This window comes from Streptomyces sp. NPDC002730, assembly GCF_042888805.1.
In the GTDB taxonomy this organism is placed as follows: Bacteria; Actinomycetota; Actinomycetes; order Streptomycetales; family Streptomycetaceae; genus Streptomyces.
On record NZ_JBIAQG010000006.1, the window covers coordinates 54,377 to 110,213 of the forward strand.

54 protein-coding genes, 2 pseudogenes and 1 riboswitch (2 of these 57 cut by a window edge) are annotated in these 55,837 nt (G+C 69.7%); of the genes and pseudogenes, 33 read left to right on the plus strand and 23 right to left on the minus strand.

The window, feature by feature from the left end; genetic code table 11:
- The 4 genes in view from ACFYXH_RS16520 to ACFYXH_RS16535 are tightly spaced (at most 34 nt apart) and all read right to left on the minus strand, a layout consistent with a single transcriptional unit that may run on beyond the window.
- A protein-coding gene (locus tag ACFYXH_RS16520; RefSeq protein WP_389563118.1) for a DUF6286 domain-containing protein crosses the window boundary here: on the minus strand, window positions 1-10 show its 5' portion. The gene continues 635 nt to the left of window position 1, outside the view; 10 of the gene's 645 nt are visible here — the first part of the coding sequence; it begins with the start codon at window positions 8-10; the stop codon falls past the left edge of the window.
- Window positions 7-348, minus strand: a complete 342-nt coding sequence (locus tag ACFYXH_RS16525) for an Asp23/Gls24 family envelope stress response protein (RefSeq protein WP_389563120.1) — start codon at window positions 346-348, stop codon at window positions 7-9. Before ACFYXH_RS16525 ends, ACFYXH_RS16520 begins: the two co-directional genes overlap by 4 nt.
- Window positions 349-382: 34 nt before the next feature.
- The gene (locus ACFYXH_RS16530; RefSeq protein WP_327322774.1) at window positions 383-574 is read right to left on the minus strand and encodes a hypothetical protein; all 192 of its coding nucleotides are present in this window, start codon (window positions 572-574) and stop codon (window positions 383-385) included.
- Window positions 575-585: 11 nt separating this feature from the next.
- The gene (locus ACFYXH_RS16535; protein ID WP_389563122.1) at window positions 586-1,080 is read right to left on the minus strand and encodes an Asp23/Gls24 family envelope stress response protein; all 495 of its coding nucleotides are present in this window, start codon (window positions 1,078-1,080) and stop codon (window positions 586-588) included.
- A 75-nt stretch (window positions 1,081-1,155) separates the two neighbouring features.
- Here ACFYXH_RS16535 and ACFYXH_RS16540 point away from each other — a divergent pair, with 75 nt between their 5' ends.
- Entirely contained in the window at window positions 1,156-1,851 is a 696-nt protein-coding gene (locus ACFYXH_RS16540; protein ID WP_389563124.1) for a hypothetical protein, read from the plus strand.
- 135 nt (window positions 1,852-1,986) lie between these two features.
- On the opposite strand, the gene ACFYXH_RS16545 is transcribed toward ACFYXH_RS16540, so the two are convergent.
- The 3 genes from ACFYXH_RS16545 to abc-f form a co-directional block, all read right to left on the minus strand.
- Window positions 1,987-2,778 carry an enoyl-CoA hydratase/isomerase family protein gene (locus tag ACFYXH_RS16545; protein WP_389563126.1) on the minus strand — a complete coding sequence of 264 codons (792 nt, stop codon included), beginning with the start codon at window positions 2,776-2,778 and terminating at the stop codon, window positions 1,987-1,989.
- A 129-nt stretch (window positions 2,779-2,907) separates the two neighbouring features.
- Window positions 2,908-3,129: a helix-turn-helix domain-containing protein gene (locus ACFYXH_RS16550; RefSeq protein ID WP_006123601.1), complete on the minus strand. Its 222-nt coding sequence runs from the start codon at window positions 3,127-3,129 to the stop codon at window positions 2,908-2,910.
- A 395-nt stretch (window positions 3,130-3,524) separates the two neighbouring features.
- On the minus strand, window positions 3,525-5,123 hold the full coding sequence (abc-f, locus tag ACFYXH_RS16555; RefSeq protein WP_389563128.1) for a ribosomal protection-like ABC-F family protein: 1,599 nt from the start codon (window positions 5,121-5,123) through the stop codon (window positions 3,525-3,527).
- Between the two features lie 286 nt (window positions 5,124-5,409).
- Between abc-f and ACFYXH_RS16560 the strand changes: the two genes are divergently transcribed.
- Together ACFYXH_RS16560 and ACFYXH_RS16565 are read left to right on the plus strand one after the other, a co-directional pair.
- Window positions 5,410-6,300, plus strand: coding sequence for a neutral zinc metallopeptidase (locus ACFYXH_RS16560; RefSeq protein ID WP_389563129.1), 891 nt, complete (start codon window positions 5,410-5,412; stop codon window positions 6,298-6,300).
- Window positions 6,301-6,388: 88 nt separating this feature from the next.
- Window positions 6,389-6,793 carry a VOC family protein gene (locus ACFYXH_RS16565; RefSeq protein WP_389563130.1) on the plus strand — a complete coding sequence of 135 codons (405 nt, stop codon included), beginning with the start codon at window positions 6,389-6,391 and terminating at the stop codon, window positions 6,791-6,793.
- Window positions 6,794-6,852: 59 nt separating this feature from the next.
- On the opposite strand, the gene ACFYXH_RS16570 is transcribed toward ACFYXH_RS16565, so the two are convergent.
- The 3 genes from ACFYXH_RS16570 to ACFYXH_RS16580 all read right to left on the minus strand — a co-directional run bounded on the left by ACFYXH_RS16570 (window position 6,853) and on the right by ACFYXH_RS16580 (window position 10,319).
- The gene (locus ACFYXH_RS16570) at window positions 6,853-8,319 is read right to left on the minus strand and encodes a hypothetical protein (RefSeq protein WP_389563131.1); all 1,467 of its coding nucleotides are present in this window, start codon (window positions 8,317-8,319) and stop codon (window positions 6,853-6,855) included.
- 118 nt (window positions 8,320-8,437) lie between these two features.
- Window positions 8,438-9,565: an alpha/beta hydrolase gene (locus ACFYXH_RS16575; RefSeq protein WP_389563133.1), complete on the minus strand. Its 1,128-nt coding sequence runs from the start codon at window positions 9,563-9,565 to the stop codon at window positions 8,438-8,440.
- Between the two features lie 91 nt (window positions 9,566-9,656).
- Window positions 9,657-10,319 (minus strand): class II aldolase/adducin family protein, encoded by a 663-nt coding sequence (locus ACFYXH_RS16580; RefSeq protein WP_389563135.1) that lies wholly within the window; start codon window positions 10,317-10,319, stop codon window positions 9,657-9,659.
- 44 nt (window positions 10,320-10,363) lie between these two features.
- On the opposite strand from ACFYXH_RS16580, the gene ACFYXH_RS16585 reads away from it, so the two are divergent.
- The 10 genes from ACFYXH_RS16585 (at window position 10,364) to cobI (ending at window position 23,638) form a co-directional block, all read left to right on the plus strand.
- A complete protein-coding gene (locus ACFYXH_RS16585) occupies window positions 10,364-10,555 on the plus strand; it encodes a hypothetical protein (protein ID WP_389563137.1) in 192 nt (63 codons plus the stop codon).
- Window positions 10,556-11,803, plus strand: coding sequence for an anion permease (locus ACFYXH_RS16590; RefSeq protein ID WP_389563139.1), 1,248 nt, complete (start codon window positions 10,556-10,558; stop codon window positions 11,801-11,803). It abuts the gene before it with no gap.
- 12 nt (window positions 11,804-11,815) lie between these two features.
- Entirely contained in the window at window positions 11,816-12,037 is a 222-nt protein-coding gene (locus ACFYXH_RS16595; RefSeq protein WP_389563140.1) for a hypothetical protein, read from the plus strand.
- Between the two features lie 195 nt (window positions 12,038-12,232).
- A riboswitch (cobalamin riboswitch) is annotated at window positions 12,233-12,374 on the plus strand.
- 105 nt (window positions 12,375-12,479) lie between these two features.
- Window positions 12,480-13,445: a cobalamin biosynthesis protein gene (locus ACFYXH_RS16600; protein ID WP_389563141.1), complete on the plus strand. Its 966-nt coding sequence runs from the start codon at window positions 12,480-12,482 to the stop codon at window positions 13,443-13,445.
- Complete coding sequence (locus ACFYXH_RS16605) at window positions 13,442-15,022, plus strand: cobyric acid synthase (RefSeq protein ID WP_389563143.1); 1,581 nt, start codon at window positions 13,442-13,444, stop codon at window positions 15,020-15,022. The genes ACFYXH_RS16600 and ACFYXH_RS16605 overlap by 4 nt, the downstream gene beginning before the upstream one ends.
- Window positions 15,019-18,738 (plus strand): cobaltochelatase subunit CobN, encoded by a 3,720-nt coding sequence (gene cobN, locus ACFYXH_RS16610; protein WP_389563144.1) that lies wholly within the window; start codon window positions 15,019-15,021, stop codon window positions 18,736-18,738. Before ACFYXH_RS16605 ends, cobN begins: the two co-directional genes overlap by 4 nt.
- A 115-nt stretch (window positions 18,739-18,853) precedes the next feature.
- A complete protein-coding gene (locus ACFYXH_RS16615) occupies window positions 18,854-20,854 on the plus strand; it encodes a putative cobaltochelatase (protein WP_389563145.1) in 2,001 nt (666 codons plus the stop codon).
- A complete protein-coding gene (gene cobO / locus ACFYXH_RS16620) occupies window positions 20,854-21,453 on the plus strand; it encodes a cob(I)yrinic acid a,c-diamide adenosyltransferase (RefSeq protein ID WP_385303503.1) in 600 nt (199 codons plus the stop codon). Before ACFYXH_RS16615 ends, cobO begins: the two co-directional genes overlap by 1 nt.
- Window positions 21,447-22,892, plus strand: a complete 1,446-nt coding sequence (locus tag ACFYXH_RS16625; RefSeq protein WP_389563147.1) for a cobyrinate a,c-diamide synthase — start codon at window positions 21,447-21,449, stop codon at window positions 22,890-22,892. The genes cobO and ACFYXH_RS16625 overlap by 7 nt, the downstream gene beginning before the upstream one ends.
- Window positions 22,889-23,638, plus strand: a complete 750-nt coding sequence (gene cobI / locus ACFYXH_RS16630; RefSeq protein ID WP_389563149.1) for a precorrin-2 C(20)-methyltransferase — start codon at window positions 22,889-22,891, stop codon at window positions 23,636-23,638. Before ACFYXH_RS16625 ends, cobI begins: the two co-directional genes overlap by 4 nt.
- Window positions 23,639-23,676: 38 nt before the next feature.
- On the opposite strand, the gene ACFYXH_RS16635 is transcribed toward cobI, so the two are convergent.
- Window positions 23,677-24,402, minus strand: a complete 726-nt coding sequence (locus ACFYXH_RS16635; protein WP_389563151.1) for a ZIP family metal transporter — start codon at window positions 24,400-24,402, stop codon at window positions 23,677-23,679.
- 91 nt (window positions 24,403-24,493) lie between these two features.
- On the opposite strand from ACFYXH_RS16635, the gene cobM reads away from it, so the two are divergent.
- The 6 genes from cobM to cobC all read left to right on the plus strand — a co-directional run bounded on the left by cobM (window position 24,494) and on the right by cobC (window position 31,293).
- Entirely contained in the window at window positions 24,494-25,324 is an 831-nt protein-coding gene (cobM, locus tag ACFYXH_RS16640; protein WP_389563153.1) for a precorrin-4 C(11)-methyltransferase, read from the plus strand.
- The gene (cbiE, locus tag ACFYXH_RS16645) at window positions 25,321-26,586 is read left to right on the plus strand and encodes a precorrin-6y C5,15-methyltransferase (decarboxylating) subunit CbiE (RefSeq protein WP_389563154.1); all 1,266 of its coding nucleotides are present in this window, start codon (window positions 25,321-25,323) and stop codon (window positions 26,584-26,586) included. Before cobM ends, cbiE begins: the two co-directional genes overlap by 4 nt.
- A complete protein-coding gene (gene cobJ / locus ACFYXH_RS16650; RefSeq protein ID WP_389563156.1) occupies window positions 26,583-28,280 on the plus strand; it encodes a precorrin-3B C(17)-methyltransferase in 1,698 nt (565 codons plus the stop codon). The genes cbiE and cobJ overlap by 4 nt, the downstream gene beginning before the upstream one ends.
- 442 nt (window positions 28,281-28,722) lie before the next feature.
- Entirely contained in the window at window positions 28,723-29,307 is a 585-nt protein-coding gene (locus ACFYXH_RS16655) for a precorrin-8X methylmutase (protein WP_389563158.1), read from the plus strand.
- Window positions 29,304-30,254, plus strand: a complete 951-nt coding sequence (locus ACFYXH_RS16660) for a sirohydrochlorin chelatase (protein ID WP_389563159.1) — start codon at window positions 29,304-29,306, stop codon at window positions 30,252-30,254. The genes ACFYXH_RS16655 and ACFYXH_RS16660 overlap by 4 nt, the downstream gene beginning before the upstream one ends.
- A complete protein-coding gene (gene cobC / locus ACFYXH_RS16665; protein WP_389563161.1) occupies window positions 30,238-31,293 on the plus strand; it encodes an Rv2231c family pyridoxal phosphate-dependent protein CobC in 1,056 nt (351 codons plus the stop codon). The genes ACFYXH_RS16660 and cobC overlap by 17 nt, the downstream gene beginning before the upstream one ends.
- 54 nt (window positions 31,294-31,347) lie before the next feature.
- Here the strand turns inward: cobC and ACFYXH_RS16670 are convergent, their stop codons facing one another.
- Entirely contained in the window at window positions 31,348-32,271 is a 924-nt protein-coding gene (locus ACFYXH_RS16670; protein ID WP_389563163.1) for an SCO1860 family LAETG-anchored protein, read from the minus strand.
- Window positions 32,272-32,594: 323 nt separating this feature from the next.
- On the minus strand, window positions 32,595-33,680 hold the full coding sequence (locus tag ACFYXH_RS16675) for an amidohydrolase family protein (protein WP_389563165.1): 1,086 nt from the start codon (window positions 33,678-33,680) through the stop codon (window positions 32,595-32,597).
- A gap of 74 nt (window positions 33,681-33,754) precedes the next feature.
- On the opposite strand from ACFYXH_RS16675, the gene ACFYXH_RS16680 reads away from it, so the two are divergent.
- The 6 genes and pseudogenes from ACFYXH_RS16680 to thpD all read left to right on the plus strand — a co-directional run bounded on the left by ACFYXH_RS16680 (window position 33,755) and on the right by thpD (window position 37,714).
- A complete protein-coding gene (locus ACFYXH_RS16680; protein ID WP_389563920.1) occupies window positions 33,755-33,931 on the plus strand; it encodes a hypothetical protein in 177 nt (58 codons plus the stop codon).
- Window positions 33,922-34,197 (plus strand): annotated as a pseudogene (locus ACFYXH_RS16685) (alanine--glyoxylate aminotransferase family protein); the annotation flags it as partial. The gene ACFYXH_RS16680 and the pseudogene ACFYXH_RS16685, both read left to right, overlap by 10 nt.
- A gap of 359 nt (window positions 34,198-34,556) precedes the next feature.
- Entirely contained in the window at window positions 34,557-35,093 is a 537-nt protein-coding gene (ectA, locus tag ACFYXH_RS16690; protein WP_389563167.1) for a diaminobutyrate acetyltransferase, read from the plus strand.
- A 22-nt stretch (window positions 35,094-35,115) separates the two neighbouring features.
- The gene (ectB, locus tag ACFYXH_RS16695; RefSeq protein WP_389563169.1) at window positions 35,116-36,384 is read left to right on the plus strand and encodes a diaminobutyrate--2-oxoglutarate transaminase; all 1,269 of its coding nucleotides are present in this window, start codon (window positions 35,116-35,118) and stop codon (window positions 36,382-36,384) included.
- Between the two features lie 31 nt (window positions 36,385-36,415).
- Complete coding sequence (locus tag ACFYXH_RS16700; RefSeq protein ID WP_327322803.1) at window positions 36,416-36,814, plus strand: ectoine synthase; 399 nt, start codon at window positions 36,416-36,418, stop codon at window positions 36,812-36,814.
- A gap of 3 nt (window positions 36,815-36,817) precedes the next feature.
- Complete coding sequence (gene thpD / locus ACFYXH_RS16705) at window positions 36,818-37,714, plus strand: ectoine hydroxylase (RefSeq protein ID WP_389563171.1); 897 nt, start codon at window positions 36,818-36,820, stop codon at window positions 37,712-37,714.
- Between the two features lie 157 nt (window positions 37,715-37,871).
- On the opposite strand, the gene ACFYXH_RS16710 is transcribed toward thpD, so the two are convergent.
- A complete protein-coding gene (locus tag ACFYXH_RS16710) occupies window positions 37,872-38,942 on the minus strand; it encodes an alkene reductase (RefSeq protein WP_389563173.1) in 1,071 nt (356 codons plus the stop codon).
- A 138-nt stretch (window positions 38,943-39,080) separates the two neighbouring features.
- Between ACFYXH_RS16710 and ACFYXH_RS16715 the strand changes: the two genes are divergently transcribed.
- Window positions 39,081-39,623, plus strand: coding sequence for a MarR family winged helix-turn-helix transcriptional regulator (locus ACFYXH_RS16715; protein WP_389563175.1), 543 nt, complete (start codon window positions 39,081-39,083; stop codon window positions 39,621-39,623).
- On the opposite strand, the gene ACFYXH_RS16720 is transcribed toward ACFYXH_RS16715, so the two are convergent.
- Together ACFYXH_RS16720 and ACFYXH_RS16725 are read right to left on the minus strand one after the other, a co-directional pair.
- The gene (locus tag ACFYXH_RS16720; RefSeq protein ID WP_389563176.1) at window positions 39,572-40,618 is read right to left on the minus strand and encodes an aminotransferase class V-fold PLP-dependent enzyme; all 1,047 of its coding nucleotides are present in this window, start codon (window positions 40,616-40,618) and stop codon (window positions 39,572-39,574) included. The two genes, ACFYXH_RS16715 and ACFYXH_RS16720, sit on opposite strands and share 52 nt — an antisense overlap.
- Before the next feature lie 69 nt (window positions 40,619-40,687).
- Window positions 40,688-41,398 carry a DsbA family oxidoreductase gene (locus tag ACFYXH_RS16725; RefSeq protein ID WP_389563178.1) on the minus strand — a complete coding sequence of 237 codons (711 nt, stop codon included), beginning with the start codon at window positions 41,396-41,398 and terminating at the stop codon, window positions 40,688-40,690.
- Window positions 41,399-41,690: 292 nt separating this feature from the next.
- Between ACFYXH_RS16725 and ACFYXH_RS16730 the strand changes: the two genes are divergently transcribed.
- The 5 genes from ACFYXH_RS16730 (at window position 41,691) to ACFYXH_RS16750 (ending at window position 46,602) form a co-directional block, all read left to right on the plus strand.
- On the plus strand, window positions 41,691-43,400 hold the full coding sequence (locus tag ACFYXH_RS16730; RefSeq protein WP_389563179.1) for a recombinase family protein: 1,710 nt from the start codon (window positions 41,691-41,693) through the stop codon (window positions 43,398-43,400).
- 741 nt (window positions 43,401-44,141) lie between these two features.
- Entirely contained in the window at window positions 44,142-44,639 is a 498-nt protein-coding gene (locus tag ACFYXH_RS16735; protein ID WP_389563180.1) for a hypothetical protein, read from the plus strand.
- 6 nt (window positions 44,640-44,645) lie between these two features.
- Window positions 44,646-45,020, plus strand: a complete 375-nt coding sequence (locus tag ACFYXH_RS16740; protein WP_389563182.1) for an HNH endonuclease — start codon at window positions 44,646-44,648, stop codon at window positions 45,018-45,020.
- A gap of 127 nt (window positions 45,021-45,147) precedes the next feature.
- Entirely contained in the window at window positions 45,148-45,645 is a 498-nt protein-coding gene (locus ACFYXH_RS16745; RefSeq protein WP_389563183.1) for a phage terminase small subunit P27 family, read from the plus strand.
- Between the two features lie 30 nt (window positions 45,646-45,675).
- On the plus strand, window positions 45,676-46,602 hold the full coding sequence (locus ACFYXH_RS16750; protein ID WP_389563185.1) for a major capsid protein: 927 nt from the start codon (window positions 45,676-45,678) through the stop codon (window positions 46,600-46,602).
- Window positions 46,603-46,657: 55 nt separating this feature from the next.
- On the opposite strand, the gene ACFYXH_RS16755 is transcribed toward ACFYXH_RS16750, so the two are convergent.
- A complete protein-coding gene (locus tag ACFYXH_RS16755) occupies window positions 46,658-47,878 on the minus strand; it encodes a helix-turn-helix transcriptional regulator (RefSeq protein ID WP_389563186.1) in 1,221 nt (406 codons plus the stop codon).
- Between the two features lie 1,002 nt (window positions 47,879-48,880).
- Here ACFYXH_RS16755 and ACFYXH_RS16760 point away from each other — a divergent pair.
- Window positions 48,881-49,789 (plus strand): radical SAM protein, encoded by a 909-nt coding sequence (locus tag ACFYXH_RS16760; protein WP_389563188.1) that lies wholly within the window; start codon window positions 48,881-48,883, stop codon window positions 49,787-49,789.
- 780 nt (window positions 49,790-50,569) lie between these two features.
- Here the strand turns inward: ACFYXH_RS16760 and ACFYXH_RS16765 are convergent.
- From ACFYXH_RS16765 to ACFYXH_RS16780, 4 genes and pseudogenes are all read right to left on the minus strand, one after another.
- Complete coding sequence (locus ACFYXH_RS16765) at window positions 50,570-50,797, minus strand: hypothetical protein (RefSeq protein ID WP_389563190.1); 228 nt, start codon at window positions 50,795-50,797, stop codon at window positions 50,570-50,572.
- 178 nt (window positions 50,798-50,975) lie between these two features.
- A pseudogene (locus ACFYXH_RS16770) lies at window positions 50,976-51,088 on the minus strand (ATP-binding protein); the annotation flags it as partial.
- 139 nt (window positions 51,089-51,227) lie between these two features.
- Window positions 51,228-51,698, minus strand: a complete 471-nt coding sequence (locus tag ACFYXH_RS16775; protein WP_389563192.1) for a GNAT family N-acetyltransferase — start codon at window positions 51,696-51,698, stop codon at window positions 51,228-51,230.
- A gap of 190 nt (window positions 51,699-51,888) precedes the next feature.
- Window positions 51,889-52,818 (minus strand): AraC family transcriptional regulator, encoded by a 930-nt coding sequence (locus ACFYXH_RS16780; RefSeq protein WP_389563194.1) that lies wholly within the window; start codon window positions 52,816-52,818, stop codon window positions 51,889-51,891.
- A gap of 106 nt (window positions 52,819-52,924) precedes the next feature.
- On the opposite strand from ACFYXH_RS16780, the gene ACFYXH_RS16785 reads away from it, so the two are divergent.
- Complete coding sequence (locus ACFYXH_RS16785; RefSeq protein WP_389563195.1) at window positions 52,925-53,923, plus strand: zinc-dependent alcohol dehydrogenase family protein; 999 nt, start codon at window positions 52,925-52,927, stop codon at window positions 53,921-53,923.
- On the opposite strand, the gene ACFYXH_RS16790 is transcribed toward ACFYXH_RS16785, so the two are convergent.
- Both ACFYXH_RS16790 and ACFYXH_RS16795 read right to left on the minus strand, forming a co-directional pair.
- Window positions 53,924-54,538, minus strand: coding sequence for a DUF1349 domain-containing protein (locus ACFYXH_RS16790; RefSeq protein ID WP_385303482.1), 615 nt, complete (start codon window positions 54,536-54,538; stop codon window positions 53,924-53,926).
- A gap of 4 nt (window positions 54,539-54,542) precedes the next feature.
- A protein-coding gene (locus ACFYXH_RS16795) for an aldehyde dehydrogenase (NADP(+)) (protein ID WP_389563197.1) crosses the window boundary here: on the minus strand, window positions 54,543-55,837 show its 3' portion. 244 nt of this gene lie beyond the right edge of the window; only the last 1,295 of its 1,539 coding nucleotides appear in the window; its start codon lies off the right edge, out of view — the gene reads right to left on this strand; its stop codon occupies window positions 54,543-54,545.

Below are 55,837 nucleotides of genomic sequence, written 5' to 3' on the forward strand. Positions count from 1 at the left end.
GCTCGCTCATCGGATCCTCCCCTGAGCCGCGCTGCGCGAGTGGGCGGAGTGCAGCCGCTCGACCAGCACGGCCACCTCGGGCACGTCCATCCCCGCCAACGCCTTTACCCGCTGGACGACTCGATGACGCACGGCACCGCACTGAGCGCCGATGTCGGAGGGATAGTCGAGTTCGAGGCTGACCCGCACCCGGGCGGCGTCATGGTGGACCGTCACCGTGGCGTGGGGTGGTGAGCCGCCCTCCGGTACGCCGTCGAGCGCTTCCCGCGCCGCCTGCGAGGCGATCTTCGCTACGACCCGGTCGGCGATCGTGGTCGCGCCGCGCTCGGCGGCCGCGACGCTCCCCATGCCTCCGGCGGGGGGACCCCCGGCGGCCACGGCGTCACCGCCGCCGGTCGCCGCGGTCACGACCCCGGAAGAAGTAGCCGGGTTCCAGGTCGCCCTCGAGGAAGCGGCCTGCGACGAAGCCGACCACCCCCAACGCGGCCACCAGCAGGAAGGCGCCGAAGCCGCCGAAGTATCCGGCGAAGCCGAGCGCCATGCCGGCCATCAGGCCGACCACCGCCATGCTCATCGTGGGCTCCTCTACTGGAGACGCGGCTCCGGCTCGTCCTCTTCTTCATCGGGCAGTTTCACATCGCTGACCGCGATATTGACCTCGACGACCTCGAGACCTGCCATCCGCTCGACCGCCGAGATGACGTTCTCGCGGACCGCGCGAGCGACTTCGGTGATGGAGACGCCGTAGTCGACGACGATCTCGATGTCGAGGGCCGTCTGCACCTCGCCGACCTCGGCCTTCACGCCTCGGGTGACGTTGGACCTGCCGCCGGGCACACGGTCGCGGACCGCGCCGAGGGTACGGGAGAAGCCGCTGCCCATCGCATGGACACCGGGCACTTCGCGGGCCGCGAGTCCGGCGATCTTCTCCACCACGCCGTCGGCGATGGTGGTACGGCCGCGGGACGCGGGATCACCACCGCCGCGCTTGATCCCCGGCGTCTTTCTGAGACCTTCGCCCGAGCCCGACGGATCGTTACCAGCAGCCTCGGACCGGTTCCACTGAGCGGTGTCGTTCATCGCCGTTCGTCCTTTCCGGGCGGTGGTGGACTCCGCTGCCCACATTAAGTGCGGTTGCCCGGTTTCGCGCCGGGGATGCTGCAGGCTGGAGTAGTGACCACTGCTGATGCGGTACGGAGACGGCTCGGCCTCGGCAGGCTGCTTCCGCTGGGCGGGGCGGCGGACGGGGCCTGGCTGACCGAGCAGGCGGCCGACACGGTGCTGCGGCGCGCGGCGGACGGGGCACCGGGGGTGGTGCTCGGGCGGCTCAGGCTGGGGCTTGCCGACCCGGACTCGACGGCTCGGCCTGCCGTACCGGCTCCGCCGAGCGCACTGCCGCCGGGGCCACTGCGGATCGAGGCGGATTTCGCGGCCTCGGCAGTGGTGCCGCTGCCGGCCGCCGCGGCGGCCCTGCGCGCCGCGCTGTTCACGGCCGCGGTGGATCTTCTGGGGCTCGAGGTCTCGGAGGTGGATCTGCGGGTGACGGAGCTGCTGGACAGCGCCCCGGAAGCCCCGGCCCCCGCGCCCCCACCCGGGGTACGGGCCGGGGTACGGGCCGTCACCGCGAGCGACCCGGCGGGCACGGCGGCATCCGGAGCGCCGGGTGTCGCGCATCTGACGGCCGCGCTGGGCGCGGCGGTGCACCTGGCCCCCGACCATGTCCGCGTCGAGGTGGCGACGGCCGGCGGGTATCACCCGCTGGATGTGGTCCGGTCGGTCCGCGAGGCGGTGACGACGGCGCTCGCGGACGGCCGCCCGGTGGCGGTGCTGGTCACCTCGGTACCTGCGTGAACCGGTATCTGCGTCAACCCGGTATCGGCGTGAACCGGTATCTGCGTCAATCGGTACCGGCGTGAACCGGGGCGGAACTGGCGTGAACCAGAGTGCAACCGGCGGGAACCGGGGCGGCCAGGGTGGCCGGGCGGATCAGTCCGCAAGGCCCGCCAGGTCGCGCAGGCGGCGCGCCTGCGCCGCGCGCTCCGCGGTGCGCTGGTCCTCGTACGAGCGGGTGCCCGCACCCTGTAGCAGCGCCTTCGTCTCGATCACCGCGTCCCGCGGCGCCGCCAGCAGTGCGGACGCCAGGTCCCGTACGGCACCGTCCAGTTCATCAGCGGGCACGACGAGGTTGGCGAGACCGGTACGCTCCGCCTCGTCCGCGTGGACGAAACGGCCGGTCGCGCAGATCTCCAGCGCGCGGGCGTAGCCGACGAGCGACACCAGCGGGTGCGTGCCCGTGAGGTCCGGGACGAGCCCGAGGCTGGTCTCGCGCATGGCGAACTGCACGTCCTGCGCGACGACCCGGAGGTCGCAGGCGAGGGCGAGCTGGAAGCCGGCTCCGATCGCATGGCCCTGGACGGCCGCGATCGTCACGACGTCGCTACGGCGCCACCAGGTGAACGCTTCCTGGTACTCGGCGATGACCGCGTCGAGCTCCTCGTCGGAGCCCCGTGCGAGGTCGAGGAAGGACGGCTCGCCGTCGAAGCCCTCGGGCGTGAACGCCTGCCGGTCGAGACCGGCGGAGAAGGACTTGCCTTCGCCGCGCAGCACCACGACCCGCACATTGCCCGGCACTGACCGTCCCGCTTGCGCCAACGCCCGCCACAGAGCGGGAGATTGGGCGTTGCGCTTGTCCGGGTTGGTCAGGGTTACCGTGGCAACCGCGTCCTCGACGGTGAGCCGTACGCCGTCCTTGTCGAGCACAGAGTCGAGCGAAGCCATGGGGTGCCTCCGGTTCGGGAACAGTCACTGCAAACGAAGATAAGTGACTGCACAGTAACCACCCGGTCGACCGTGCGACCGACCGGGTGGCCACCGTAGAAACCGGTGGGCCGAAGGAAGCCTCGGTCGTCAGGCCGAGGCGGCCTTCTTGCCTCGCGTCGCTCCGCCGCGTCCCCGCAGCGTGACTCCGGACTCGCTGAGCATCCGGTGAACGAATCCATAGGAGCGGCCTGTCTCTTCGGCCAACGCCCGGATGCTCGCACCGGAGTCGTACTTCTTCTTCAGGTCTGCCGCGAGCTTGTCACGCGCGGCGCCGGTAACCCGGCTGCCCTTCTTCAGAGTCTCGGCCACCCGTGCCTCCTCATGGGAAGTGCGCTCTGGACTCTCATGATCACCCCTAGAGAGCTTCCTGGCCACCCATTCGGCAAGGTCCGTGCGACAAGCTTTGCCGTGCGCCGAGCGGACATCACTACCGGAATCCCTGATTCCGCAGGTCCGTGTTCGCACGTCCGAACGGGTTCCCGGCAGAAGTGCCAGGTCAGCGCAGCGCAAGGGGCACAGGCAGGACAGAGGCCCGGACGGAAGGAATCCGCTCGGTGCCACACCGTGGTACGAGACGTTCTCACACAGATGATGGATCACCCGTAAGCCGAATGATCCATACGGAGTGGATCAGCGGCGGATCAGCGGCAGAGCAGTCCGGACCGGGACGAGGCCGGACCGGGCCGGGCCGGGCCGGGCCGGGATCAGGCGAGCGCCACCAGGTCCGCGTAGTCCGCGCCCCACAGATCCTCGACCCCGTCCGGCAGCAGGATGATCCGCTCCGGCTCCAGCGCCTCGACCGCGCCCTCGTCGTGGGTGACGAGGATGACGGCGCCCTTGTAGGTGCGCAGCGCGCCGAGGATCTCCTCGCGGCTGGCCGGGTCGAGGTTGTTCGTGGGCTCGTCGAGAAGCAGGACGTTCGCGGACGAGACGACCAGGGTGGCCAGCGCGAGACGGGTCTTCTCACCGCCGGAGAGCACCCCGGCCGGCTTGTCGACGTCGTCACCGGAGAAGAGGAAGGAACCGAGCGTCTTGCGCACCGCGACGAGGTCGAGGTCGGGCGCGGAGGAGCGCATGTTCTCCAGGACCGTGCGGTCCGGGTCGAGCGTCTCGTGCTCCTGTGCGTAGTAGCCGAGCTTGAGACCGTGACCCGGGGTGACCTCGCCGGTGTCCGGCTGCTCCACGCCCGCGAGCAGCCGCAGCAGTGTCGTCTTGCCCGCGCCGTTGAGGCCGAGGATGACAACGCGCGAGCCCTTGTCGATGGCGAGGTCCACATCGGTGAAGATCTCGAGTGAGCCGTACGACTTGGACAGGCTCTCCGCGGTCAGCGGGGTCTTGCCGCAGGGTGCGGGATCGGGGAAGCGCAGCTTGGCGACCTTGTCGGAGACACGTACCGCTTCCAGACCGGACAGCAGCCGCTCGGCGCGCTTGGCCATGTTCTGCGCGGCGACGGTCTTGGTGGCCTTGGCGCGCATCTTGTCGGCCTGGGAGTTGAGGGCCGCGGCCTTCTTCTCGGCGTTCTGGCGCTCGCGCTTGCGGCGCTTCTCGTCGGCCTCGCGCTGCTGCTGGTAGAGCTTCCAGCCCATGTTGTAGACATCGATCTGCGAGCGGTTGGCGTCCAGGTAGAACACCTTGTTGACGACCGTCTCGACAAGGTCGACATCGTGGGAGATCACGATGAAGCCGCCGCGGTAGGACTTCAGGTACTCACGGAGCCAGACGATCGAGTCGGCGTCGAGGTGGTTGGTGGGCTCGTCGAGGAGCAGGGTGTCGGCGTCCGAGAAGAGGATGCGCGCGAGCTCGACGCGGCGGCGCTGACCGCCGGAGAGCGTATGCAGCGGCTGGCCGAGCACCCGGTCGGGCAGTCCGAGCGCGGCCGCGATGGTGGCGGCCTCGGCCTCGGCGGCGTAACCGCCCTTGGTCAGGAACTCCGTCTCCAGGCGCTCGTACTTCTTCATCGCCTTCTCGCGGGTGGCGCCCTTGCCGTTCGCCATCCGCTCCTCGTTCTCACGCATCTTCTTCAGTACGGAGTCGAGCTCCCGGGCGGAGAGGATGCGGTCGCGGGCGAGGGTGTCGAGGTCGCCGGTACGCGGGTCCTGCGGGAGGTAGCCGACCTCGCCGGAGCGGGCGATGGTGCCGCCGGCGGGGATGCCCTCACCCGCGAGGCACTTGGTGAGCGTGGTCTTGCCCGCTCCGTTGCGGCCTACCAGGCCGATGCGGTCGCCTTTGGCGATACGGAAGGAAGCGGACTCGATGAGGACGCGTGCGCCGGCGCGCAGCTCGATACCGGAAGCGGTGATCACGGAAAGACTCCAGGGCGGTATGGACGGCGGAAGGGACGGACGTGGGAGCTTCGACGCCGTCTAATGCGCAAGGAGAATTGCCATACGAACCAGTCTAGCGGGGCTGTGCAAGTGCTTTACGCCTACGAGGCGGCCGCCGACGGCGGGGACGGTGCAGTGCAGGCGGGCCGGCACCGGAGTCAGCGGGCCTCCGGAGTCGTACGACAAAAGGGGCGAAAGGCACCGGCCTGACCGATACTCGGCGCAGGGCGGCGGGCTGCCGCCGCCGTGGAGCAGAGGGTGGCCCATGCAGTTCGACGACGACGCCGATCTGGACACTTCCGAGGTCCAGGATGTGCGCGGCAGCCGCATTCCCGGCGGCAGGGCCACCGTCGGCGGCGGCATCGTCGGCCTCATCGCGTTGATCCTTGGGCTCCTCTTCGGCGTGGGGCCCGACCAGCTCGGGCTGTCGTCGGGCGACACCGACCCGGCAGCGACGGCGTCGTCGCAGGCACAGGTCAATCAGGCGTGCAGGCGGGGCGCGGACGCCAACACCAGGGAGGACTGCCGGATCGTCGCTGTGGTCAACAGCGTGCAGGACTACTGGCGGGCCGAGTTCCCGCGGCGCCAGGGGCGCTACTCGGACGCGCAGACAGTCATGTTCACGGACCGGGTGGGTACGGCGTGCGGGACCGCGACCTCGGCGGTCGGCCCCTTCTACTGCCCCGGCGACCGAAAGGTCTATTTGGACCTCGGCTTCTTCGACGAGTTGCGGACCACGTTCGGGTCGAGCGGCGGTCCGTTCGCCCAGGCGTATGTGGTGGCCCATGAGTACGGCCACCATGTGCAGAACCTGACAGGCGCACTGCAGCGGGCACAGGACGGGGGACAGGGCGCCAACAGCAATGCCGTGAAGGTGGAGTTGCAGGCGGACTGCTACGCCGGGGTGTGGGCGCACCATGCGACGACCACGCCCGACGAGGCCACCGGCCGGCCGCTGCTGACCTCACTGACGGCGGCGGACATCCAGGACGGTCTGGACGCGGCGGCGGCGGTCGGCGACGACCGGATCCAGGAGAAGTTCCAGGGCCGGGTCACTCCGGAGACCTGGACGCACGGCTCGGCGGCGCAGCGCCGGCAGTGGTTCTACAACGGCTACCGCACGGGCGACATGGCCCGGTGCAACACCTTCGCCTGAGCGCCCGACTGCCGGGCGTTGTCAGTGGCCGGTGCAAGACTGAGACACAGATCACACCCCTACCGTCGAGCATGAAGGAGTGATCGAGATGTCGCAGTCACCGAGCATCTGTCCGACGCTGGTGTACACGGACGCGAAGGCCGCGATCAAGCAACTCACCGAGGCCTTCGGCTTCACCGAGCACGCGGTGTACGAGGACGAGGCAGGCGCGGTGCTGCACGCCGAGCTGACCTTCGGCAACGGCATGGTGATGCTGGGGAGCAAGGGCACCGGCAGCGAGTTCGACAAGCTGATGGAGGGCGGCGGGCCGACGGGGGTGTTCGTCCATGTCGACGATGTCGACGCACATCACAGCCATGCGGTGGAGCATGGCGCGGACATCGTCATGCCGCCGACCGACCAGGACTACGGCGCGCGTGACTACATGGCGCGCGATATCGAGGGCAATGTGTGGAGCTTCGGCACCTACACACCGGGGGCGGAGGAGTCCTAGCCTCCCCCGCCACGCGCCGACATTCGCCGCCACTCGCCGGCTTCCGCCGCGTTCGGGCCCTAGACGCCTCCGGTGTGCACCTGGAACGCCGCCCGGCGCACGGCCTTGGCCAGGGCCGGGTCCGGGTGCGCGGCAGCCAGCGCGACCAGGACCTGGACGGTACGGGGGTGGCCGCCGGCCCGGACCTCGTCGAGCAGCGCCGGGACCGTGCCCTGCACCGCGGAGTCGAGATGGCGCAGCAGCAGCTGGGGCTCGCCGTGGTCGGCGACAGCCGCCGCGGTGTCCACCCAGAGCCAGGTCGCTTCCTCACGGGTGAGGACCTCGGCGGCGTCCTCGGGGTCCGCTCCCTCGTACTCGGCGAGCCAGAGCAGGACGTAGGGGCGCAGTGAGGGCTCGTCGGCGGCTGCGCGGACGTCTGCCTCGGCGGGGGCGCCGACCACGCGCAGGGCCTCGAAGGCGAGTCCGCGCAGCAGGGCGTCCTCGCCACGGGCGACGCCGAGGAGCTCGGCGACCGCGCTGGAGACGGTGCGGGCTGCGAGCCAGGCGCGGTACTCGGCGCGGGCCGGGCCGGGGGTGAGGCGGGCGCAGCCGCGCAGCATGTCCTCGGCGGGCTGCTCGATATTGCCGGCGGGGCTCTGTGCGGCCACGCAGATCTGCTCGAGTTTGACCCAGACCGCCCAGTTGCCGAGCGGGGTGAGCGTGGCGGACCGGCCCTGGTCCAGGGTCAGGGCGCCGACGGCGGACAGGCCCTCCAGAGCCCAGTCGAGAAGAAGGGAGACAGGAACCGGCCGGGACTCGGGGTCGGACCCGGGCCCGGACTCGAGCGCGGTCTCCAGCTCGGTCTCGAGCGCGGCCCTGGCCTCGGAGTCGGCGCCGACGGCTCGTGGTTCGGACTGAGGACCGTGGGCGACCTCGCAGCGCTCCTCGCGCAGTTCCACGACGCGCTGCTGCAGGAGGTCGAGAAGGACCGGTACGAGCACGGGGCCGGCCGACAGCTGGAGGAGGGAGAGCACCTGGGGGACGGCCTCGACGACCTCGGCGACCGCGCTGGGGGCGACATCGTCGGGCGCGGGATGGACCAGCGACCAGGCGTCGAAGAGGGCGACCCAGCCGCGCAGTACGGCCATGTCGTCACGGTCCCAGGCGCGCAGCCGCCAGCCGGGGCGTGCGGTGTCGCCGTGCAGCTCGACCAGGCCGGCGAGGCGGGCGCGGTCCCAGCCCGCGCGTACTTGGCGCGGGGTCAACTCCAGGGCGGCCGCGGCCCGATCCTGGGCGCGGTCGGCGAGCGGGGCGGTGCTGGGGTCCCGCTCGACGGCGGCCCAGCGGGCGATCCGTACGGCGTCGGCGAGGACCGCCCGCGCCTGGCGGGCGAGCTCGGCGGGGGCCGGCGTGCCCTCGGGAGGCCGCGGGACAGGCCGGGTGTGCCGGGTCGTCACGGCCCGCCGTGCGGCGGCCAGCGATCGCGGGCGGACAAGACGGAGTCTGGAGTTGCGCGCCAATTGCTCATCAGGCTTTCGGGACGTCACGGGGAGCAGTCTTCCCGCTGACGGCCCGAAAGCCCAAACGGAACCTGGTCGGCCGGACTGAGCGGCCGTCCTGCCAGGCATTACCCGTCGGCTGTCCAGGAACTACATCGGGCAGGAACTACATCAGGGGGGTGAGGAAACGACGGAGGGCTTCTTCGTAGCGTGCCGGGTCGGCGTTCCACATCGCGGCGTGCGGGGCGTGCTGGACGGTCTGCAGGCTGATCAGCCGGGGGCGGCGGGCGGCGAGTTCGCGGGACGGATACCACGGCGCGAGGGTGTCGTCCGGGCCGTGGTAGATCAGCGTCGGTACGCGCATCGTGTCCGGGTCCGCGGCCTCGAGCAGCCGGTCGCCGTGCAGTCCCGTTCTGCCCTGCGCAGCCCTGACGGCGAGCGTCAGCAGCGGCCCCGGGGTGCCCCGGGCGGCGGCCAGATTGCGCAGCGTGGCTTCCCAGTCGAGGACCGGTGAGTCCAGTACGAGTCCGTTGATCCGGTCGCGCAGCGCGGAGTTGGCCGTGGCGTGCAGGGCCATCGAGGCGCCGGTGGACCAGCCGTGGAGGACGATGCGCTGGGCGCCGTAGCGCACGGCGTAGCGGATGGCGGCGTCCAGGTCGCGCCACTCGGAGTCGCCGAGGTGACCGAGGCCGTCCGGGGATCTGGGGGCGCCGAGATCTCCGCGGTAGCCGAGGTCGAGCACCGGGAACCGGTGGGCGTGCAGAAACTTCATGATGTTCATGGGGTGTTCCCGTGTGGCGCCCAGGCCGTGCACAGTGATCACCCAGGTGTCGCGGGCGCCGGGCACGAACCAGGCGGGCAGCGCGCCCAGTTCGCCGGGGATGTCGATATCGCTGTACTTGAGGCCGAGCGCGCTGCCCGGGTCGCCGCTGTGCACCTGCGGGGTGAGCCGCACCCGGGTGCCCGCTTCCAGGCTGCCGTGGGTGACGCGTTCCAGTCGGCGTACGACGGTGTCGGCGGCGTGCGGGACATCGTCGAGGACGGGGCCGACGACCGCGTGGACGTCCGGGCCCTCGATTCCGTACGTACCGGGGCGCAGCGAGGCGAGGCTGCGGGTCAGCGTCAGCCGGCCCGGGGCCGTGGCGTGCACGGTGAGCCGGGGGTCACCGGGCAGGGGCAGGCCGGGCGGCGCCTTGAGCGCGAGGTCGCTTGCGTAGCGGCCGGCCGCTATCGCGGCCGCGCCGACACCGATCAGAGTGGTGACGGCTACTGCCGTCGCTGTTGCCGGGCGCACCGTTCCAGTGTCGGCACCCCCGCGCCGTGCGGCCAGTGGACGGGGGCCGCCGGTGTCGGCGGAGGCCTCCGGCGCCGAGGCGGTCGGCACGTCAGCGGGGCTGGCCGTAGCTCTGAAGCTTGTCCGCCACCTCGTGCAGCTGGGACCGGGAGAGCAGGGTGGGCGAGTAGCCGGGCAGCGCCGCGGCGGTCAGCCAGAGCCGGCACATCCACTCCAGCTGGGCGGTGCGGTCGTAGGCCTGGTCGAGGGAGTCGCCGTAGGTGACCGTGCCGTGGTTCTGGAGGAGGCAGCCGGTGCGGTCCCGCAGGGCGCGCAGCATGTTCTCGGCCAGCTCCTCCGTTCCGTACAGGGCGTACGCGGCGACGCGCACGGGGCCGCCGAGGGCGGCCGCCATGTAGTGGATGAGCGGCAGCTCGGGGACGAGGGTGGAGACGGCGGTGGCGTGCACGGCGTGGGTGTGCACGACGGCGACGGCGGGGGTGTTCCGGTAGACCTCGAGGTGCAGCGGCAGCTCGCTGGTGGGGGCGAGATCGCCGAGGACCTGGTTCCCGTCGAGATCGACGGCGACGGTGTCCTCGGGAGTGAGCCGGTCGTAGGGCACTCCGCTCGGGGTGACCAGGACGAGTCCGCCGACCCGTACCGAGACATTGCCCGAGGTGCCCACCACCAGGCCTTCCGCCGCTGTTCTGCGGGCCGTGGCCACGAGGTCTTCCCACGCCCGCTCGATCGCGTCCTGCCGCACCTGATCGGTCATGCGGCGATCCTGTCAGGCGGGGCCGGGAGGCCACAGAGGTCACGGTGACGGAGATCACCCAAATCGCCAGAAAAGGCATCTTCCGCGCCACCGCCCCCGCCATTGCCGCGATGATCGGCGAGCGGGGTGACGGATCCTCACTTGCGGACACCGCAAAGCCCGTCTCAGTTCATCTTCCGTTCACCCAGATTAACTACGTTCGCCGAGCCACTGACGTCGAACGATTGCCTGGGTAAATGGAACACATCACCTTGCTGCTCGCGATTGTGATCGCGACAGCTCTCGTGTTCGATTTCACGAACGGTTTCCATGACACCGCCAACGCGATGGCGACGACCATCTCGACCGGCGCTCTGAAGCCCAAGACGGCGGTGGCCATGGCCGCCGCGCTCAACCTCGTCGGCGCGTTCCTGTCGGTGGAGGTCGCCAAGACGATCTCCAGCGGCATCGTCACCGAGTCAGGCATCACACCCGAAGTCATCTTCGCTGCGCTCGTCGGCGCCATCCTCTGGAACCTGATGACCTGGCTGATCGGCCTGCCGTCCAGTTCCTCGCACGCCCTCATGGGCGGTCTGATCGGCGCCACCATCGCCTCGGTCGGCGTCAGCGGCGTCAATGGCGGCACGGTCGTCACCAAGGTGCTGATTCCCGCGATCGCGGCCCCGCTGGTCGCCGGTATCGCGGCGTTCCTCGCCGCCCGGCTGACGTACAAGATCGGCAAGAACGCGGACAAGAAGGCCACCGCGAAGGGCTACCGCGCCGGCCAGATCGCCTCGGCGGGCCTGGTCTCCCTGGCCCACGGCACCAACGACGCCCAGAAGACCATGGGCGTCATCACGCTGGCGCTCGTCGCCGGCGGTGTCCTCTCCCCCGGCTCCAACCCCCCGATGTGGGTCATCCTCTCCGCCGGTCTCGCGATCGCGATGGGCACCTACCTCGGCGGCTGGCGCATCATCCGCACCCTGGGCACGGGCCTCACCGACCTCCAGCCGCAGCAGGGCTTCGCCGCCCAGACCAGCGCGGCCAGCGTCATCCTCGCCTCCTCCAACCTCGGCTTCTCGCTGTCGACCACGCACTCCTGCTCCGGCGCCGTGATGGGCGCGGGCCTGGGCCGCAAGGGCGGCGTGGTCCGCTGGTCCACCGCCACCCGGATGTTCGTCGCCTGGGGTCTGACCCTGCCGGCCGCGGGTCTGGTCGCCGCGGGCTCGGAGTTCGTGTCCCGGCAGGGCGACTGGGGTGTCGCGGTCGTCGCGGCCTTCCTGATCGGCGCCTGCGCCGCGATCTGGTTCATCTCCCGCCGCCAGGTGATCGACCACACCAACGTCAACGCGGCGGACGCCGACGCCGAGCCCGCGGGTGTCGTGACCACCGCCATCGCGGCCGTCACCCCGCCGCCGGCCGGCACGCCCGCGCAGGACTTCAAGACCACCATCCCGGCTCCGGCCCCCGCCGACTCCGAGCCGACGCAGCCGGCCACGGTGTAAGGACAGATCAGCATGAACATCGACTGGGCAGCTCTCGGCTCCGTCTTCGGCGTGAGCCTCGTCGCCACCGTCGCCCTGGTGGGTCTGTTCACCCTGGGCATCGTCGGCCTGACCAAGCAGGAGACGGCGGCCGCACAAGGCGGTTCCGCGGCCCTGGCACGCACCGGCGCGTACGCCTGCTTCGCGCTCTGCGCGACGGCCGTGGCGTACGGGATCTATCTGATCGTCATCTGACGGCACGGTTCACCAGTTCCACGAGCTTCATCAACCGCTTCACAGGCCGGGCCGGGCACCCCTTCGGGTGACCCGGCCCGGCTCTTGCGTCACGGGCGACGTGGCGGTACGGCCTGTTTTCGACACCTGGCGGAAATCCGCCCCGCATGTGTGCCCCAACACACTCTTGCATCGCAGGTCAAAGGCAAGTTGACGGTCGTTCTCGCAGCGTGGTGGACTGCCGAAGCCATCTACGGCGGCAGAAGAGGAAGCCGGTGCAAATCCGGCGCGGTCCCGCCACTGTCACCGGGGAGCAGTCCCCGGAAGCCAGGAACTCTCACCGCCGGTCACGTCGAACCAGGGCGCGGACACCCTGAGTGAGGACATATCGCCATGCCCGGCTGCGGTTCAGTTCCTGCTGTGAGTACGAGGGTCGTTCGAGGCGAAGCGTCGGCCTGAACCCATGCGTGCCGACCGTGAATTCGTATACGGATCCGCCGCCGGCCTGGCCGGCGACCTGCTGCTCGGCGATCCCCGCCGCGGGCATCCGGTCGCCGCGTTCGGGCGGGCCGCGGGCGCTGTCGAGCATGTCCTGTGGCGTGACCACCGTGGCTGGGGCGCACTGCACACCGCTGTGTGCGCCGGAGGCGCCGCGGGTGCCGCCGCGGTTCTCGCGCGCGGTGTACGCGGCCGCGGCCGCGCATCCGTCGCACTGATCGCCGCAGCCACCTGGGCCGTCGTCGGAGGTACGTCGCTGGGCCGCGAGGCGCGGGCCATCGGCGGCGCGCTTGCCGCCGGTGACGTGGACGTGGCGCGGGAGCGCCTGCCGCATCTGTGCGGGCGCGATCCGCAGGCGCTGGACGAGCAGCAGATCGCACGCGCCGTCGTCGAGTCCGTCGCCGAGAACACCTCCGACGCCGTGGTGGGCGCGCTGGTCTGGGGCGCCCTCGCGGGTGTGCCGGGTCTGGTGGGGTTCCGTGCCGTCAACACGCTGGACGCGATGGTCGGGCACAAGTCGTCCAAATACCGGAGGTTCGGCTGGGCCTCGGCGCGGCTCGACGATGTGGCCGGCTGGCCGGGGGCCCGGCTCACCGCGGGACTCGCGGTACTCGCGGGCGGGGATGCGCGCGGAGCCGTACGGGCCTGGCGGGCCGATGCGAAGAAGCACCCGAGCCCGAACGCGGGCCCGGTGGAGGCTGCGTTCGCGGGGGCGCTCGGCGTACGGCTGGGCGGGACCCTCTCGTACGGCGGCCGGGTGGAGCACCGTCCCGTACTCAACGGCAGCGGGCGCCCGGTGGAGTTCGGCGACATCGAACGCGCCGTACGGCTCTCGCGGCGCGTCGGCTGGCTGACACTGGCGACCTGCGCGGCGGGCCGCCTGGCAGGTCACGCACTGCGCGCGCGGCGCGCGGGAAAGGGGCGGGGATGAGCAGGCGCAGAGGCGGCGGGCTGCTGGTGGCGGGGACCACGTCCGACGCGGGCAAGAGCGTCGTCACGGCCGGGATCTGCCGGTGGCTGGTGCGGCGAGGAGTGAAGGTCGCGCCCTTCAAGGGGCAGAACATGTCCCTCAATTCCTTCGTGACGCGCGAGGGCGCGGAGATCGGCCGGGCGCAGGCCATGCAGGCGCAGGCCGCACGCGTGGAGCCGAGCGCGCTGATGAATCCCGTGCTGCTCAAGCCGGGCAGCGACCGGTCGAGCCAGGTGGTCCTGATGGGCAAACCGGTGGGCGAACTGAGCGCCCGCGGGTTCTTCGGGGGGTCTGAGGGGGCGTCCCCCGGGAAAACGCTGCACGGTGGGCGGCAGGAGGCGCTGCTCGGGACCGTAGTGGAGTGCCTGGAGGAGCTGCGGGGCACGTATGAAGCCGTGATCTGCGAGGGGGCGGGCAGTCCGGCCGAGATCAATCTGCGGCGTACGGACATCGTGAACATGGGCATCGCGCGAGCGGCACAGCTCCCGGTGCTGGTGGTCGGAGACATCGACCGCGGTGGGGTCTTCGCCTCGTTCTTCGGGACCACCGCGCTGCTCAGCGCCGAGGATCAGGCGCTGGTCGCCGGATACATCGTCAACAAGTTCCGCGGCGATGTGTCGCTGCTGGAGCCCGGTATCGAGATGCTGCGCGGGCTGACCGGGCGGCACACGTACGGGATTCTGCCGTACGCCCACGGGCTCGGCATCGACGAGGAGGACGGGCTGCGGGTCTCGCTGCGCGGCGCGGTACGGGAGTCGGTGGTCGCGCCGCCCGTGGGCGAGGACGTACTGCGGGTCGCGGTCTGTGCCGTGCCCCTGATGTCCAACTTCACGGACGTGGACGCGCTGGCCGCCGAGCCCGGTGTCGTCGTGCGGTTCGTGGACCGGGCCGAGGAACTTGTCGACGCCGACCTGGTGGTCGTGCCGGGAACCCGGGGCACGGTCAAGGCCCTGGAGTGGCTCAAGGAGCGCGGGCTGGCCGACGCGCTGGCGCGCCGGGCTGCCGAGGGGCGGCCCGTGCTCGGTGTCTGCGGCGGTTTCCAGCTCCTCGGCGAACACATCGAGGACGAGGTCGAGTCGCGGGCGGGCCGTGTCCAGGGGCTTGGGCTGCTGCCCGTGCGGGTGCGGTTCGCTCGCGAGAAGACCCTCGCCCGGCCGGTCGGCGAGGCCCTGGGTGAACGCGTGGAGGGCTACGAGATCCACCACGGCGTCGCCGAAGTACTCGGCGGCGACACGTTCATCTCCGATGGCGACGGACACAGCCTGGACGGCTGCCGGGTCGGTGCCGTCTGGGGTACGCACTGGCACGGATCGCTGGAGAGCGACGGCTTCCGCCGGGCGTTCCTGCGCGACGTCGCCGAGGCCGCGGGCCGGCGGTTCGTGCCCGCGCCCGACACCAGCTTCGGCGCGCTGCGCGAAGAGCAGCTGGACCGCCTCGGCGACCTCATCGAAGAACACGCGGATACGGATGCGCTGCTGCGGCTGATCGAGTCGGGCGCACCCTCAGGACTTCCCTTCATCGCACCTGGAGCGCCATGAGCACCGAGAGCACCGTGCTGTTGCTGTCCACCGCCGATACGGATCTGCTGGCGGCCCGGGCCTCCGGCGCGCCCTACCGCATCGGCAATCCGACCCGTATCGATGTGGCGGAGGAGCTGCCCGCGCTCATCGCGGGCGCGTCCGTCGCGGTCGTACGGCTGCTCGGCGGGAAGCGGGCCTGGGAGGACGGGCTCGCGGCCCTCAAGGCGTCCGGGATTCCGACCGTGCTGCTGGGCGGCGAGGCGGTGCCCGACGCGGAGTTGATGGCCGAGTCGTCCGTGCACGCGGGTGCTGTCGCGGAGGCCCTGCAGTATCTCGTCGAGGGCGGTCCCGGGAACCTCGTCGAGCTGTCCCGGTTCCTGACGGAGGACGTGCTGCTGGCCGGTCACGGTCGGGCCGCAGGCGCGCAGGACAGGCACAGTGCCGAGCCGCAGAAGATGCCGGAGTGGGGCGTGCACGGCACGCGTGCGTATGTGGAGGGGCGGCCGAGCGTCGGCGTGCTCTTCTACCGCGCGCACCAGCTCTCCGGCAACACCGGCTTCGTCGACACGCTGTGCGACGCGATCGAGGCCCGCGGGTCCAACGCCCTTCCCGTGTACTGCGGTTCGCTGCGCGGCGCCGACGCCGAGCTGTACGAGCTGCTCGCCAGGACCGATGCGCTGGTCGCCACGGTGCTGGCGGCGGGCGGCACGCGAGCGAGTGACGCCAGTGCCGGCGGGGACGACGAGGCCTGGGACATCGGCGCGCTCGCCGAGCTCAACGTGCCGGTGCTGCAGGGACTGTGCCTGACCTCGTCGAAGGCCACCTGGGAGGCGTCGGACGCGGCCCTGTCCCCCATGGACGCGGCGATGCAGGTGGCGATCCCCGAGTTCGACGGGCGGATCATCACGGTCCCGTTCTCCTTCAAGGAGCAGGGCCCCGACGACGTGCCGGTGTATGTCGCCGACCCGGAGCGCGCCGGGCGCGTCGCCGGAATCGCCGTACGCCACGCCCGGTTGAAGCACAAGCCGAACGCCGAGAAGAAGCTCGCGCTCGTCTTCACCGCCTACCCGACGAAGCATTCACGGGTCGGCAACGCCGTCGGTCTCGACACCCCGGCGTCCGCCGTGCGGGTGCTGGACGCGCTGCGCGACGCCGGTTACGCCGTGGAGGGCTACCCCGACAACGGCGACGAGCTGATCCACCGGCTGATCAACGCCGGTGGTCACGATGTGGAGTGGCTGACCGAGGAGCAGCTGGCCGCCGCCCCCGAGCGCGTGCCGCTCGCCGACTACCGCGCCTGGTTCGACAAGCTGGAGCCGGACCTGCGCGACGGAATGCTGGAGCACTGGGGTGAGCCGCCGGGCAGCCTGTACGTCGACGGCGACGAGATCGTGCTGGCATCCCTGCAGTTCGGGAACGTCGTCGTGATGATCCAGCCGCCGCGCGGCTTCGGCGAGAACCCGATCGCGATCTACCACGACCCCGATATGCCGCCCTCGCACCACTACATGGCGGCGTACCGCTGGCTGGACAACAGTTTCGGCGCGGACGCGATCGTGCACATGGGCAAGCACGGCACCATGGAGTGGCTGCCGGGCAAGGGGCTCGGACTGTCGGCGGGCTGCGGTCCCGACGCGGTGCTCGGCGAACTGCCGCTGGTGTACCCGTTCATCGTCAACGACCCGGGCGAGGGCACCCAGGCCAAGCGCCGCGGTCACGCCACCGTCGTGGACCATCTGGTGCCGCCGATGGCGCGTGCCGACACCTACGGCGACCTGGCCAAGCTGGAACAGCTGCTCGACGAGTACGCGCTCGTCAGCGATCTCGACCCGACGAAGGCCCCGGCCGTACGGGCGCAGATCTGGACGCTGGTGAAGGCCGCGGAGCTGCACCACGATCTGCATGTGGACGAGCAGCCGGACGACGGCGAGTTCGACTCGTTCGTCATGCACATCGACGGCTATCTCTGCGAGATCAAGGATGTCCAGATCAGGGATGGTCTGCACATCCTGGGCGGCGGCCCGGAGGCCGAGGCCCGGGTCAATCTCGTACTGGCCGTGCTGCGCGCCTCTCAGGTGTGGGGCGGCACGGCGAACGCGCTGCCGGGCCTTCGGGCTTGTCTCGCCGAGCACTTCGGTCTGGTGGAGAAGGAGCTGCTTGGCGAGCCGGGTGCGCCAGTGAAGGTGCCGGTGGAGCTCACGGAACTGGTCGACGGCCCCGCACGGACCGGCGCCGACGCGATCGATCTGCTGGAGCAGCTGTGCCGGCGGCTCGCGGAGGGCATGGAGGAGCGCGGCTGGGAGGTGTCCGCCGCGGCCGGTCTCGTGGCTGAGGTGCTGGGCACCGCTGTGCCTTCCGGGGTGACACCTCCTGGACCCATCTGCCCGGACGCGGTGGCCGTGCTGGGCTTCGCCTGCGCGGAGGTCGTGCCGCGACTGGCCCGTACGACGGACGAGATCGACCATATTCTGCTGGCGCTGGACGGCGGTTACGTACCGGCCGGTCCTTCCGGGTCACCGACGCGCGGTCTGGTGAATGTGCTGCCGACCGGCCGCAACTTCTACTCCGTCGACCCCAAGGCGATTCCGTCCCGGCTGTCGTGGGAGGTCGGCCAGGCGCTGGCCGACTCGCTCGTGGCCCGGTATCTCACGGACACGGGTGAGTACCCCAAGTCGGTGGGTCTGACGGTGTGGGGCACATCCGCGATGCGCACCCAGGGCGACGACATCGCCGAGATCCTGGCGCTGCTGGGCTGCCGGCCGGTCTGGGACGACGCGTCGAGGCGGGTCACCGGCTTCGAGGTCGTACCGGTCGCGGAGCTGGGCCGTCCGCGCATCGATGTGACGGTGCGCATCTCCGGCTTCTTCCGGGACGCCTTCCCGCATGTGGTGGGGCTGATCGACGACGCGGTACGGGCGGTGGCGGAGCTGGACGAGCCGGCCGAGTCCAACTACGTACGGGCGCATGCCGACGAGGACACCGCCGAGCACGGCGACCGGCGGCGCGCCACGGCCCGGATCTTCGGCTCGAAGCCGGGTGCCTATGGTGCGGGGCTGCTGCCGCTGATCGATGCGCGGAACTGGCGCAGCGACGCCGACCTGGCCGAGGTGTACGCGGTGTGGGGCGGTTATGCGTACGGGCGCGGACTCGAAGGGCGGGCGGCGCGCGGGGACATGGAGACGGCGTTCCGGCGGATCGCGGTCGCCGCGAAGAACGTCGACACCAGGGAGCACGACCTCGTCGACGCCGACGATTACTTCCAGTACCACGGCGGGATGGTCGCCATGGTGCGGCATCTGACCGGTGAGTCGCCCGAGGCGTATGTGGGTGACAGCGCCACGCCGGACCAGGTGAAGACGCGCACGCTGGGCGAGGAGACGCACCGGGTGTTCCGGGCGCGGGTGGTCAATCCGCGCTGGATGGCGGCGATGCGGCGGCACGGCTACAAGGGCGCGTTCGAGATGGCCGCGACGGTGGACTACCTGTTCGGGTACGACGCCACGGCGGGTGTCGTGGATGACTGGATGTACGAGAAGCTCTCCGCGGAGTACGTCTTCGACCCCGAGAACCGCGCGTTCATGGAGAAGTCGAACCCGTGGGCGCTGCGGGGCATCACGGAGCGGCTGCTGGAGGCGGCGGACCGGGGGCTGTGGGCGGAGCCGGACGCGGAGACGCTGGAGCGGCTGCGGGCGACATATCTGGAGCTCGAGGGTGATTTGGAGGGGGACGCGTGAGGGTTGCGCCTGCAGCGGGCTGCAAGAACCGGGGCTCCGCCCCGGACCCCGCGCCTCAAACGCCGGCGAGGCTTGATTCGGAATCTCCCCGCCTCAACACGATCGAGGAGTCCGCATGAGCACCCCATACCCCTTCACCGCGATCGTCGGCATGGACGACCTGCGGCTCGGGCTGCTGCTGAATGCCGTCTCCCCCGCCGTGGGCGGTGTGCTCGTGCGTGGTGAGAAGGGGACCGCCAAGTCGACCGCCGTACGTGCGCTTTCCGCGTTGATCCCGGAGGTTCCGGTGGTCTCCGGGTGCCGGTTCTCGTGCGACCCCGCGTCGCCGGACCCGGCGTGCCCCGACGGTCCGCACGAGCTCGGCGGCGGTGTGGCGCGCCCGGCGCGGATGGTCGAGCTGCCCGTCGGCGCGTCCGAGGACCGGCTCGTCGGTGCCCTCGACATCGAGCGGGCGCTGGCCGAGGGCGTGAAGGCCTTCGAGCCGGGGCTGCTCGCGGACGCGCACCGCGGGATTCTCTACGTGGATGAGGTCAACCTCCTCCATGACCACCTCGTCGACCTGCTGCTTGACGCGGCCGCCATGGGCGCTTCGTACGTCGAGCGTGAAGGCGTCTCGGTGCGGCACGCCGCCCGTTTCCTGCTCGTGGGGACCATGAACCCCGAAGAGGGCGAGTTGCGGCCTCAGTTGCTGGACCGCTTCGGGCTCACCGTCGAGGTCGCGGCCTCGCGGGAGCCCGATCAGCGGGTGGAGGTCGTGCGCCGTCGGCTCGCGTACGACGACGATCCGGCCGGATTCGCCGCTCGCTGGGCGGACGAGGAGTCGGCCCTGCGGGCCCGGATCGTGGCTGCGCGGGCGCTGCTGCCCGACGTCCGGCTGGGGGACGGCGCGTTGCGGCAGATCGCCGCGACCTGTGCGGCCTTCGAGGTGGACGGTATGCGCGCCGACATCGTGATGGCCCGTACCGCAACCGCGCTCGCCGCGTGGGCGGGGCGTACGGAGGTGCTCGCCGAGGATGTACGGCAGGCCGCTCTGCTGGCGCTCCCCCACCGGCGGCGGCGCAATCCCTTCGACGCCCCCGGCCTCGACGAGAACAAGCTCGACGAGACCTTGGAGGAATTCGGCGACGACGATCCGGACCCCGATCCGGACGGGCCGGGCGGGGGCGGGCAGCCGCCGCAGGGCGGGCCCGAGGTGCCGCCGCAGGGCGATGGCGGACAGGGCAACACGCCCGCGCAGGCGGAGCCGGCCGAGGGTGGTACTCCGCAGGCCGGCGGCGGTGAGCAGCAGCCCGTACGGGCCGCCGAGCCGTTCCGTACGAAGATGCTGAGCGTGCCGGGTCTCGGCGAGGGCGCGGCGGGGCGCAGGTCCCGTGCGCGGACCGAGCACGGCCGGACAACGGGTGCGCGGCGGCCCCAAGGGGCGCTCACCAAGCTGCACTTGGCGGCGACCGTGCAGGCCGCGGCCCCGCACCAGCGGGCACGCGGGCGCAGCGGCCGGGGTCTGGTGGTCCGCCGGGACGATCTGCGGCAGGCGAACCGCGAGGGACGCGAGGGGAACCTGGTGCTCTTCGTGGTGGACGCGTCGGGTTCGATGGCGGCCCGGCAGCGGATGAGCGCGGTGAAGGGTGCGGTGCTTTCGCTGCTGCTCGACGCCTACCAGCGGCGCGACAAGGTCGGGCTGATCACCTTCCGCGGGAAGGACGCGGAGGTGGCGCTGCCGCCGACCTCGTCGGTGGACGCGGCCGCCGCCCGTCTGGAGACGCTGCCGACGGGCGGTCGTACGCCGCTGGCGGCCGGGCTGCTCAAGGCGCACGACGTGCTGCGGGTGGAGCGTATGCGCGATCCTTCGCGCCGGCCGCTGCTGGTCGTGGTGACGGACGGCCGGGCGACGGGCGGGGTCGATCCGGTGGCGCTGGCGTCGCGTGCGGCGCGGCTGCACTCCGCCGAAGGGACGGCCGCGATCGTCGTGGACTGCGAGTCCGGGCCCGTACGGCTCGGTCTCTCGAGCACACTGGCCGTCGATCTCGGCGGCGCCGCCGTCACCCTCGACGAGCTGCGCGCCGACTCCATCGCCGGGCTCGTCAAGGACGTTCAGACTGCAAGGAGGGCCGCGTAATGCCGCAAGGACAGCCGTCCGTCGTACCGGACGACGGACTCACCACCCGCCAGCGCCGCAACCGCCCGCTCGTCGTCGTCCACACGGGCATCGGCAAGGGCAAGTCGACGGCCGCGTTCGGGCTCGCGCTGCGCGCCTGGAACCAGGGGTGGCCGATCGGGGTGTTCCAGTTCGTCAAATCCGCGAAGTGGAAGGTCGGCGAGGAGAACGCGCTGAAGGTCCTCGGTGCCTCCGGCGAGGGCGGTCCTGTCGACTGGCACAAGATGGGCGAGGGCTGGTCGTGGGTGCAGCGCGACAAGCAGCTGAACAACGAGGAGGCGGCGCGCGAGGGCTGGGAGCAGGTCAAGCGCGATCTGGCGGCCGAGACGTATCAGCTGTATGTGCTGGATGAGTTCGCGTACCCGATGCACTGGGGGTGGGTGGACACGGACGAGGTGATCTCGGTGCTCCGGGACCGGCCGGGGACGCAGCATGTGGTGATCACCGGCCGCAACGCTCCGGCGGAGCTCATCGGGTTCGCCGATCTGGTGACCGACATGTCCAAGGTCAAGCACCCGATGGACACCGGTCAGAAGGGGCAGCGGGGCATCGAGTGGTAGCACGTCTCGTCATCGCCGCGCCGTCTTCCGGCAGCGGCAAGACCACCGTCGCGACGGGCCTGATGGCGGCCTTCGTCGCGGCGGGCCTCTCCGTGTCCCCGCACAAGGTCGGCCCCGACTACATCGACCCGGGCTATCACTCGCTCGCCACGGGACGCCCGGGGCGGAATCTGGACGCGTATCTGTGCGGTACGGAGCTGATCGCGCCGCTGTTCGCGCACGGCGCGGCGGGCTGCGATCTGGCCGTGGTCGAAGGCGTGATGGGGCTGTACGACGGGGCGGCGGGAGCCGGTGAGCTGGCGTCCACCGCTCAGGTCGCGAAGCTGCTGCGGGCGCCGGTGGTGCTGGTGGTGGACGCGTCCTCGCAGTCGCGGTCGGTGGCGGCGCTGGTGCACGGTTTCGCGTCCTGGGATCCGGAGGTGCGGATCGGGGGCGTGATTCTGAACAAGGTGGGGTCGGTGCGGCACGAGGAGCTGCTGCGGGAGGCGCTGGACGAGTCGGGGGTGCCGGTGCTGGGGGTGTTGCGGCGGTCCGACTTCGTGGGGACGCCGAGCCGGCACCTGGGGCTTGTGCCGGTCGCCGAGCGGCGGGCGGAGGCGGTGGCCTCTGTGGAGGCGATGGCCGAGCAGGTGCGGGAGGGGTGCGATCTGGAGGCGCTGCTCGCGCTTGCGCGGAGCGCGCCCGCGTTGCCGGACGCGCCGTGGGACCCGGGGGTGGCCTGCGGCGCTGTTCCCCTACCCGCCCCTTCCCGTAACCGGGGCCCCGCCCCGGACCCCGCGCCTCAAACGCCGGCGAGGCTGAAAATGTCGGCCGGGCCGCACAATCAGGCCCGCCGCAGGCCATTCCTCGTCGCCGTCGCCGGCGGGCCCGCGTTCACGTTCTCCTACGCCGAGCACACCGAGCTGCTCGCCGCCGCCGGCGCGGAGGTCGTCACGTTCGACCCGCTCCGGGACGAGCAACTGCCCGACGGGACACGGGGGCTCGTCATAGGCGGCGGGTTTCCCGAGGTGTACGCGCCCGAGCTGTCCGCCAACGACGCGCTGCGCAAGGCCGTCGCCGAGCTGGCACACTCCGGCGCGCCGGTCGCCGCCGAGTGCGCCGGGCTGCTGTATCTCACACGCGCCCTGGACGGGATGCCGATGTGCGGTGTCCTGGACGCCGAGGCACGGATGTCGCAGCGGCTCACACTCGGCTACCGGGAGGCCGTCGCGGTGAGCGACAGCGTCCTCGCGGCGGCCGGGACACGGCTGCATGGGCACGAGTTCCACCGCACGGTCATCGAGCCGGCCGCAGGGCCCGGCCCCGCCTGGGGGATGCACCGGCCCGAGCGGCGCGTGGAGGGATTCGTACAACAGGGCGTGCACGCGAGCTATCTGCATACGCACTGGGCGGCCACGCCCGGCATGGCAAGCAGATTCATTGAAAGGTGCGGAGCATGAGCAGCAGGCTGATCGGGGTCGGAGTCGGGCCCGGCGACCCGGAGTTGGTGACCGTGAAGGGCGTACGCGCGCTTCGGGAGGCCGATGCCGTCGTCGTACCTGTGATGGCCGGGTCCGACGGAACAGATGGGGGTGAGCCCGGGCGCGCCGAGGCGACCGTCCTGCACTACGTGGGCGCGGAGAAGGTCGTACGCGTCGTCTTCGCGCTCAACGAGCGCACCGACCGCGGCCGTCGCGAGGCCGCCTGGGACGCCGCGGGCAAGCGTGTCGCCGAGCTGCTGCGCGCGCACGGGTCCGTCGCCTTCGCGACGATCGGCGATCCCAATGTGTACTCGACGTTCACCTATCTCGCGCAGACCATCGCCGAACTGGTCCCGGGTACCGCCGTGGAGACCGTGCCCGGCATCACCGCCATGCAGGATCTGGCGGCCCGCAGCGGCGCCGTCCTCACCGAGGGCACCGAGCCGCTGACCCTGGTGCCGGTGACCGCTGGGGCTGCAGCGCTCAAGGACGCCCTGGAGGGCCCCGGCACGGTCGTCGCGTACAAGTTCGGGCGGCTCGCTGCGGAGGTGGCCACCGCGCTGCGTGAGACGGGACGTACCGAGGGCGCGGTGTGGGGGTCGGCGCTCGGGCTGCCCGAGGAGTCGATCCGGCCGGCCGCGGAGCTTGCCGAGGGAGCGCTGCCGTACCTCTCGACGCTGATCGCGCCGGCGCCGCGCGACGGTGGCCGCGGAGGCAAGCTGTGAGTTCACCACTCTCCTCGCTCGGCGGACCGCTCGGCACGTCATTCGGCGAGGCCGACCAGCAGCCAGATGAAGCCCACGCCTCCCGCCGTGCACAGCAGGGTGGAGCGGGCGGGGTGGGTGTGGTGTGCCTCGGGGAGGATCTCGGCCGCGGCGAGATAGAGCAGGGCGCCGCCGAAGAAGCCGAGATAGCTGCCGAGAAGTTCGGCCGGAAGCGTGAACAGCAGCGTGGACGCCGCGCCGACGATCGGAGCGAGTGCGTCCGCGACGAGCATCGCGATCGCCTTTCTCCGCGTGTTCCCGTACAGGCTGGTGATCGTGTACGTGTTGAAGCCGTCCGCGAAGTCATGGGCGATGACGGCGAGCGCCACGGCCGCGCCCATACCGCCGCCCACCTGGAACGCAGCGCCGATGGCGACTCCGTCCATCAGGCTGTGGCCGACCATCGCCGCGGCCGCCGTCAGCCCCACCTGGGGCACCCTTTCGTCCTCGTCCGCGCCGTGCGCCGCCTGACGGACGGCCAGCAGCCGTTCCACCAGGTGCGCCGCCAGAAAGCCGCCGACGAAGAGCAGCAGCCCCTGCGGCACCCCGAACACCTTGTTGCCGGCCGCCTCCAGTGCCTCCGGCAGCAGGTCCAGGCCGACCACGCCGAGCATCAGCCCGCCGACCAGGCCCAGTACCAGGTGGCGGCGGTCGGTGACGCGTTGCGCCGTCCAGCCGCCGAACAGCGTCATCAGGAACGCGCCGAGCGCGACGAACACCGCCATGCGCCCTTGCTAGCGGATTGACCCGTCTCTTCGCACCCTTCCGATCGAGATCCGCCCGAATCACCCGAATGACCCGAGAGGACCCCCGCTCATGGCCGATGCCGCCACCCACGGCAAGGTGACCTTTGTCGGCGCCGGCCCTGGCGCCGCCGATCTGCTGACGTTCCGCGCCGCCCGTGCCATCGCCGACGCCGACATCGTCATCTGGGCGGCGAGCCTGGTGCAGGCCGACGTCCTTGACCACGCCCGCGAGGGCGCCGAGATCCTCGACTCGGCGGCCATGTCACTCGAGGACGTCGTCGCCGTGTACGAGCGGGCGCTCGACGAGGGCCTGCGGGTCGCCAGGATCCACTCCGGCGACCCCGCCCTGTGGGGCGGCACTCAGGAGCAGCTCGACCGGTGTGTGGACCTCGGTCTGGAGGTCGAGATCGTGCCGGGCGTCTCGTCGTTCTCTGCGGTCGCCGCGATCGCGCAGCGCGAGCTGACGATCCCGGAGGTCGCGCAGTCCGTGATCCTGACCCGGCTCGGCGGCGGCAAGACACCGATGCCGCCGGGCGAGGAGGTACGGGAGTTCGCGCGGCACGGCACGACGATGGCGCTCTTCCTGTCGGCGGCGCGCTCGGGCCAGTTGACGCAGGAGCTGCTGGAGGGCGGCTATCCGACGAGTACGCCGGTGGTCATCGCGTACCAGGCGACCTGGCCGGAGGAGCTGATCCTGCGCTGCACGATCGGCACGCTGGAGGAGACGGTCAAGGAGCACAAGCTCTGGAAGCACACGCTGTTCCTGGTCGGTCCGGCGCTGGCTGCTTCCGGGACGCGCTCGCATCTGTACCACCCAGGGCACTTCCACGGCTTCCGGAAGGCCGACCCGGCCGCCCGCAAGGCGCTGCGCGCGCAGGGCGCGCAGGGCGCGACGCCATGATCACGGTCATCGGTACGGGGACGGGCGCGCCGCTCTCCGTGCGCGACGCCGAGGCGCTCGCCGCGGCCACGCTGCTGGTGGGTGCCCGGCGGCATCTGACGGCGGCGTGCCGTGCGGCCGATGTGCCCGCCGACGCGGAACAGCTGGTGCTGGGGCCGCTCGCGCCCGCGCTCGACGTGATCGAGAAGAAGCTGGCCGGCGACGGGGCCGGCGTGGTGGTGCTGGCTTCGGGCGACCCCGGATTCTTCGGGATCGTACGGGCGTTGGCCGAGCGTTTCGGCGCGGACGCGCTGGACGTAAGGCCGGGGGCGCCGTCGGTGGCGGTCGCCTTCGCGCGGATCGGGCTGCCGTGGGACGACGCGGTCGTCGTCAGTGCGCACGGCCGTGATCTGCGGACCGCGGTCAATGTGTGCCGTGCGCATCCCAAGACGGCTGTGCTGACCGGTCCCGGCTCGGGGCCCGCGGAGCTGGGCGCCGAGCTGGCGTACCGGGCCGCGGAGCGGACGCTGGTGGTGGCGACGGCGCTCGGCGACCCGGAGCACGAGCGGATCGAGCGGATGTCGCCCGCGGAGGCGGCGGCGCGTGAGTGGGACGCGGTGAGCGTGGTGCTCTGCCTGGACGAGCGGCGGGTGCTGTCGCCGGTGCAGCGGACGGTCTCGGTGCCGATCGGTCCGGACCGGTGGGCGCTGTCCGAGGGAGAGTTCGAGCACCGCGACTCGATGATCACCAAGTTCGAGGTACGGGCGCTGGCGCTGGCGCGCCTCGGGCCGCGTACGGGCGACCTCGTGTGGGACATCGGCGCGGGGTCCGGTTCGGTGGCGGTGGAGTGCGCGCGGTTCGGCGCGGCCGTGGTGGCCGTGGAGAAGACCCCCGACGGCGTGGAGCGGATCCGCGCGAACGCGGCCGCGCACGGTGTGGACGTACGGGCCGTGCACGGCGCGGCGCCCACGGTGCTGTCTCATCTGGCGGACCCGGACGCGGTGTTCATCGGCGGCGGCGGCGCGGAGCTGCCCGCGATCGTCACCGCGTGCGCGCGGCGGGCCCGGCGCACGGTGGTCGTCGCGCTGGCCGCGCTGGACCGGGTGGCTGCGGTACGGGGTGCGCTGGCCGCCGCCGGGTTCGTGTCCGACGGCGTACTGCTGCACTCGTCACGGCTGGCCCCGCTGCCCGGAGATGTGACACGGCTGGCGTCCGCCAACCCCGTCTTCCTGCTGTGGGGCGACCGCCCCGCGGATTCGGTGAACGAAGGAGCAATTCAGTGATCGGCCTGATCTCCGCGACGGCGGCGGGCGCCGCCGCCCGCGACCGGCTGGCCGCGGCCTGGCCCGGCCGCACCCGGGTGTACGAGGGCCCGGTGCGCGAGTCGGTGGAGCGCGCGTTCGCGGAGTGCGAGCAGCTGGTGTGCTTCCTGGCGACGGGCGCGGTGGTACGGCTGATCGCCCCGCTGCTCGCGGACAAGTCGGCGGACCCGGGCGTGGTGTGCGTGGACGAGGGGCAGCGGTACGCGGTGTCGCTGCTGGGCGGCCACGGCGGCGGCGCGAACGAGCTGGCGGCGGAGGTCGCGGACGTCCTGGGCTGCACCCCGGTGGTGACGACGGCGACGGACGCGACGGACATCCCCGGTCTGGACACGCTGGGCCTGCCGGTGGAGGGAGCGGTCGCGGCGGTGACGCGGGCGGTGCTGGACGGCGAGCCGGTGGCGCTGCGGGCGGACGCGGTGTGGCCGCTGCCGCCGCTGCCGCCGAATGTGGGTGCCGACGTGGCTGCTGACGGTGCCGCCGTCCTCCGGGTGACCGACCGGCTCGTCGAACCGGGCACGCAGGAAGCCGTGTTGCGGCCCGCGTCGCTCGTCGTCGGGGTCGGAGCGTCCAAGGACGCTCCCGTCGAGGAGGTGCTCGGACTCGTCGAGGAGTCGCTGCGTGACGCCGGGCTCTCCGTACTGAGCGTCGTGGAGCTGGCGACGGTCGACGCGAAGGCGGAGGAGCCCGGGATCGTCGGGGCCGCGGAGCGGCTCGGAGTGCCGGTCGTCACGTACGCGGCGGACGAGCTCTCCTCGGTCAACGTGCCGAACCCGTCCGACGCGCCTCTCGCCGCCGTGGGGACACCATCGGTCGCTGAGGCCGCCGCGCTCGTGGGCGGCGGCGAACTCCTGGTCCCGAAGCGGAAGTCGAGCCCCGAGGGGCGTGCGGCGATGGCGACCTGCGCGATCGTGCGCAGGCCGCCGCGCGGCCGGCTGGCCGTGGTCGGGCTCGGGCCCGGGGCCCGCGATCTGGTCACCCCGCGCGCCACCGAGGAGCTGCGGCGGGCCTCCGTACTGGTCGGGCTCGATCAGTACGTCGACCAGATCCGCGACCTGCTCAGGCCCGGCACGCGCGTGATCGAGTCCGGCCTCGGGGCGGAGGAGGAACGGGCCCGTACGGCTGTCGCCGAGGCCCGCGCCGGGCATGCGGTCGCGCTGATCGGGAGCGGTGACGCGGGTGTGTACGCGATGGCCTCGCCCGCGCTCGCCGAGGCGTCCGACGACATCGACGTGGTCGGCGTACCGGGCGTGACCGCGGCGCTCGCGGCGGCCGCGATCCTGGGGGCGCCGCTCGGGCACGACCATGTCTCGATCAGCCTGTCCGATCTGCACACGCCGTGGGAGATCATCGAGCGCCGGGTGCGGGCCGCCGCGGAGGCGGACATCATCGTCACCTTCTACAACCCGCGCAGCCGCGGCCGCGACTGGCAGCTCCCGAAGGCGCTGACGATCCTCGCCGAGCACCGGGAGCCGGGGACGCCGGTGGGTGTCGTGCGCAACGCGTCGCGCGTGGACGAATCCAGCCGCGTGACGACTCTCGCCGGACTGGATCCGGCGACGGTGGACATGATGACGGTCGTGACGGTCGGCAACACGGCCACGCGCGAGATCGCGGGCCGCATGGTGACGCCGCGCGGCTACCGGTGGCAGTCGTGAGGGCCCGCGGCGACGCGCTCGCGGTCGCGGAGGCGTGCGGGGCGCGTGTGGTGTGCCCCGGCAGCGAGGCGGCCGCCGACTGGGCACCTCACCACGCGGGCACGGACGCGGACGCAGGCGCAGGCGCAGCCCCGGGCTCGGGCACGGACGCGAACGCAGGTGCAGGCACGAGCGCAGGCGCAGGCATGGACCACCCCGGCCGACCCATGTCGCACCCCGGCAGCGCCCAGGCCTGTCCCCCATCGCCGGCGACAGTCGGCACCGCATCCGCCCGAGCGGGTCTGGACCACGCGCCCACGCACGGCTCCGTCGACGGCGCTCCCGCCCGGTCCTCGGCCGTCCGCTCCACCGCATCCACATGGCGCGGACCGCTCACCCCTTCACGCCCGCCCACAGCCGGCAGCGCACCCTTCACCCACCGCCGCCACTCCGGAGTCGCCTCGTGACCCGCGTCGTCCACCCCATCGAGCAGGAGTCGTTCCGGCGGCTCCGGTCCCGGCTCGATACCAGCGGATTCCAGCCACTGACGCGGGCCGTCGTGGAGAGGGTCATTCACTCCGCGGCCGATCTCGAGTACGCCACCGATCTCGTCTGCGACGAGGCCTCCCTCGTCGCCGCGCACGACGCGCTGCACACCGGTGCTCCGGTCGTCGCCGATGTCGAGATGGTCGCCGCCGGGATCACCCGGCGCGAGACCGTCTGCCGGCTCAAGGACGCCCAGTCCGGCCCGGGGCTCACCCGTTCCGCGCACGCGATCCGTCTCGCGTACGAGCAGGTCGGGCCCGGCGCGATCTGGGTGATCGGCTGTGCGCCGACCGCTCTCGAGGAGCTCCTCGTCCTCGACGCCGCTCCCGCGCTCGTCATCGGGCTGCCCGTAGGTTTCGTCGGCGCGGCCGAGTCCAAGGCCGCGCTGCGCGAGAGCGGGCTGCCGGCCGTCAGCAACGTGTCCGAAAAGGGCGGCAGCGCGGTCGCCGCGGCCGCGCTCAATGCTCTGCTGTACCACCCCCACATCAAGGAGAACGCGTGACCACGCCGCCCGCACTGCTGATCGCCGGCCACGGCACCCGCGACGAAGCCGGGGCCGAGGCCTTCCGGGACTTCGTACGGGAGCTGGGGCGGCGCCATCCCGAACTCCCCGTCGCCGGCGGCTTCATCGAGCTGTCCCCGCCGCCGCTCGGCGACGCCGTCACCGAGCTGGTGGAGCAGGGCGTGAACCGCTTCGCCGCGGTGCCGCTGATGCTGGTGTCGGCCGGGCACGCCAAGGGCGACATCCCGGCGGCGCTGGCCCGCGAGCGGGAGCGGCACCCCGGGATCTCATACACCTACGGCCGCCCGCTCGGCCCGCACCCGTCGCTGCTGACCGTCCTGGAGCGGCGACTCGACGAGGCGCTGGGCTCCACGGTCCGTACGCCCGCCGACCGCGCCGATGTGACCGTGCTGCTGGTGGGCCGCGGTTCGACCGACCCGGACGCCAACGCCGAAGTACTCAAGGCGGCCCGGCTGCTGTGGGAGGGGCGTGGGTACGCGGGTGTGGAGACGGCGTTCGTCTCCCTCGCCGCCCCCGATGTGCCCAGCGGTCTCGACCGGTGCGTGAAGCTGGGGGCGCGCCGGATCGTCGTACTCCCGTACTTCCTGTTCACCGGCATCCTGCCGGACCGGGTGCGTCAGCAGACACAGGGCTGGGCGGCGGCGCATCCCGAGGTGGATGTGGTGTCGGCCGATGTGATCGGCCCCACCGAGGAGTTGCTGGACCTGGTCATGGAGCGCTACCGGGAGGCCGTCGCGGGCGACATCCGGATGAACTGCGACTCCTGTGTGTACCGGATCGCGCTGCCGGGCTTCGCGGACAAGGTGGGCATCCCGCAGCAGCCGCACTTCCACCCGGACGACGACGGTCACCACCACGGCCAAGGCCACGGCCACGGTCATGGCCACGGGCATCACCCACACGGCAGCCATGCGCACTCACACTGACGCATACGATCTGCGCCACCACGGTGACGCCGAGGTGCGGGGCGCGCACCTCACGGACCTCGCGGTCAATGTCCGGGCCGGCACTCCCCCGGACTGGCTGCGCGAGCGCATCGCCTGCTCGCTGACGACCCTGGCGGCGTATCCGGACGGACGGGCGGCGCGCGCGGCGGTCGCGCAGCGGCACGGTGTGCCGGTGGAGCGGGTGCTGCTGACGGCGGGGGCCGCGGAGGCATTCGTGCTGCTGGCCCGCGCCCTGACGGTACGTCAACCACTGGTGGTGCACCCGCAGTTCACGGAGCCGGAGGCGGCGCTGCGGGACGCGGGCCACGAGGTGGCGCGGATGCTGCTGCGCGAGGCGGACGGCTTCCGGCTCGATCCGGCGGCCGTTCCCGACTCGGCGGACCTGGTGGTGATCGGCAATCCGACGAACCCCACGTCCGTACTGCATCCGGCCGCCGACATCGCCGGACTGGCCCGCCCCGGACGGGTGCTGGTGGTCGACGAGGCCTTCATGGACGCGGTGCCCGGCGAGTCCGAGTCGCTCGCGGGCCGGACCGACGTTCCGGGTCTGGTGGTGCTGCGCAGCCTCACCAAGACCTGGGGTCTTGCCGGTCTGCGGATCGGCTATGTGCTCGCCGGGCCGGAGACGATCGAGGCGCTGGAGCGGACCCAGCCGCTGTGGCCGGTCGCCACGCCCGCGCTGGCCGCGGCCGAGGCGTGCATGGAGCCGGCCGCGCTCAAGGAGGCCGCGCAGGCGGCGCATGGGATCGCGACGGATCGGGCGCATCTGCTGGCGGGGCTTGCGGAGTTCGAGGAGGTACGGGTGGTGGAGGCGGCGGAGGCTTCCTTCGTCCTCGTCCGTGTGCGGAGTGGCGCCGAGGTGCGGGAGCGGCTGCGCGGTCTGGGCTTCGCGGCCCGGCGCGGTGATACGTTCCCGGGGCTCGGGCCCGACTGGCTGCGGCTGGCGGTACGCGACCGGGCGACCACCAACCGCTTTCTGCAGGCGCTGGACCAGGCGCTCACCATGGTCGGCGGCTGAGTCGGCGTGTGACGCCCCGCACAGCCTTGCGTGCGGGGCGCCGTAGGCCGGGTGTCAGCCCCTGGACCGTGCGCGGGCCAGCACCATCGCGGCGCCACCGGCCGCCAGCAGCAGAACCGCGCCGCCCGCGAGGTACCGGGTCGTGGTGTTGCCGCCGGTCTCGGCGAGGTCCTCCTTGGCGGGGTCCTCGCCGGACTGCGCCCGCACGCCGTGGCTCGGCCCGGGGGACGGTTCCCGCGCGGCGGACGTCGCGGGCGACTCGCAGGTCGCCTCGGCGAGCGTGACCGTGCCGTTGACCTCGGCGACGTTCAGCTTGAGCGGGTTGACCGACACCCGCAGCTCGAGCGCGGTGGCGGCGGCCGTACGGGACGTGGTGTGCCGCTTCGACAGATCGAGCGTCACCTCGCCGACCCCGGGCACCGCGACCCGGGTGGTGCCGCCGGTGGAGAGCGTGACCTTCTTGCCGAGCACGGTCACCCGGCCGAGCAGATTCGACTCTGCCACCGGCCGCTTGCCCGCCTCGCAGACGGCCTTCGACGTGACCTCCTCGACCTCGACGAGCGCGAGCAGCGGCAGTCCCGGCACATGCAGCCCGGCGTGGGCGAGGTTGGTGTAACCCTCGGCCCGGTGCCGGTCGGCGGTGGCCTTCGCGGTGGCGACGTCCGCACGCAGCACCTGGAAGGGCCTGCCCTGGTCGACCCCGTCCAACTGCACCGTCAGCGCGGTCTTCTCGGCACTGGCAGGGGCCTGCACCTCGTTGAGCGTGGCCTTGAGCGGGACGTTGACGGTCTTGTTGAGCAGGGACACATCGAGCCCGGTGCGGAGCACGGCCGCACTTGCCCGTCCCTCGCCGCCGCCCCCGGTGGCATGCGCCGGGGCGGCGAGGACGGCGATGGCCAGGGGGCCTGCGACCAGCGCGGTGGCAGCCGTCGCGGCGGCCCAGCGGCGTGCGGGCATGCGGAAGGTGTGGCTGTTCAAGGTGGTGGAACCCCTACAGGAGACTTGGCGCCGCGGCCGCCCCCACGGGGACGCAGTGGACGGTGGCGACTTGAGACACCGGAATCCTTGCGCACTGAGAGTGAACTGACAGACGCCTGACGTGAGTTCACCCCAAAGTGGGGTTTCCGTGCCCGTATTCGATTGTTGAGGTACGAGTGTTCCCGCGGGGCCACCCCTGTCACCGCGAACGGATGAGTACGCCGGTCAACCGCACCGCCCCGCGCGTGAAGTGCTTCGACGAGCGGTGCAGCCTCGGTCACGCTGGGTCACCGTGGTGCCACGCCACAGCGAGCGGCACCCCCTCAGCCGACCACCCGGCCGTTGAGGATCACCCGCCGCGGCGCCGCCAGAGCCCCGACATCCGCCCGCGGATCCGTGTCGTAGACCACCAGGTCCGCCGGCGCGCCCTCCTCCAGCACCGGGCGGCCCAGCCACTGACGTGCTCCCCAGGCCGTCGCCGACAGCGCCTGGAGCGGCGGGATGCCCGCCTTCACCAGTTCCGCCACCTCCGCGGCGACCAGACCGTGGGCCAGCGAGCCGCCCGCGTCCGTACCGACGAAGACCGGGATGCCCGCGTCGTACGCCGCGCGCACCGTGTCGTAGCGGCGCTCGTACAGCCTGCGCATATGGGCGGACCAGTCGGGGAACTTCGCTTCGGCGCCCGCCGCGAGGTCCGGGAACGTCGCGATGTTGACCAGCGTCGGGACGATCGCGACGCCCCGCTCCGCGAACAGCGGGATGGTGTCCTCGGTGAGCCCCGTGGCGTGCTCGATGCAGTCGATGCCCGCCTCGACCAGGTCCCGGAGCGCGACCTCGGCGAAGCAGTGCGCGGTCACCCGCGCGCCCAGCCGGTGCGCCTCGGCGATCGCCGCGGCGACCTCGCCGCGGGGCCAGCAGGCGGTCAGATCGCCCGCGTCCCGGTCGATCCAGTCGCCGACGAGCTTGACCCAGCCGTCGCCGCGCCGCGCCTCCTGCGCGACATACGCGACGAGGTCGCCCGGCTCGATCTCATGGGCGTAGTTACGGATGTAGCGGCGGGTGCGCGCGATGTGCCGGCCCGCTCTGATGATCTTCGGCAGGTCCTCGCGGTCGTCGATCCAGCGGGTGTCGGACGGCGATCCGGCGTCGCGGATGAGCAGCGTGCCCGCGTCCCGGTCGGTGAGCGCCTGCTTCTCGCTGGTCGTCTCGTCGACCGCGCCGTGATGGTCAAGACCGACATGGCAGTGCGCGTCGACCAGACCGGGCAGAGCCCAGCCCTCGACGGTCAGCGCCTCGGCGCACGGCCGGTCGTACGTGATCCGGCCGTCCACCGCCCACAGCTCGTCCCTGACGTCGTCGGGACCGACGAGCACCCGCCCCTTCACATGCAGCACCACGTGATCGCTCATGTCCAGCACTGTACGAGGCGCTGAGTACCCTCGGCGCAGTAGGCCGAACACACCTTCGCGAAGAGAGCACCGCCGTGACGCATCCCCTCCTCGATCCGGCCCCGCTGACCGCCGCGCACTTCGCGGCCATCGAGGGGCGGGTCGCCGCACTGCTCGACACCGAGCAGGACGTGGTGATCATGCAGGGCGAGGCGCTGCTCCCGCTCGAGGGCTGCATCCGCGGCGGTGCGCGGTCGGGATCGACGCGCTGAACGTGGTCACAACGCCGCGTTCCCCGGCCGGAGTCGACGCCTCCGAGCTGGTCGCGAAGGCACTCGCGGCCGACCCGTCGCTGCCGCTGATCGCGGGTGGCGGGTCGCTGGCCAAGGAGATGCTCCGGGTCAATCACTACGGCGTGGACGCCACCCGCGGCACGGTGCAGTCCTCGCTGGCGGCGCTGGGCGCGGCGCTCGGCGAATCGGGTGTGACGGTGGACCTGGAGGCGGCCCGGCGCGCGGTCACCGAGGCCTGGCGATGACCGGTGCCCTTCTCGGCGAACAGCATTTCTCCGGGAACTAAAGTCGGCGTTAATTGAAATAGACGGGAAGCTGCTTTATTACGAGCAGCTTCCCGTATTCTTCTGCCCCCGTTCCGCGATCCTAAACACCAAGGTTTCGACAAGATGGAAGGGCGTAATTCGGGCGGATCTCGAGAGAGTTACCGACGTGTGACCGAATCCACAATGCGTCCGATTCGCCCCGCTAATTCCGGCAGAAAAGCCCCAGAACACCCCATCGTCATGCCGACGCTCACGCCCGCGTGATAACACAAAGAGGCACAGCACCCAACCCCTTCCCTCGATGCATTTTCTGTATTTGCTCGGTAAATTTCCTCTGCATGACCGCCGCACAAGAAGACCTTGTACGAGCCAAGACCCCGAGCGAATTTCTGGAGATCGCCACCCCACGAGTGGAGGACGGAGCCGCGATCTGGCGCATCGCCCGCGACTCCGAGGTCCTGGACCTCAACTCCTCGTACAGCTACCTGCTGTGGTGTCGCGACTTCGCCGCCACCTCCGTGGTGGCGCGCGGCTCCGACGGTGAGCCCATCGCCTTCGTCACCGGCTACGTACGTCCCGACCGCCCCGAGGCACTTGTCGTCTGGCAGGTCGCCGTCGACCATGCGCACCGCGGCCGGGGACTCGCCGGCGTACTGCTGGACGCGCTGACCGCCAGGGTCACCGACAGCCCCGGGATCCGTGAGATCGAGACGACCATCACCCCGGACAACACCGCCTCCGACCGCCTTTTCACCTCCTACGCCCAGCGCCACGGGGCGCGGCTGGAGCGCGAAGTCCTCTTCGACGGCGAGCTGTTCCCCGAAGGAACGCACCAGCCGGAAGTGCTCTACCGCATCGGCCCCCTCTCCGCCTGACCCCCCACATCTGGAGACTGCTGTGACCATCACCCCGCCCGCCCTGAGTGTCTTCGAGACCCTGGAGTCGGAGGTGCGCAGCTACTGCCGCGGTTGGCCCGCAGTGTTCGACCGCGCGCAGGGCAGCTACCTCCACGACGAGGACGGCCACACCTACCTCGACTTCTTCGCCGGCGCCGGATCGCTCAACTACGGGCACAACAACCCGGTCCTGAAACGCGCGCTGATCGACTACATCGAGCGCGACGGCATCACGCACGGCCTCGACATGGCCACCACGGCCAAACGCGCGTTCCTGGAGTCGTTCGAGAATGTGATCCTGCGGCCGCGCGACCTGCCGTACAAGGTCATGTTCCCCGGCCCGACCGGCACCAACGCGGTCGAGTCGGCGCTCAAGCTGGCCCGCAAGGTGAAGGGGCGCGAGTCCGTCGTCTCGTTCACCAACGCCTTCCACGGCATGTCGCTGGGCTCGCTCGCCGTCACCGGCAACGCCTTCAAGCGCGCCGGCGCCGGTATACCGCTGGTGCACGGCACGCCGATGCCCTTCGACAACTACTTCGAGGGCACGGTCCCGGACTTCCTCTGGTTCGAGCGACTGCTCGAGGACCAGGGCTCAGGACTCAACAAGCCGGCTGCCGTCATCGTCGAGACGGTGCAGGGCGAGGGCGGCATCAATGTCGCCCGCGCCGAGTGGCTGCGCGCCCTGCAGGACCTGTGCCACCGCCAGGACATGCTGCTGATCGTCGACGACATCCAGATGGGCTGCGGCCGTACCGGCGGCTTCTTCTCCTTCGAGGAGGCCGGCATCACACCGGACATCGTCACCCTGTCGAAGTCCATCAGCGGCTACGGACTGCCCATGTCGCTCTGCCTGTTCAAGCCGGAGCTGGACATCTGGGAGCCGGGCGAGCACAACGGCACCTTCCGCGGCAACAACCCGGCGTTCGTCACCGCCGCCGCCGCGCTCAACACCTACTGGGCCGACGGTCAGATGGAGAAGCAGACCCTGGCGCGCGGCGAGCAGGTCGAGCGTGCCCTGCTGGCCATCGTCGAGGAGAGCGGGGGGACCGGACTGAGCTTCCGCGGCCGCGGCCTGGTGTGGGGCCTGGAGTTCGAGGACAAGGCACGTGCCTCGGCGGTCTGCGCCCGCGCCTTCGAGCTGGGGATGCTGCTGGAGACCTCGGGCCCGGAGAGCGAAGTGGTGAAGCTCCTGCCCGCGCTCACCATCTCCCCCGAAGAGCTGGACGAGGGCCTGCGCATTCTGGCCCGTTCCGTCCGCGAGACGGCCTGACACCCCCGTACGAGAAAGGCAGCAACACACCGTGATCGTCCGATCGTTCAAGGACATCGAGAACACCGAGCGCCATGTGAAGGCCTCTTCCGGCACCTGGGAGAGCAAGCGCATCGTGCTCGCCAAGGAGAAGGTCGGCTTCTCGCTCCACGAGACCGTGCTGTACGCGGGTACGGAGACGTCGATGTGGTACGCGAACCACATCGAGGCCGTGCTCTGCGTGGAGGGCGAGGCCGAGCTCACCAACGACGAGACCGGCGAGACCCACTGGATCGAGCCCGGCACGATGTACTTGCTGGACGGCCATGAGCGCCACACCATGCGCCCCAAGACCGATTTCCGCTGTGTCTGCGTCTTCAACCCGCCGGTCACCGGACGGGAGGACCACGACGAGAACGGCGTCTACCCGCTGCTCACCGAGGAGGGCTGAACGATGACCACCGCCCCTGTACGCACCGACCTGTACCCGACCCGCGGCGCAGCTGAGGTGACAACCCCGCGCCGGGACCCGGTCGTCTGGTCCGCGCCCGGAGCGCCGGGACCGATCGTCCCGTCCGCGCTGATGGGCTTCGAGCGGGACGGCTTCCTGACCGTCGACGAGCTGATCACGCCGGACGAGGTCGCGCTCTACCGGGCCGAGTTGGACCGGCTGGTCGCCGACCCCGCGGTACGTGCCGACGATCGCTCGATCATCGAGCCGAAGTCCCAGGACGTGCGCTCGGTCTTCGAGGTGCACAGACTCAGCGAGATCTTCGCCGGTCTGGTGCGCGACGAGCGGGTGGTGGGCAGAGCCCGGCAGATCCTCGGCTCGGACGTGTATGTCCACCAGTCCCGTATCAATGTGAAGCCGGGCTTCGGCGCCTCGGGCTTCTACTGGCACTCGGACTTCGAGACCTGGCACGCCGAGGACGGTCTGCCGAACATGCGCACCGTCTCCGTCTCGATCGCGCTGACCGAGAACCGGGACACCAACGGCGGCCTGATGATCATGCCCGGATCGCACAAGACGTTCCTCGGCTGTGCGGGCGAGACGCCGAAGGACAACTACAAGAAGTCGCTGCAGATGCAGGACGCGGGCACTCCGTCGGACGAAGCGCTGACCCGGTACGCCGACCGGCACGGCATCCGGCTCTTCACCGGCCGGGCCGGGTCGGCGACCTGGTTCGACTGCAACTGCATGCACGGCTCCGGGGACAACATCACCCCGTACCCGCGCAGCAATGTCTTCATCGTCTTCAACAGCGTGCAGAACGCTGCGGTGAAGCCGTTCGCGGCGCCGGTGCCCAGGCCGGAGTACATCGGGGCGCGGGACTTCACTCCGGTGCGGTAAGCCACTTCCGGCCGGCGGCCGGCCCGCGGCGAAGCCGCCATTGGGCACGGCATCGAGGCGCGGGACTTCACTCCGGTACGACAGCCCCGCGACAGCTGTACGGAAGGCCCGGCGCCCCTCGCTCGGAGGGGGCCGGGCCTTTCCCGTGCCAACTGCCCTACAGCGCCGGGTAGTCGATGTAGCCCTTGTCGTCACCGCCGAAGAACGAGGCCGTGTCCGGAGTGTTGTACGGGCCTTCGGCCTTGAGCCTGGCCGGCAGGTCCGGGTTGGCCAGGAACAGCGCGCCGAAGGCGAGGATGTCCGCAATGCCGTCCTCGATCAGCCCCAGCGCCCCGTGGTCGGTCGGGCCCTCGGTCGCCGGGTTGAGGATGAAGGTGCCACTGAACTGCTTGCGCAGCGCGAGCGTCACCTCCCTGAATCCCGGGACCATCTCGACGACATGCAGATAGCCGAGGCCGAGCGGCTCCAGCTCCTTGACCAGCGCGGGGTAGGTCGCCTCCGGGTCGGTCTCGGCGATGTCGTTGTACGAGTTGCCGGGAGAGACCCGCAGTCCGGTCCGCTCCGCGCCGATCGCCTCGGCCACCGCCTTTGTCACCTCGACGGCGAAGCGGATGCGGTTCTGGACGGAGCCGCCCCACTCGTCGGTGCGCAGGTTGGTGTTGTCGGCGAGGAACTGGTGGATGAGGTAGCCGTTGGCGCCGTGCAGTTCGACGCCGTCGAAGCCCGCCTCTATGGCGTTGCGGGACGCGTCGACGAACTCGCCGATGACGGCCGGGATTTCGGCGGCGGACAGCTCGCGCGGGGCGATGAAGTCCTTGGGGCCCTCCTGCGTGTAGAGCTGCCCGGCGGCGGCGACGGCGGACGGAGCCACGCTCACCAGTTCCTGGTCCGGCCAGAGCACCGGGTGGCCGATGCGTCCGGCGTGCATGATCTGGGCGAAGATCTTCCCGCCCTTGGCGTGGACGGCGTCGGTGACCTTGCGCCAGGCGGCGATCTGCTCGTCGCTGTGCAGGCCCGGAGTGTTCGGGTAGCCCTGGCCGAGGACCGAGGGCTGGATGCCCTCGGTGATGATCAGGCCGGCCGATGCGCGCTGGCCGTAGTACTCGACAGTGGAGTCGGTGACGGTGAGCCCTTCGCCGAACGCCCGGCTGCGGGTCATCGGCGCCATGGCGATCCGGTTGCCGAGCTGTGTGCCGGACAGATCGATCGGGTCGAATGCGGTGGTCATGAAAGCTCCCCAGAATTTATATGGTCGGCCAAGTAAGCGCGCCGAGAGTCACTGTAGACCATTAATTGGCCGACCAAGGTAAAGTTTTTGGGGACACTGTCCACCAGACAGTCGCCATCCCCTCCTGAGGAGGCCCCGATGAAGCCCGAGACCGCGGGCGGCCCCGTCTGTACCGAGGCGCTGCCGAGCTCCGCGCTCGGCGGCCCCGTCAGCCATGCCGTCTCCCGGGTCGCCCGGCTGCACCGTATGGCGGCGGGCAAGCTGCTCAGGGGAGCCGGCCTCTACCCGGGGCAGGAGTTCGTGATGATGCATCTGTGGGACGCGGGCCCGGTGCGCCAGTCCGAGCTGATCAAGGCCGTCGAGCTCGACCCCTCCACCGTGACCAAGATGCTCCAGCGCCTGGAGCAGGCCGGACACGTCCGCCGCTGCCCCGACCCGGGCGACCGGCGCGCGGTGCTCGTCGAGGCCACGGAGGAGAGCTGCGCCCTGCACTCCGCGGTGCAGGCGGCCTGGGCGAATCTGGAGGAGCACACGCTCGCCGGGCTCGACCCGGACGAGCGCCGGGAGCTGACCCGGCTGCTCGGGAAGGTCGAGGAGAACCTCTGCGTCCAGACCGCGGACTGCCCCGGTCAGCCGGACAGGACGTCGAGCACCCGGTCCACCTCGGCGGCGGAGTTGTAGAGGTGGAAGGCGGCGCGCAGATTGCCCGCCCGCTCCGCGAGGGTGATCCCCGCGCGGGCCAGTTCCGGGACGCGGTGGCCGAGCCCCGGGACGGCGACAATGCCGGACTCGCCGGGCACCGGTTCATGGCCCAGCTCCGTAAGCCCCGCCCGGAACCGCCGGGCGAGCGCGGTGTTGTGGGCGTGTACGGCGTCGATTCCGGTCTCCTCCAGCAGCGCCAGTGACTGCCTCGCTCCGTGGTACGAGAGGAAGGCGGTGGGTTCGTCGAACCGGCGGGCCGAGTGCGCCAGCTCCTCGATGGGTCCGTATGTGGTCCCCCACAGAACCTCGGCGGCGAAGGTCCCCGCATGGATCGGCACCAGGGTCTGCTGCGCCTCCTCGGTCACGGTGAGGAAGGAGGCGCCGCGGGGGCAGAGCAGGAACTTGAAGCCGCCGGTGACGGTGAAGTCCCACGCGCCCGCGTCCAGCGGCAGCCAGCCCGCCGACTGGCTGGCGTCGACGAGCGTACGGGCGCCGTGTGCGGCCGCGGCGGCCCGGACCGCGGGCAGATCGGCGATCCGGCCGTCGGCGGACTGCACCGAGGAGAAGGCCACCAGCGCGGTGCCCGGACGCACCGCATCGGCCAGCTCGTCCAGCGGTGCGTACCGCAGCTTGAGATCCCCGCGCACCAGGAACGGCGTGATGACCGAGGCGTACTCCCCCTCGGGGAAGAGGACTTCCGCGCCGGTCGGCAGCGAGCTCGCGATCAGTCCGACATGCACCGAGACCGAACCACCGACGGCGACCCGCTCCTCGTCCACACCGGTGAGGCGTGCGAAGGACTGCCGGGCGGCGGTCACCTCGGAGAAGTCACCGGCGCCGCCCGGCCGCCCTGCCGCGAGCTCCTCGGCCAGCGCGGTCACCGCCGCGACGGTCCTGCGGGGCAGCAGCCCGCAGGTGGAGGTGTTCAGATACGTCGTGTCCGGCGCGAACTCGGCGCCGCCCAGGGTCTCCATGGGATCACCCTGCGATGCTCTCAACGCCTGGTCAACCGCGAATTGTTGAGGGGAACCATTCAGCAGCGCTCAAGCATGGGCTCCGGGCTGCGGAACCTCGCACGAGCCGTCTGTGTCACAGGCGGCGGCGTCCGCGCCGATCGGGGTGATCGCCCGGCCCTGCCACGCCTGCTCCAGCGCCTGGGTGAAGACCTCGGCCGGCTGGCCGCCGGAGACGCCGTAGCGGCGGTCGAGGACGAAGAACGGCACACCGGTCGCGCCCAGCTCGGCGGCCTCGCGCTCATCCGCCCGTACGTCGTCGGCGTACGCGTCCTCGTCGGCAAGGACCGCCCGGGCCTCGTCCGCGTCCAGACCGGCCTCCACGGCGAGCTCGAGGAGGATCTCGGCGTCGAAGACCGACCGCTCCTCGGCGAAGTTCGCCCGGTAGGCGAGGTTCAGCAGCGCGTCCTGGCGGCCGCGGGCCTTGGCCAGGTGCAGCAGCCGGTGGATGTCGAACGTGTTGCCGTGATCACGGCCCTCGGTCCGGTATTCGAGCCCCTCGGAGCGCGCGTTGGAGGCGACGTGCTCCTCCATCGACTGCGCTTCCTCGATGGTGCGCCCGTACTTCTTCGCCAGCATGGGGATCACCGGACCGGTCTCGCCCTTGGCGCGGTTCGGGTCGAGCTCGAAGGAGCGGTGCACCACCTCGACCTGGTCGCGGTGGGCGAAGGCCGCGAGTCCCTGCTCGAAGCGCGCCTTGCCGATGTAGCACCAGGGGCACGCATGGACTGACGGAGCCATACCACGTCTGACCTGCGGAAACGTGTGTACAGGAATCCCATGCTCCCCATAGGAACCAGAAGCGGGAATCCAATGCCCTCTACAGAGACTGAGGGGAACTTCTTGCTCCTTACAGAGCTTGAGGGAGGAATCTCTCCCCCTCCTCTACAGGGCAGGGGAATCCCTCCGTCCCTACGAACGGGCGGGGGAGTGACGGATCGGGATCCTGCCGCTCTCTACGAAGAGTGAGGGAACTTCCTGGTCCCTACAACCAGTAGGAGACCAAGCGGCGCACGAACCACAGGCTCAGGAGGTGGTCACCTTCGGCGAACGGATGACCATGGAACGCGACGATCTCACTACGCTGCGCTCGCTCGGATTCGAAGATGACGAGTTGCAGGAACTTGAACTCTGGGAGCCCGCGACGGGCGATCCTTCTGAACTGGCAGAGATGTACTTGCGCCGGAGCAAGAAGAAAGACACCCTCACTTCTCTCCGCCAGCAGGTAAGGGAAATGTGTGGCCACGCTCGCAGCGAGAGCAAGAGCATCCGTCATCTGTGGTTTGAACAGCGGAGCGCAAGTAAGGCGAGCGTGCGGCGCGAGGAGTTCGAGAAAGCGACAGGCGCGGTAGCCACGGGGCTTTCCAAAACGCTTTACGTCTACAAGACCAGTCGACTTTCACGCCGAGGAATGGGACAGGTTGGTCTACTACTGGACGAGTTCGACACCCAAAAGGCACGAATCTGTGTAACCGCAGAGCGGATTGACTCGTCCAAATCACGCATGATCCTTGCAATCCTTTCGGAGCAAGCGCGTGAGCAGGCGGCGGATATATCCCATTTTGCGAAAGTGAGCATCACAGGGAATAAAGCCGAGGGGAAATGGACAGGCGGAGTAACACCGTATGGCCTTTATTCACCCAAGAGTTCTGGCAAGCTTACCCACAATCCGAAGGAATATCCAACCGCCCGCCGCATTGCCGTGTACTTGCTCAACCGCAAGACTCCGGCCTGGATAGCGAACAGGCTAAATACCGAGGGGCTGCTTACTCGACATGGCCGCAAGTGGACAGACTCAGGAATTATCAGCCTTGCGCACTCCGTAACATGGGCCGGTTTGGTTGCCAACCGAGAGAAGATGAAAGACGAGCACGGAAACGAACTCGATAAATACCATCGGGGCGGGACGCCCCTGCTCGACAAAAAGGGACATCCCATCTCTTTGGGCGAGGGCGTCATTTCGTTCCCCGAGCACGTGAAAATTTCCAGCATTCTCTCCGACCGGGCCCAGCCCGGAACCACCATCGGTGACCGTTCACGAGGGAAGCGTGAAATAGTCGCCACACTCACGGATATCCTTCGTTGCGGGCGCTGCAAAGGTCCGATGGAAAATGGCGGCGTCAACTACCGTTGCCAGGCACGCCAGCGGCAAGGCGAATCATCCTGCAAGGGAATGTCAACCGATCGCATCAGAATCGATAGGGAGATAGCGGGCACTTGGGAATCCCATATTCTGAGCCTCTCCCCGGAGTCCGACGTAATCCACACAATCGCGCGCAAGTGGCTCGACTACAAGGACCCTGCGAAGGAAAGGCGCAAGCAGGAAGTTACCGCAGCCCTGGAAAGCGCTGCCTCACGTGAACTGAAGCTACAGAAAGAGTTCTTCTTGGGAGGTGGGATGGATGAAACTCTCTACGACTCACTCCGGCGTGAGCTTTCAGAGCAGATAACCGCAATGAAAGCTGAATTGAAGGAACTCGCGAAAGATGCCGATCTGACCACTCTCATGCACCCCGAGGCTTTGGCGTTGCTGTGGAATAGCGCGGGCGCGAGTGGGCAGCGCGCGCTACTGCGGGCAGCGATTCGAAAGATCGTACTGAGTCCCCCAAAGGGACGTGGCGACCGCACACCCCTCATCAAACGAATGGAAATCGACTGGATAGACAAAGATGTGGACGAGACACCACTAGATAAGGCGCTTGCGCACGTTCAGAAGAGCAGGATTGCACGCGCGGCAGCGTAGAACAGCACTGCTCACCCGAGCCCCGGCCGGTCCATTGCGACCACCGGGGCTCATCGGTGCCCGCAGAGGAGGCCAGCGCGAGAGCCCCGACTCCCGCTGACTACTAATTCTGATGACGTCTAACAGCTTCTGTTTTTCCTTAAGAAAACTAAGAAATAACTAGAACCCGTACCTCGTCATCGGAATCCGTAACGACCTATGGAGGACCCGCCTTGGGCTACTACCCGTACGACAACCAACTATCCGACTGCGCGCAGTGCGGACGAACTCTCACCGGTCGGCAGGAGCGGTACTGCTCGGGAAGCTGCCGACAAGCCGCACACCGCGCCACCAACCAAGCGTGGACGCTGCCAACTGCCACGTGCCCGCTGTGCGGCGAGCTGTTCCAGGTGACCACCAGGCGGAAGAAGTTCTGCGACTACGCCGAAGAGGCTGAGGACGATTGCCGCGCAGCGCAGGACGACGCGGAGGAAGCCACCTGGCTGGCGGCAGAGGCCCGCCGAGACGCCCGGTGCGCCCATTGCGCCGAGCCTGCGGGTTGGACCGGCAGAGGCCGACCTAGACGGTTCTGTTCACCGCGCTGCAAACAGGCCGACTACCGGAAGCGCCGAGCCCAACAAGCCGCATAGAGCAATCAGTTCTCCCCCTTGACGAGTCACGGGGGCTTTTTCATGCCCGAAACAGTAGAGAGGAGCGCCACCCCGGATGTGCCGCGTGAGCCGGCAAGGGGTGCAACACACAATGGCGAACATTGAGACTCTGACCGCACGTGTCGAACGACTGCGCGCGACTGCCGAAAAGAGCACGTCCCCGCTTGCCATTGCGGAAGCAGAGTTGGCGGCAGCACAGGAAGCCGAGACCGCCCGGCAGAACGAGCGCAGCAAGGCGTACGACAGCCGAGTATTCGACAACCGGCACGAGGTTGCCGAGAACGCGCGCAACAGCGCTGACGAGCCGCGTGAGCGCTTCGCACGGCTGATTGCCGAACAGCCCTGGTTTCAGGCATGGGCCGACATGCGCGCTGCCCGGTACCGGGCGTGGGATACCTCGGTTGAGGCACAGAATGCAGCCGTGCACACCGGTGCTGACTACATGTCGGTAGCCACCGTGAACGTGGGTGAAGCCGATCTGCTCGGGGAGCTTGTGCGGCTCGCTGATGAGCGGGCACGGACCATTGCCACCGCAGAGGCAGACCAGCGCAGGGCAGAGCGCGACGCGTTTATTACCGGCACGGACTGATACCCCATGCCGCGTAAGCCCCGCCCCCCTTGCTCTGTCCCCGGCTGCCCCGAACTCACCACGGGCGGACGCTGCCCGACCCATGCGAGGGAAGCCGAGCAGCAGCGAGGGACGACCACGGCCAAGGGATACGGCGTCCGATGGGAACACATCCGGCGCCGCTACCTGTACGCGCATCCGTGGTGCGTGCTGTGCAGCAAGACGGCGACGGTCGCTGACCACTTCCCCGAGTCGCGCCGTGCGCTGGTCGCCAACGGTGTGAACGATCCGGACGCGTTCTCTCGGCTCCGTCCGCTGTGCGCGTCGTGCCACAACAAGGAGACCGCGAAGCACCAGCCGGGCGGGTGGGCTGCCGAACGCGTCAAGCCTCGCCGCTCATGAGCTGGTGACCAGGGGGTGACCCCCCATCCCTCCCGCAAAAGAACGGCAGGGAGGGCGAAAACTCGCGCCGGTGCAGCGGAAGAATTTGGGAGGCCCGCAAAGGGCCGCGACTAGGAAGTGAGAATGCGTGGCCGATAGATACAGACCGAGATCCGCAATCCAGCGGGAACGCGACGGCAACCCATCAAAGACCGCGATCAAAGAGGGGGTGATCGTCCCGCGTGCGATCCTCGCCGAGCCGGATTGGTTGGAGCTATTCAAGTCGTCGCCCGATCCTGCTGTGGAGTCGGCGAACATCCGTTGCCGTGAAGTCGCTTCGGAGGAGTGGCGACGCATCGTTCCAATTCTCGAAGTGTCCGCCGGGATTGGCGAAGTGGACCACGCCACTGTCAAGGACTTGTGCGTATGCGTCGCCCGTATCGACCAGGCGGAGCGAGACCTTTCAGAGCGCGGGCTCATGGTGACCGCCGAGCGAGGCACGGTGAAGAACGGCGCGGCCACAATCGCAGGCCAATACCGAACCCAACTCGCCAGGTACATTCGCGAGTTGGGGCTCTCGCCGAGTTCTCGTGCTGCTATTACCGTCCCGGAATCCGAGGATGAAAACGCGGATATCTGGGACTGACATTCACACATACACAAGGAGCATGGAACCATGGCAATGACTCTCAGCGAGTCCGCTAAGTACTCGATCACTCAGCTTGAGCGCGCCGTGATTGAGACGTTCACAACGGAATCCAGCATCTTGGACCGCATTCCGTTCCTCACCATCGACGGCAACGCGTACGCCTACAACGAGGAAGCGACGCTTCCCGGAGTCGAGTTCCGTTCGGTTGGCGACGCGTACAAGGAGTCCACGGGGGCAGTGAACCAGGCTTTCGAATCGCTGGTGATCCTCGGCGGTGATGCGGACGTAGATACCTTCATTGCACGCACCCGGAACGTTATCGACGTGCGAGCAGAGCAGACCACGGCCAAAGTGAAGTCTGCCGCAATGACATTCAATGACACGTTCTTCAACGGCGACGTGAGCAAGGACCCGAAGTCTTTCGATGGCTTGCGGAAGCGGCTGGCCGGCTCACAGGTCCTGAGCGCTGGCATGCCGGTTATCGGCAACGGGACGAGTGACACATACGCATTCTTCGACAAGCTCGAAGAACTCGTGGAAACGGTGCCTGGTCTGACCGGCGAAAATGGAGTCATCTACACCAACGCTCTCGTGATCGGTAAGATTCGCGCTGCGGCCCGTCGCATCGGTGGTGTCGAGCAGATACGGGAAGACCTGACGCGTAAGGAGATCACGCGTTGGAATGGCATTCCGATTCTGGATGCCGGGCAGACTCGGACTGGTTTTGACATTCTCGCACCGACCGTGAACGGCTCGGAAATGTACGCGGTACGTTTCGGTAGGGATGAAGAGGACCGGGCAGTAACCGGACTCACCAACGGCGGAGTTCAGGCTGATGACCTCGGACAGATGAAGTCCAAGCCCGCTTTCCGTACGCGTATCGAGTTCTATTGCGGCGTCGCCGTGTTCGGCGGAAAGGCCGCCGCTCGACTGACCGGAGTCTTGAACGGCTGACAGTAAAGCCCCGTACTCACTTCCCTATCCAGGGGAGTTGGGTGCGGGGCTTTCTCTATTCACCCCTCGGAAGGGCTTTTAATCCCTGGTAGGCGTCGCGGAGATCAGCGGCTTCCGGTAGCTGTCGGGCCTCAACAGCATTGACCACTTCAAGTGCACGCCAATGATTGGACGGTACGACTCGACCCGACAATATAGCCCGCTGCGCCGCATTACACGCCTCGTCCAAACGCTCACCGTTAAGGAGAGTCAAAGCAAGGTCGATGTTCGCCGAAGCGACTCGCCTAGGCCATTTTTCAACGTCATTCGAGGGCGCTAGTCTGGCAATTACTTCACGGGCAAAGCCTTCCGCTGCCGGGTCTCCTATCCAGGCTAGAGTGGTTGCCGTATACGCCAGTGACTTACCAGGGTCATACTGGTAATGATGCGCGGTTCCTTTGTTGGGTGTAAGGGTGGCTGACATTCCCTGTACGCGCTCAATCGCACTGTACGTCTCTTTCGATTCTCCGAGGCGCGCCCGCGCTCGCCCTTCCTGTGCCGTAGCCTGGATTTCGGCTGAGCTTCCCGCCGGGGCAAGTTGCTGCGCAATCTTCGAGAGCTCCAGTGCTTGGGAGTACTCGCCGTCCGTAAGAACGCGCCAAGCATCCGTTTCGTAGCACCAGGCCTGAATCTCTCGATGCTCGGCGTGCTGTGCAAGCGTCATGGCGGTTTGAAGACGAGCTGTCGCCGCATGATCCTGGTTCAGGTCAATGTGTAGAGTCGCACCCAGTAGTTGGAACCACCCCCCAACAACATACAGACGTCGTTGTTCGCCGAGGGTCATTTGAGAATCCATCAAGTGTGAGACATAGGCCGAATGTTTCCGCACCCTCTCCAACAGTTGCTGGGGTGGGGATACGGGATAGTTCATCGCCAACTCGTCAAAGGCGTTTTCGAGGCGAAGGAGTGTTTCGGTTCCTACATCGCTTGCAGATACTCGCCGCGCTAGCTCGTAGGCATCGAATTCGTCGTCATTGGACGGTTCTCTAACGGCGAGCCAGTGAGCAGGGGCGGGGCGCGGAGCATAAGCGTCCGGAATCAGCAACGCGTCGAGATCTTTCGCCGTTACTTGCAGCGCGCGCGCAATGTTGGGCCTCTGCCACGGCTGCGGGCCCGTCTTACCGCTCTCCCAACGCTGAACGGTGGAGCGATCAACGCCCACCGCTTCGGCGAAGTCCTCTTGGTTGAACCCGCATGCCTTCCGCCGATCAGCGAACCTACGCCGCTTGCTCGTCATACTGGCCCGCCCTCTCCCGTCCGGGTCCCTCTGCTCTAGGCAGCGTAGCCACTGAGTGTGTGTCAGTACTGGTCAGAACGGTCAATGAGGTCAGGATGCGGCAAGAGTGCGGCCTTTTTGCCGTGGTGATCACCGCTACCCGCTGCTTGCCTGGTCTCCCTGCCCAACAGAGCCGACGACAAAGGCGGTTGAACGGTGAGTAGCAACACCACAGCGGCCCCGGCACTCCACGTACCTGCCTTACAGCCTGTACCAGTTGAAGGGTGTTCCGTCTGTGCTGCCGCTGGCCGACAGCGACGCAGCGCCCGGGGGCTGGGAAGCATCGTCAGCGAACGGGCCGCCGACGAGACGATTCGTCAGCACCCCCACCGCCGAGCCACCGACACGAGCGGGGCGTCCCGGTGAACGATGTTCCGGAGGATCTTCCCTCTGTCGGCGCGGACGGTTTCGGCCCGTGTGAATGCCCCGATCCGGACTGCTCCCTCAAGGGTCCGCCAAATCACCGAGATGACCGCGACAGCCCTACGCTCACGGCGCTCCGTGAACGTGTCCGGGAAGACTACGAGAATCGGCGTCGGCTCGGCACTATGGGGCGGCTGTTATGAGCGCTTCAGCAGCAGAGGGAACGTCCACCGACCCGTTCGCCGGCTCCCCCTATGCGAACAGCCCAGTTGGATGGTGGACCGAATACGGCGGCGCCCTGGACGTGAAATCCGGAGTGATCTATTTCCCGCCCGGCTCCAAGCACGTGCCGTGCCCGTGGGAGAACTGCAAGAACTGTTGCCGCGAAGAGGGCTCTCCGTGAAGTCAGTTCGCCGCTGCGGCTGGGCGGTCTTCGCGTTCATCGTTGCCACACTCGCCAGGGCAACTCTCACAGTGGCCGCAATAGGCCGCATATGAACTCCCGCCCCTGCCGGACGTAACCGAATCTTGTTCCCCCACGTATTCGGACTCTCGGCAGGGGCGGGGCACCAAACATCAACGGCTGCAAGGAGACGCACAATGAGCGCTGCCGCAAACCGACTCTTATTCGCATGGCTAGAGGTGACCGGACTCTGTAACGAGTTCTGTGATCACTGCTACGCAGACAGTGGCCCCAAGGGCACTCACGGCTCCATGACTGTGCAGGATTGGGTGAGCGTTCTTGACCAGCTCGCCGACATGGGGACGCTGGACGTTCAGTTCATCGGCGGTGAGCCCACGCTCTACCCGCACTTGTCTGAGCTGATTGAGCACGCTCACGGGCGGGGGCTGGGTATCGAAGTGTTCTCGAACATGACCCATATTCGCGCACCCCTGTGGGACGCGTTTACGCGCTATGGCGTCAAGCTCGCCACGTCGTACTACTCGGACACCGCCGAAGAGCACGACCAGGTGACGCAACTTCGGGGCTCGCACAAGAAGACCCGCGCCAACGTCCAGAAGGCGTTGGAACTCGGAATCCCGCTGCGGGGCGGAGTCGTCGCCGTGCGCGACAATCAGCGTGTGCAGGAAGCGGCACGGGACCTTACGGCGCTCGGTGTGGGCACGGTCGGCGGAGACAGGACCCGTGCATTCGGACGGGCGAGCAAGGGAGCCGCCCCGACCATCGCAGACTTGTGCGGGCACTGCGCACACGAGAAGTGCGCCATCGGTCCGACCGGGGATGTGTGGCCGTGCGTTCTCGGTCGATTCCTGACCATCGGCAACGTGCTGGAAAAGCCGATCTCCGGCATCTGGGGCGGCGCACAAATGGCCGATGTGACTGCCGATATCACGGCGGTGCACGGGGAAGGGGTGCAGTCATGCACGCCCCCGCAATTCCTGCCCATGTGTGGGCCGTGCGGCCCGTGTGTGCCCTCGGTGGGTCACTGCGACCCGAAGGAGGCGGGCAGCATCACCGGCGCGGATACGATCGGCGCACCCGCGTAACACGCTGAGATCACCAGGAGCACACGAATGGACGATCACGGGGACGACTTCGGCCGGTGGGTCACCGAAGGCAACGCAGTGCAGCGGACCGAAGAGGAGTGGGCCGTCATTGCCGGTTACGTCCGGCACGCGGCAAACAAGATCGGGCCGCCGTTGCCCCTGTGCCTCCCTGGTGAACCCCAGGAATGCGGGCGGGGTGCTCAGCAACACGTGTTGGCGTGGGCGGCCCACTTGAAGGCAGCGGCACACCACGTCATCGAGCAGGCAGCCCCTAGTGAGGCAAGAGCGGCACACGTGGCCGGTCCGCTGTACCAAAGGCGGCTAGCGGATCTGCGAGCTCAAACAGCTCCCGTGCACGCCCCACACTGACCAGCGCGACCCCCGAACGGCCCCGTCCGTCTGCCTCCCCCGTGGCAGATGGGCGGGGCTTCCTACCGCCCCAACTCCCCGCGCATAGACGCTGGTCAGAGCCTCGCGGTAACCTATGGTTCCGTTGGTTCACGCGCAGGCGATATCGCTCCAGATCTCGACGCGCATCTTCTTCATCACTCCAGGGTCGTACGGTGCGGAGGCCACCTCCGCCAAGGGGTGAACGCGCACCGGGACTGCCTCATTCCGCGGGGGCCGCCTGTGTGAGGTGCAGCACGATCGATTGCCGAGACCGAATCCCCCGACCGAATACCCGGTCGGAGGCACGTCGGTGTTCGCGGCCCGGCCCTGACACCAGGGCCGGCCGCATGAGCGGTCGGCCCGGCCACTGTGCGTCTCGCCGGGGCGGGACTATTCCTCTGCGAAGATCTCCTCTGCGCAGGATGCGGTGATGGTCCGGGCGAGCCAGTGCCGCAGGATCTCGGGATCACCGCAGCTGGTGATGCGTTCGCGGGCGCCGACGGGAACGGCGATGTCGCGCTGCTCGAGCAGGATGCTCTGCGCGATGCCCTGGGCGCGGCCTTCGTCTCGGATCTCTTCCGAGAGGGGTGAGGTGTAGAAGGAGAGGTCCACGGCCACCAGGTTCCTCCAGTGTTGTCGGTTACGGGGCGGTGCGAGTCGTGCGGCAGAAGTGTCAATGGCACATGCCGATGGCGACTCTCGTGGCGAGCGTAGGAAGACAAGGCGGTCTTGGCGCGGGGAGGTTGAGGCAGTTCACTCGCAAGAGTGGGCGTGGCCGGTGTGGACTCGGCTGCTTCGGTACGAGGTCCAGCTCGGCCCACACCCCCTTGCGGGGGACGGGTCCCGGCGTCACACCTCACCGTCCGCCGGCGCTTCGACCAGTAGCAGCCCGCGCCCCGAGTCCTCGTCGGGGGACGACTGTTGGGCTTGAGGCTCGGAAGCCCCGCGCCACGCCGAATGGGGCCGGGAAGCGCTCCATTGGGCCGGTCCGGTGATGGCGGTCGTCGTGCCGACGGTTCTGTACCGGATCGGCATGCCGGGAGTGCCGCTAGGCGCGCGGCACTGTGAGACGAAGCACCAGGTGGGTGTCGGCGCGCGGCTCGTCCGGGTCGGGGAACCAGCCGTGGTGCGCGTAGAAGGACTGGGCGCGCCTGTTCTGCTCGAAGACCTCGAGGCGGGCGGTGCGGACTCCGGCGCGCTGCCAGGACTCGACGCAGGCCGTGTGCAGGGCGGTGCCTATGCCGCCGCGCCACCGCTTCGGGTCCACATGGAGCTGGGTGAGTGTCATGACCGTATCGACCTCGCGGAAAGCGGCGACTCCGGCGACGGTCCCGTCCTTCTCGGCGCAGAGCACCGCGCCGCGCTCGATGGCTGCGGCCCAGCCCGCGCGGGTGCGGGCGCGCTCGGCGGGGCCGTCGAAGGCGTCGTCCGGGATGTGGCCGCGGTAGTAGCTCGCGCGGGCTTCGGCGTGGAGGGCGGCGATGGCGTCCAGGTCGGCCGGAACGGCTGTTCTGATCATGATGGTGGGGACGCCGGGAGATCAGCCGGCGGTTGCGATCCGGTTGACGGCGGCCCGGTAGGCGCTCGGTGCGAGGCCGACGCGGCGCTGGATGTGCCGGCGCAGCGAGTCCGCCGTGCCGAGCCCGCCGGCGCGGGCGCCCTGGTCCCTTCGGAGGGCTTTCGGAGGGCTTTCGGAGGGCCGCCGGTACTCACCCCGTGCCCCGGCGGTACTGGCCCGGCGCCATCCCGTACTCCCGCTTGAAGGCCTTGGCGAAGGCGAACTCCGAGGTGTAGCCCGCATGCTGGGCCACCGTACGCAGCGGTGCGTCGTCCTTGCGCAGCAGCCGGCCCGCGGTGGTCATCCGCCACCACGTCAGATACGCAAGCGGCGGCTGGCCGACGAGCGCGGTGAACCGGCGGGCGAAGGCGGCGCGGGACAGACCGGCCGCGGCGCCCAGTTCCCCAACGGTCCAGGGGTGTGCGGGGTCTGCATGGATGGCGTGCAGCGCGGCGGTGATCGCCGGGTCGACCATGGCACCTGCCCAGCCCGTCGGCTCGTGGGCCCGCTCCTGGAGCCACCAGGCGCGCAGCAGATAGAGCAGCAGCGTGTCGAGGAGCGCAGGCACGATGGCGTCGGATCCCGGCTGCGGACCGGCGAGTTCGGCGGCGAGCAGCTCGACGGCTGCGTGCAGCGAGGGATGTGCGCCGGCCCCGGCAGGCAGATGGACCACATCGGGCAGTTCGGTGAGGAGCGGATGGGCCCGTGTCTTGCTCAACTGGTAGGCACCGCACAGCAGAAGAGTCTCAGGACCGGCGTCCGGCTGCGGGTCCGGGTTCGGATTCGGTACGGGCGGCCAGGATCCGTCCGGTTCGAGCTCGACGTCCTCGACCGGCGAGCCGGGGTGGTCGACGAGGGAGTGACGGTATCCATGGGCCAGAAAGACCACGTCGCCGGCGCCGAGCCGGACTGGCTCGGCGTCGTCCCGGGGCAGCAGCCAGGCCGAGCCCTTGAGCACCACATGAAATCCGGCGCCCTCGGTGGACGGGAAACGGACGCCCCAGGGCGCGTGCTTGCGCGTCCGCGACGAGTGGGGCCGGCCTGTGCGCATGGCGGCGATCGCGTCACTCAGTACGTCCACGATCGAACCGTACATCGGTGCAACGGATCAGCGGCAAGACGAACAGACATGAACGGGATGCTCTGGGACATGGAGCGTCTCGTCGCGGCTCTCTACGGTCGTTCTCATGACAACTTCCGCATTGACCAAGGCAGTTCTTTTCCATGAGACCGGCGGTCCCGAAGTACTGAAGATCGAGGACATCGAGCTGCGCGAGCCCGGTCCGGGCGAAGTCCGCTTCCGTGTCGAGGCGATCGGCCTCAACCGGGCCGATGCCCTCTTCCGGGCCGGCACGTACTACTACCCGGCGACGCTGCCCGGCTCGCGGCTCGGCTATGAGGCGGCCGGTGTCGTCGAGGCCGTCGGCGAGGGCGTGAGCGAGTTCGCACCCGGTGACCCGGTGATGGCGGCGGCCAACTTCGATTTCGGTGTCCACGGCGTGTACGGCGAACGGGTGGTCCTGCCCGTGGAGTCGGTGGTCAGCAGGCCCGACGGCGTGGACGCGGTGACGTCCGCCGCCGTGTGGCTGACGTACTCCACCGCCCATGGCGGCATGGTGGAGACCGGCGGGCTGCGGCCCGGCGACCATGTGGTGATCACCGGTGCGTCCAGCGGCGTCGGTACGGCCGCGATCCAGACCGCGGCCCGGCTGGGCGCTATCCCGATCGCCACCACCCGTACCGCTGCCAAGAAGCAGCAACTGCTCGACCTCGGAGCGGCCCATGTGATCACCACGGACGACGAGGACCTGGTGAAGGAGGTCAAGGGGATCACCGGTGGGCGCGGGGCCGAGCTGGCCTTCGACGCGATCGGCGGACCGGGCTTCCGGACGCTGGGCGACGCGGTCACGCCCGGCGGTACGGCGGTGCTCTACGGCTGGCTGGATCCGCGTCCCATCGAGCTGTCGAGGAACTGGCCGCTCACGGTGCACACGTATGCCAACGGCGTGCCCGCCAGGACCGAAGCAGGCCGACGCCGGGCGGCGGCCTTCATCGGGTCCGGTCTGCGCGACGGGTCGTTCACTCCGGCCATCGCAGAGACCTTCGACGGTCTCGGGCAGATCGTGGACGCCCACCGGCTGATGGAGTCGAACGCCCACACCGGCAAGATCGTGGTGCGGGTCTGATCACGATCCGTCGCGCAGCCCCTCGGGCCAGCCCTCGCGGAACTCGATCCGGTCGAAGGTCACCACACAGCCCTCGCCCACCGGGGACTGCGCCAGGAAGCCGACGAGCGCGGCCCCGGCCTGCTCCTCCGTCCCGAGGGCGAAGATCCGCACGAAGGTCCAGTGCTCGCCGTCCGTCGAGGCGTGGAAGGCGAAGGCCTTGCCGGTGCGGCTGATCCGCAGCCATGCGCTGTCGCCCGCCACCTCGAAGGAGTTGGCGTCGTCGGAGTGGCCGCGGGTGACGACCGTGCAGATGGTGGGCTTGTCCGGGGAGAGTTCCAGGCAGAGCTTGGCCCACTCCCGCTCGCCGACGTGCAGATAGAGCACCCCGGCGTCGAAGGCCGCGGCAAAGCCGACGGTGACCCGTGCGATGAGCTGGAAGTCGCCCTCCGGCGCACCGAGCAGGCGGGGCGCGTCGGAGACGGGCTCCAGCGCCTCGCCCGCGGGCGGTACGAAGCGGTCCTGCCTGGCTCCCGCCCAGCCGGTCAGCACCCCTTTCTCGTACGACCAGTTGGCGTCTGGGCCGTAGGAGCGCAGCGGGAAGGGGAGCTCGGGCAGGTCGATCGGCTCGGTCACCGGCTCAGCTTCGCGGAGTTTCCAGGCGGCCGTCCACCCGACGCGGCAGCCCCAGCGGGTTTTCGTCGCGCAGCTCGGGCGGGAGCAGCGCCTCGGGCGTCGTCTGGTACGTGACCGGGCGCAGCCAGCGCTCGATCGCGGTGGCCCCGACCGAGGTGGAGCCGGAGGTGGAGGCCGGGTAGGGGCCGCCGTGGTGCTGGGCGGGGGCGACGGCGACACCGGTCGGCCAGCCGTCGACCAGGACGCGGCCCGCGAGCGGGGTGAGTTCGGCGAGCAGCTCCGCGCCCCGGCCCTCGCCCGTGGCCTCGCCCTCGGAGAGGTGCAGTGTGGCGGTGAGGTTGCCGGGCAGTCTGCCGAGGACCTCGGTGATCTCGGCCTCGGACTCGTACCGCGCGACGACCGTGACCGGGCCGAAGCACTCTTCGAGCAGCAGGTCGTGCGGCCCTTCGGCGGCCAGCAGCCGGGCCGGTACGGAGAGGAAGCCGGCGCTCACGGTGTGATCACCGCCCGCGCCGGGCGTGATCGGGGCCTCCACGTCCGGGAGTTCGGCCCGTTCGCGTACGCCCTCGACGAAGGCGCCGCGCATCCGGTGGTCGAGCATCACGCCGGGCTCGGTCTCGCTGACCGCCGCCGTCAGCGACTTGAGCAGCCGGTCGCCCGCGTCGCCGGCGGGAGCGAGCACAAAGCCGGGCTTGGTGCAGAATTGCCCCCCGCCCAGCGTCATCGAGCCCGCGAGCCCGGCGCCGATCTGCTCGGCCCGCTCTCCGGCGGCCGCCTCGGTGATCACAACGGGGTTGAGTGAGCCGAGCTCGCCGTGGAAGGGGATGGGGGTGGGCCTGGCGGCCGCGGCGTCGAAGAGCGCGCGCCCACCGCGTACGGACCCGGTGAAGCCGGCGCCCGCGACCAGCGGGTGCTTGACCAGCTCGACGCCCGCCTCGAAGCCGTGGACGAGGATCACGACGTCTTCGGGAAGGCCGACCTGGTGGGCGGCCCTGCGCAGCACGGAGGCGCACAGTTCGGAGGTGCCGGGGTGGTCGGGGTGGGCCTTGACGACGACCGGGCAGCCGGCCGCGAGCGCGCTCGCGGTGTCTCCGCCGGGTACGGAGAAGGCGAGCGGGAAGTTGCTGGCGGCGTAGACGGCGACGACGCCCAGCGGGATCTTGAAGCGGCGCAGATCGGGCCATGGCGGCGTACGGCTGCCGTCCGCGTGGTCGATGTGGATGTCGAGGAAGGCGCCCTCGTCGACGACCTCGGCGAAGGCCCGCAACTGAGCGGTGGTGCGGGCGAGTTCACCGGTCA

What these genes read in the sequence shown, in the direction of transcription:
- ACFYXH_RS16525 (WP_389563120.1), bottom strand. Translation starts at nt 348, where the DNA reads ATGGGGAGCGTCGCGGCCGCCGAGCGCGGCGCGACCACGATCGCCGAC.
- ACFYXH_RS16530 (WP_327322774.1), bottom strand. Translation starts at nt 574, where the DNA reads ATGAGCATGGCGGTGGTCGGCCTGATGGCCGGCATGGCGCTCGGCTTC.
- ACFYXH_RS16535 (WP_389563122.1), bottom strand. Translation starts at nt 1,080, where the DNA reads ATGAACGACACCGCTCAGTGGAACCGGTCCGAGGCTGCTGGTAACGAT.
- ACFYXH_RS16540 (WP_389563124.1), top strand. Translation starts at nt 1,156, where the DNA reads ATGCTGCAGGCTGGAGTAGTGACCACTGCTGATGCGGTACGGAGACGG.
- ACFYXH_RS16545 (WP_389563126.1), bottom strand. Translation starts at nt 2,778, where the DNA reads ATGGCTTCGCTCGACTCTGTGCTCGACAAGGACGGCGTACGGCTCACC.
- ACFYXH_RS16560 (WP_389563129.1), top strand. Translation starts at nt 5,410, where the DNA reads ATGCAGTTCGACGACGACGCCGATCTGGACACTTCCGAGGTCCAGGAT.
- ACFYXH_RS16565 (WP_389563130.1), top strand. Translation starts at nt 6,389, where the DNA reads ATGTCGCAGTCACCGAGCATCTGTCCGACGCTGGTGTACACGGACGCG.
- ACFYXH_RS16580 (WP_389563135.1), bottom strand. Translation starts at nt 10,319, where the DNA reads ATGACCGATCAGGTGCGGCAGGACGCGATCGAGCGGGCGTGGGAAGAC.
- ACFYXH_RS16590 (WP_389563139.1), top strand. Translation starts at nt 10,556, where the DNA reads ATGGAACACATCACCTTGCTGCTCGCGATTGTGATCGCGACAGCTCTC.
- ACFYXH_RS16595 (WP_389563140.1), top strand. Translation starts at nt 11,816, where the DNA reads ATGAACATCGACTGGGCAGCTCTCGGCTCCGTCTTCGGCGTGAGCCTC.
- ACFYXH_RS16600 (WP_389563141.1), top strand. Translation starts at nt 12,480, where the DNA reads ATGCGTGCCGACCGTGAATTCGTATACGGATCCGCCGCCGGCCTGGCC.
- ACFYXH_RS16605 (WP_389563143.1), top strand. Translation starts at nt 13,442, where the DNA reads ATGAGCAGGCGCAGAGGCGGCGGGCTGCTGGTGGCGGGGACCACGTCC.
- cobN (WP_389563144.1), top strand. Translation starts at nt 15,019, where the DNA reads ATGAGCACCGAGAGCACCGTGCTGTTGCTGTCCACCGCCGATACGGAT.
- ACFYXH_RS16615 (WP_389563145.1), top strand. Translation starts at nt 18,854, where the DNA reads ATGAGCACCCCATACCCCTTCACCGCGATCGTCGGCATGGACGACCTG.
- cobO (WP_385303503.1), top strand. Translation starts at nt 20,854, where the DNA reads ATGCCGCAAGGACAGCCGTCCGTCGTACCGGACGACGGACTCACCACC.
- cobI (WP_389563149.1), top strand. Translation starts at nt 22,889, where the DNA reads ATGAGCAGCAGGCTGATCGGGGTCGGAGTCGGGCCCGGCGACCCGGAG.
- ACFYXH_RS16635 (WP_389563151.1), bottom strand. Translation starts at nt 24,402, where the DNA reads ATGGCGGTGTTCGTCGCGCTCGGCGCGTTCCTGATGACGCTGTTCGGC.
- cobM (WP_389563153.1), top strand. Translation starts at nt 24,494, where the DNA reads ATGGCCGATGCCGCCACCCACGGCAAGGTGACCTTTGTCGGCGCCGGC.
- cbiE (WP_389563154.1), top strand. Translation starts at nt 25,321, where the DNA reads ATGATCACGGTCATCGGTACGGGGACGGGCGCGCCGCTCTCCGTGCGC.
- cobC (WP_389563161.1), top strand. Translation starts at nt 30,238, where the DNA reads ATGCGCACTCACACTGACGCATACGATCTGCGCCACCACGGTGACGCC.
- ACFYXH_RS16675 (WP_389563165.1), bottom strand. Translation starts at nt 33,680, where the DNA reads ATGAGCGATCACGTGGTGCTGCATGTGAAGGGGCGGGTGCTCGTCGGT.
- ectA (WP_389563167.1), top strand. Translation starts at nt 34,557, where the DNA reads ATGACCGCCGCACAAGAAGACCTTGTACGAGCCAAGACCCCGAGCGAA.
- thpD (WP_389563171.1), top strand. Translation starts at nt 36,818, where the DNA reads ATGACCACCGCCCCTGTACGCACCGACCTGTACCCGACCCGCGGCGCA.
- ACFYXH_RS16710 (WP_389563173.1), bottom strand. Translation starts at nt 38,942, where the DNA reads ATGACCACCGCATTCGACCCGATCGATCTGTCCGGCACACAGCTCGGC.
- ACFYXH_RS16715 (WP_389563175.1), top strand. Translation starts at nt 39,081, where the DNA reads ATGAAGCCCGAGACCGCGGGCGGCCCCGTCTGTACCGAGGCGCTGCCG.
- ACFYXH_RS16720 (WP_389563176.1), bottom strand. Translation starts at nt 40,618, where the DNA reads ATGGAGACCCTGGGCGGCGCCGAGTTCGCGCCGGACACGACGTATCTG.
- ACFYXH_RS16725 (WP_389563178.1), bottom strand. Translation starts at nt 41,398, where the DNA reads ATGGCTCCGTCAGTCCATGCGTGCCCCTGGTGCTACATCGGCAAGGCG.
- ACFYXH_RS16735 (WP_389563180.1), top strand. Translation starts at nt 44,142, where the DNA reads ATGGCGAACATTGAGACTCTGACCGCACGTGTCGAACGACTGCGCGCG.
- ACFYXH_RS16740 (WP_389563182.1), top strand. Translation starts at nt 44,646, where the DNA reads ATGCCGCGTAAGCCCCGCCCCCCTTGCTCTGTCCCCGGCTGCCCCGAA.
- ACFYXH_RS16750 (WP_389563185.1), top strand. Translation starts at nt 45,676, where the DNA reads ATGGCAATGACTCTCAGCGAGTCCGCTAAGTACTCGATCACTCAGCTT.
- ACFYXH_RS16755 (WP_389563186.1), bottom strand. Translation starts at nt 47,878, where the DNA reads ATGACGAGCAAGCGGCGTAGGTTCGCTGATCGGCGGAAGGCATGCGGG.
- ACFYXH_RS16760 (WP_389563188.1), top strand. Translation starts at nt 48,881, where the DNA reads ATGAGCGCTGCCGCAAACCGACTCTTATTCGCATGGCTAGAGGTGACC.
- ACFYXH_RS16775 (WP_389563192.1), bottom strand. Translation starts at nt 51,698, where the DNA reads ATGATCAGAACAGCCGTTCCGGCCGACCTGGACGCCATCGCCGCCCTC.
- ACFYXH_RS16785 (WP_389563195.1), top strand. Translation starts at nt 52,925, where the DNA reads ATGACAACTTCCGCATTGACCAAGGCAGTTCTTTTCCATGAGACCGGC.